Origin of the sequence: Stackebrandtia soli, assembly GCF_965137155.1 — a bacterium.
GTDB lineage: Bacteria > Actinomycetota > Actinomycetes > Mycobacteriales > Micromonosporaceae > Stackebrandtia > Stackebrandtia soli.
On sequence record NZ_CBCRZX010000002.1, the window covers coordinates 195,688 to 253,358 of the forward strand.

At 67.9% G+C, this 57,671-nt stretch carries 51 protein-coding genes, 1 tRNA gene and 2 pseudogenes (1 of these 54 running past the window's edge); 33 read left to right on the forward strand and 21 right to left on the reverse strand.

Going from position 1 to position 57,671, the window contains the following annotated elements; all coding sequences use genetic code 11:
* The first annotated feature begins 83 nt into the window (after positions 1-83).
* The 10 genes from ACM9NP_RS02095 to ACM9NP_RS02140 all read left to right on the forward strand — a co-directional run bounded on the left by ACM9NP_RS02095 (position 84) and on the right by ACM9NP_RS02140 (position 11,402).
* A complete protein-coding gene (locus tag ACM9NP_RS02095) occupies positions 84-1,682 on the forward strand; it encodes a S8 family peptidase (protein ID WP_415644821.1) in 1,599 nt (532 codons plus the stop codon).
* Positions 1,683-1,693: 11 nt separating this feature from the next.
* Positions 1,694-2,287, forward strand: coding sequence for an RNA polymerase sigma factor (locus tag ACM9NP_RS02100; RefSeq protein WP_415644822.1), 594 nt, complete (start codon positions 1,694-1,696; stop codon positions 2,285-2,287).
* Positions 2,288-2,294: 7 nt separating this feature from the next.
* Positions 2,295-2,810, forward strand: a complete 516-nt coding sequence (locus ACM9NP_RS02105) for a hypothetical protein (RefSeq protein WP_415644823.1) — start codon at positions 2,295-2,297, stop codon at positions 2,808-2,810.
* A gap of 138 nt (positions 2,811-2,948) precedes the next feature.
* Positions 2,949-5,480: a CHAT domain-containing protein gene (locus ACM9NP_RS02110; protein WP_415644824.1), complete on the forward strand. Its 2,532-nt coding sequence runs from the start codon at positions 2,949-2,951 to the stop codon at positions 5,478-5,480.
* Between the two features lie 182 nt (positions 5,481-5,662).
* Positions 5,663-6,391 (forward strand): DUF4129 domain-containing protein, encoded by a 729-nt coding sequence (locus ACM9NP_RS02115; RefSeq protein WP_415644825.1) that lies wholly within the window; start codon positions 5,663-5,665, stop codon positions 6,389-6,391.
* Positions 6,388-6,894 carry a hypothetical protein gene (locus ACM9NP_RS02120; RefSeq protein ID WP_415644826.1) on the forward strand — a complete coding sequence of 169 codons (507 nt, stop codon included), beginning with the start codon at positions 6,388-6,390 and terminating at the stop codon, positions 6,892-6,894. The genes ACM9NP_RS02115 and ACM9NP_RS02120 overlap by 4 nt, the downstream gene beginning before the upstream one ends.
* A gap of 44 nt (positions 6,895-6,938) precedes the next feature.
* Entirely contained in the window at positions 6,939-7,997 is a 1,059-nt protein-coding gene (locus tag ACM9NP_RS02125; protein ID WP_415644876.1) for an AAA family ATPase, read from the forward strand.
* Complete coding sequence (locus ACM9NP_RS02130; protein ID WP_415644877.1) at positions 7,997-9,364, forward strand: DUF58 domain-containing protein; 1,368 nt, start codon at positions 7,997-7,999, stop codon at positions 9,362-9,364. The genes ACM9NP_RS02125 and ACM9NP_RS02130 overlap by 1 nt, the downstream gene beginning before the upstream one ends.
* Positions 9,361-9,945 (forward strand): hypothetical protein, encoded by a 585-nt coding sequence (locus tag ACM9NP_RS02135; protein ID WP_415644827.1) that lies wholly within the window; start codon positions 9,361-9,363, stop codon positions 9,943-9,945. Before ACM9NP_RS02130 ends, ACM9NP_RS02135 begins: the two co-directional genes overlap by 4 nt.
* A gap of 119 nt (positions 9,946-10,064) precedes the next feature.
* A complete protein-coding gene (locus tag ACM9NP_RS02140; protein WP_415644828.1) occupies positions 10,065-11,402 on the forward strand; it encodes an NAD(P)/FAD-dependent oxidoreductase in 1,338 nt (445 codons plus the stop codon).
* Between the two features lie 25 nt (positions 11,403-11,427).
* On the opposite strand, the gene ACM9NP_RS02145 is transcribed toward ACM9NP_RS02140, so the two are convergent.
* Positions 11,428-11,832, reverse strand: a complete 405-nt coding sequence (locus ACM9NP_RS02145; protein WP_415644829.1) for an ester cyclase — start codon at positions 11,830-11,832, stop codon at positions 11,428-11,430.
* 262 nt (positions 11,833-12,094) lie between these two features.
* Positions 12,095-12,760, reverse strand: a complete 666-nt coding sequence (gene nucS / locus ACM9NP_RS02150) for an endonuclease NucS (protein WP_415644878.1) — start codon at positions 12,758-12,760, stop codon at positions 12,095-12,097.
* 103 nt (positions 12,761-12,863) lie between these two features.
* On the opposite strand from nucS, the gene ACM9NP_RS02155 reads away from it, so the two are divergent.
* The gene (locus tag ACM9NP_RS02155; protein WP_415644830.1) at positions 12,864-13,253 is read left to right on the forward strand and encodes a nuclear transport factor 2 family protein; all 390 of its coding nucleotides are present in this window, start codon (positions 12,864-12,866) and stop codon (positions 13,251-13,253) included.
* A 6-nt stretch (positions 13,254-13,259) separates the two neighbouring features.
* Here the strand turns inward: ACM9NP_RS02155 and ACM9NP_RS02160 are convergent, their stop codons facing one another.
* The 3 genes from ACM9NP_RS02160 to ACM9NP_RS02170 form a co-directional block, all read right to left on the reverse strand.
* Complete coding sequence (locus tag ACM9NP_RS02160) at positions 13,260-13,787, reverse strand: PH domain-containing protein (protein WP_415644831.1); 528 nt, start codon at positions 13,785-13,787, stop codon at positions 13,260-13,262.
* 276 nt (positions 13,788-14,063) lie between these two features.
* The gene (locus tag ACM9NP_RS02165) at positions 14,064-15,041 is read right to left on the reverse strand and encodes a helix-turn-helix domain-containing protein (RefSeq protein ID WP_415644832.1); all 978 of its coding nucleotides are present in this window, start codon (positions 15,039-15,041) and stop codon (positions 14,064-14,066) included.
* A gap of 23 nt (positions 15,042-15,064) precedes the next feature.
* A complete protein-coding gene (locus ACM9NP_RS02170) occupies positions 15,065-15,862 on the reverse strand; it encodes a biotin--[acetyl-CoA-carboxylase] ligase (RefSeq protein ID WP_415644833.1) in 798 nt (265 codons plus the stop codon).
* A 110-nt stretch (positions 15,863-15,972) separates the two neighbouring features.
* Between ACM9NP_RS02170 and ACM9NP_RS02175 the strand changes: the two genes are divergently transcribed.
* From ACM9NP_RS02175 to ACM9NP_RS02195, 5 genes are all read left to right on the forward strand, one after another.
* Positions 15,973-17,547 (forward strand): acyl-CoA carboxylase subunit beta, encoded by a 1,575-nt coding sequence (locus tag ACM9NP_RS02175; protein ID WP_415644834.1) that lies wholly within the window; start codon positions 15,973-15,975, stop codon positions 17,545-17,547.
* Between the two features lie 256 nt (positions 17,548-17,803).
* Positions 17,804-18,811, forward strand: coding sequence for an NYN domain-containing protein (locus ACM9NP_RS02180; protein WP_415644835.1), 1,008 nt, complete (start codon positions 17,804-17,806; stop codon positions 18,809-18,811).
* 10 nt (positions 18,812-18,821) lie between these two features.
* Positions 18,822-19,004 (forward strand): acyl-CoA carboxylase subunit epsilon, encoded by a 183-nt coding sequence (locus ACM9NP_RS02185; protein ID WP_415644836.1) that lies wholly within the window; start codon positions 18,822-18,824, stop codon positions 19,002-19,004.
* Between the two features lie 118 nt (positions 19,005-19,122).
* Entirely contained in the window at positions 19,123-19,713 is a 591-nt protein-coding gene (locus tag ACM9NP_RS02190) for a Maf family protein (protein WP_415644837.1), read from the forward strand.
* Between the two features lie 49 nt (positions 19,714-19,762).
* A complete protein-coding gene (locus ACM9NP_RS02195) occupies positions 19,763-20,074 on the forward strand; it encodes a DUF397 domain-containing protein (RefSeq protein ID WP_415644838.1) in 312 nt (103 codons plus the stop codon).
* A gap of 60 nt (positions 20,075-20,134) precedes the next feature.
* Here ACM9NP_RS02195 and ACM9NP_RS02200 read toward each other — a convergent pair whose 3' ends face one another.
* Together ACM9NP_RS02200 and ACM9NP_RS02205 are read right to left on the reverse strand one after the other, a co-directional pair.
* Positions 20,135-20,899: an ABC transporter permease gene (locus ACM9NP_RS02200; protein WP_415644839.1), complete on the reverse strand. Its 765-nt coding sequence runs from the start codon at positions 20,897-20,899 to the stop codon at positions 20,135-20,137.
* Between the two features lie 35 nt (positions 20,900-20,934).
* A complete protein-coding gene (locus ACM9NP_RS02205) occupies positions 20,935-21,903 on the reverse strand; it encodes an ATP-binding cassette domain-containing protein (protein ID WP_415644879.1) in 969 nt (322 codons plus the stop codon).
* Positions 21,904-22,175: 272 nt separating this feature from the next.
* Between ACM9NP_RS02205 and ACM9NP_RS02210 the strand changes: the two genes are divergently transcribed.
* Together ACM9NP_RS02210 and ACM9NP_RS02215 are read left to right on the forward strand one after the other, a co-directional pair.
* Positions 22,176-22,832, forward strand: coding sequence for a PadR family transcriptional regulator (locus ACM9NP_RS02210; RefSeq protein WP_415644840.1), 657 nt, complete (start codon positions 22,176-22,178; stop codon positions 22,830-22,832).
* Between the two features lie 74 nt (positions 22,833-22,906).
* Entirely contained in the window at positions 22,907-23,203 is a 297-nt protein-coding gene (locus tag ACM9NP_RS02215; protein ID WP_415644841.1) for a hypothetical protein, read from the forward strand.
* A gap of 180 nt (positions 23,204-23,383) precedes the next feature.
* Here the strand turns inward: ACM9NP_RS02215 and ACM9NP_RS02220 are convergent, their stop codons facing one another.
* The gene (locus tag ACM9NP_RS02220; protein WP_415644842.1) at positions 23,384-23,929 is read right to left on the reverse strand and encodes a DUF4396 domain-containing protein; all 546 of its coding nucleotides are present in this window, start codon (positions 23,927-23,929) and stop codon (positions 23,384-23,386) included.
* Between the two features lie 666 nt (positions 23,930-24,595).
* Here ACM9NP_RS02220 and ACM9NP_RS02225 point away from each other — a divergent pair.
* From ACM9NP_RS02225 to ACM9NP_RS02235, 3 genes are all read left to right on the forward strand, one after another.
* Positions 24,596-26,344 carry an acetyl/propionyl/methylcrotonyl-CoA carboxylase subunit alpha gene (locus ACM9NP_RS02225; RefSeq protein WP_415644843.1) on the forward strand — a complete coding sequence of 583 codons (1,749 nt, stop codon included), beginning with the start codon at positions 24,596-24,598 and terminating at the stop codon, positions 26,342-26,344.
* Between the two features lie 406 nt (positions 26,345-26,750).
* On the forward strand, positions 26,751-28,187 hold the full coding sequence (locus tag ACM9NP_RS02230) for a GuaB1 family IMP dehydrogenase-related protein (RefSeq protein WP_415644844.1): 1,437 nt from the start codon (positions 26,751-26,753) through the stop codon (positions 28,185-28,187).
* Positions 28,188-28,357: 170 nt separating this feature from the next.
* Positions 28,358-28,516 carry a hypothetical protein gene (locus tag ACM9NP_RS02235; RefSeq protein ID WP_415644845.1) on the forward strand — a complete coding sequence of 53 codons (159 nt, stop codon included), beginning with the start codon at positions 28,358-28,360 and terminating at the stop codon, positions 28,514-28,516.
* Positions 28,517-28,579: 63 nt separating this feature from the next.
* Here the strand turns inward: ACM9NP_RS02235 and ACM9NP_RS02240 are convergent, their stop codons facing one another.
* Entirely contained in the window at positions 28,580-29,971 is a 1,392-nt protein-coding gene (locus ACM9NP_RS02240) for an NAD(P)H-quinone dehydrogenase (protein WP_415644846.1), read from the reverse strand.
* A 74-nt stretch (positions 29,972-30,045) separates the two neighbouring features.
* On the opposite strand from ACM9NP_RS02240, the gene ACM9NP_RS02245 reads away from it, so the two are divergent.
* Positions 30,046-30,492 (forward strand): gamma-glutamylcyclotransferase family protein, encoded by a 447-nt coding sequence (locus ACM9NP_RS02245; RefSeq protein ID WP_415644847.1) that lies wholly within the window; start codon positions 30,046-30,048, stop codon positions 30,490-30,492.
* Between the two features lie 296 nt (positions 30,493-30,788).
* Here ACM9NP_RS02245 and ACM9NP_RS02250 read toward each other — a convergent pair whose 3' ends face one another.
* Both ACM9NP_RS02250 and ACM9NP_RS02255 read right to left on the reverse strand, forming a co-directional pair.
* The gene (locus tag ACM9NP_RS02250; protein WP_415644880.1) at positions 30,789-31,784 is read right to left on the reverse strand and encodes a ribonucleotide-diphosphate reductase subunit beta; all 996 of its coding nucleotides are present in this window, start codon (positions 31,782-31,784) and stop codon (positions 30,789-30,791) included.
* Between the two features lie 23 nt (positions 31,785-31,807).
* Complete coding sequence (locus tag ACM9NP_RS02255; protein ID WP_415644848.1) at positions 31,808-34,078, reverse strand: ribonucleoside-diphosphate reductase subunit alpha; 2,271 nt, start codon at positions 34,076-34,078, stop codon at positions 31,808-31,810.
* A gap of 345 nt (positions 34,079-34,423) precedes the next feature.
* On the opposite strand from ACM9NP_RS02255, the gene ACM9NP_RS02260 reads away from it, so the two are divergent.
* Together ACM9NP_RS02260 and ACM9NP_RS02265 are read left to right on the forward strand one after the other, a co-directional pair.
* Positions 34,424-34,495 (forward strand) — tRNA-Arg (locus ACM9NP_RS02260).
* 430 nt (positions 34,496-34,925) lie between these two features.
* Positions 34,926-35,657, forward strand: coding sequence for a YqjF family protein (locus ACM9NP_RS02265; RefSeq protein WP_415644849.1), 732 nt, complete (start codon positions 34,926-34,928; stop codon positions 35,655-35,657).
* Between the two features lie 113 nt (positions 35,658-35,770).
* Here the strand turns inward: ACM9NP_RS02265 and ACM9NP_RS02270 are convergent, their stop codons facing one another.
* The 5 genes and pseudogenes from ACM9NP_RS02270 to ACM9NP_RS02290 all read right to left on the reverse strand — a co-directional run bounded on the left by ACM9NP_RS02270 (position 35,771) and on the right by ACM9NP_RS02290 (position 39,221).
* Positions 35,771-36,253 carry a hypothetical protein gene (locus tag ACM9NP_RS02270; protein ID WP_415644850.1) on the reverse strand — a complete coding sequence of 161 codons (483 nt, stop codon included), beginning with the start codon at positions 36,251-36,253 and terminating at the stop codon, positions 35,771-35,773.
* Between the two features lie 35 nt (positions 36,254-36,288).
* Positions 36,289-36,843 carry a hypothetical protein gene (locus tag ACM9NP_RS02275; RefSeq protein ID WP_415644851.1) on the reverse strand — a complete coding sequence of 185 codons (555 nt, stop codon included), beginning with the start codon at positions 36,841-36,843 and terminating at the stop codon, positions 36,289-36,291.
* Positions 36,844-36,980: 137 nt separating this feature from the next.
* Positions 36,981-37,176 (reverse strand): annotated as a pseudogene (locus ACM9NP_RS02280) (hypothetical protein); the annotation flags it as partial.
* A gap of 1 nt (position 37,177) precedes the next feature.
* Positions 37,178-38,294: pseudogene (locus ACM9NP_RS02285) on the reverse strand (MFS transporter); the annotation flags it as partial.
* 63 nt (positions 38,295-38,357) lie between these two features.
* On the reverse strand, positions 38,358-39,221 hold the full coding sequence (locus ACM9NP_RS02290; protein WP_415644852.1) for a DUF6585 family protein: 864 nt from the start codon (positions 39,219-39,221) through the stop codon (positions 38,358-38,360).
* Between the two features lie 121 nt (positions 39,222-39,342).
* Between ACM9NP_RS02290 and ACM9NP_RS02295 the strand changes: the two genes are divergently transcribed.
* Positions 39,343-40,488 (forward strand): HEAT repeat domain-containing protein, encoded by a 1,146-nt coding sequence (locus ACM9NP_RS02295; protein ID WP_415644853.1) that lies wholly within the window; start codon positions 39,343-39,345, stop codon positions 40,486-40,488.
* 171 nt (positions 40,489-40,659) lie between these two features.
* Here ACM9NP_RS02295 and ACM9NP_RS02300 read toward each other — a convergent pair whose 3' ends face one another.
* The 5 genes from ACM9NP_RS02300 to ACM9NP_RS02320 form a co-directional block, all read right to left on the reverse strand.
* Positions 40,660-40,887 carry a hypothetical protein gene (locus tag ACM9NP_RS02300; RefSeq protein WP_415644854.1) on the reverse strand — a complete coding sequence of 76 codons (228 nt, stop codon included), beginning with the start codon at positions 40,885-40,887 and terminating at the stop codon, positions 40,660-40,662.
* A gap of 416 nt (positions 40,888-41,303) precedes the next feature.
* Positions 41,304-41,600: a hypothetical protein gene (locus ACM9NP_RS02305; RefSeq protein WP_415644855.1), complete on the reverse strand. Its 297-nt coding sequence runs from the start codon at positions 41,598-41,600 to the stop codon at positions 41,304-41,306.
* Positions 41,601-41,730: 130 nt separating this feature from the next.
* A complete protein-coding gene (locus ACM9NP_RS02310; RefSeq protein ID WP_415644856.1) occupies positions 41,731-41,961 on the reverse strand; it encodes a hypothetical protein in 231 nt (76 codons plus the stop codon).
* A gap of 78 nt (positions 41,962-42,039) precedes the next feature.
* Positions 42,040-42,762 (reverse strand): spermidine synthase family protein, encoded by a 723-nt coding sequence (locus tag ACM9NP_RS02315; protein ID WP_415644857.1) that lies wholly within the window; start codon positions 42,760-42,762, stop codon positions 42,040-42,042.
* Between the two features lie 123 nt (positions 42,763-42,885).
* A complete protein-coding gene (locus ACM9NP_RS02320) occupies positions 42,886-43,551 on the reverse strand; it encodes a hypothetical protein (protein WP_415644858.1) in 666 nt (221 codons plus the stop codon).
* Positions 43,552-43,921: 370 nt separating this feature from the next.
* Between ACM9NP_RS02320 and ACM9NP_RS02325 the strand changes: the two genes are divergently transcribed.
* From ACM9NP_RS02325 to ACM9NP_RS02360, 8 genes are all read left to right on the forward strand, one after another.
* On the forward strand, positions 43,922-44,548 hold the full coding sequence (locus ACM9NP_RS02325; protein WP_415644859.1) for a protein kinase domain-containing protein: 627 nt from the start codon (positions 43,922-43,924) through the stop codon (positions 44,546-44,548).
* 209 nt (positions 44,549-44,757) lie between these two features.
* Complete coding sequence (locus tag ACM9NP_RS02330; protein WP_415644860.1) at positions 44,758-45,321, forward strand: RNA 2'-phosphotransferase; 564 nt, start codon at positions 44,758-44,760, stop codon at positions 45,319-45,321.
* Between the two features lie 150 nt (positions 45,322-45,471).
* The gene (locus ACM9NP_RS02335) at positions 45,472-45,855 is read left to right on the forward strand and encodes a hypothetical protein (protein ID WP_415644861.1); all 384 of its coding nucleotides are present in this window, start codon (positions 45,472-45,474) and stop codon (positions 45,853-45,855) included.
* 381 nt (positions 45,856-46,236) lie between these two features.
* Positions 46,237-47,109, forward strand: coding sequence for a DUF4132 domain-containing protein (locus ACM9NP_RS02340; RefSeq protein WP_415644862.1), 873 nt, complete (start codon positions 46,237-46,239; stop codon positions 47,107-47,109).
* Positions 47,099-51,592 (forward strand): hypothetical protein, encoded by a 4,494-nt coding sequence (locus ACM9NP_RS02345; RefSeq protein ID WP_415644863.1) that lies wholly within the window; start codon positions 47,099-47,101, stop codon positions 51,590-51,592. Before ACM9NP_RS02340 ends, ACM9NP_RS02345 begins: the two co-directional genes overlap by 11 nt.
* Positions 51,589-52,668, forward strand: coding sequence for an ATP-binding protein (locus tag ACM9NP_RS02350; RefSeq protein ID WP_415644864.1), 1,080 nt, complete (start codon positions 51,589-51,591; stop codon positions 52,666-52,668). The genes ACM9NP_RS02345 and ACM9NP_RS02350 overlap by 4 nt, the downstream gene beginning before the upstream one ends.
* A 5-nt stretch (positions 52,669-52,673) precedes the next feature.
* On the forward strand, positions 52,674-56,084 hold the full coding sequence (locus ACM9NP_RS02355) for a DUF5682 family protein (protein WP_415644865.1): 3,411 nt from the start codon (positions 52,674-52,676) through the stop codon (positions 56,082-56,084).
* Positions 56,081-57,671, forward strand: partial view of a hypothetical protein gene (locus ACM9NP_RS02360; RefSeq protein ID WP_415644866.1) — the 5' portion only. Its footprint extends 104 nt past the window's final position; 1,591 of the gene's 1,695 nt are visible here — the first part of the coding sequence; it begins with the start codon at positions 56,081-56,083; its stop codon lies off the right edge, out of view. The genes ACM9NP_RS02355 and ACM9NP_RS02360 overlap by 4 nt, the downstream gene beginning before the upstream one ends.

A 57,671-nucleotide genomic window follows, 5' to 3' on the forward strand; every position in this document is an offset into this window, starting at 1 on the left:
CCCCCGCTTCCCCGCACCCCCGTCGCCTTATAGGCCATGATCAATAATGCTTCTCCCCCATCCGAACACGTTTGGACCCGGACATGAAGATTCGCTTCACTGACCACGCGCCCCGACTGAGCGACACCGACTCGCATCGCGCGCACGCGGCCGGACTTCCCAACCTGCCCCAGCGGCTCCTCGACCGGCACCGCGCGAGAGTCCTGCGCCCCGGCGAGGCCCCGGTCGCGGCGGGCATGGCGTCCCCCGGGTCCACGATCTACCGCTACGACCGCGTCCTCTTGTGTCACCGACTTCTCGCGGACGACGCACTGATGGCCGATGTGGATAATGCGCTGGGCGAGATCGGCGTCCGCCTCGATCACGACGCCATCGCCCGCACCGACGCCTGCCGCCCGCACCCGGTCGCTCTGCGCCTGACCGACGAGGCCGCGCCCGGAACCGTCGACGCCTGGGCGGCCCTGCAAACGCTCCACGGGGCCGTCAGCGCCGGCCGGTGCGCGACCGAGATCACCGGTCGGGTTCGCCTCGACCACCTGATGGTCGGCTCGGCGCTCACGGGTGTGGGCATGTATGGAACCGGCGACGACAGCGGTGGATGGCCGAACGGATCCGGTCCGTACGTGGAACAGTCGACGCTGTCCTCCGGGTACCTCAACCGGATGCCCGTCGAGGTGATCGCGCCCATGCCGCCACGCCGCGAGCGCGGCGCCCTGCCGGGTAATCGGCGGCCCGTGATCGCCGTCCTCGACACCGGAATCGTCGACGGTCATCCGGCCTTCGACGTCTCCGACCGGGCCTGCGCGCGCGACACCTTCGTCGTCGTCGACGAGGAGTTGCAGGACATCCTCGAGGCGATCGCGGATCCACAGTCGCCGGTACTGCACGGCACGCGGGACGATCCGGGCGTTCCCGGTTCCCTCCTCGGCGACCTCGCTTCCCACTATGGACATGGAACCTTCATCGCGGGCATCATCCGGCAGCTGGCACCCGACGCGCAGGTGCGCTCGATCCGCGTGATGCACAACGACGGACTGGTCTACGAGAACGAGTGCGTCACCGCGTTGACGACGATCGCCGACGAGGTCGCGCGCGCCCGCGACGGCGACCCGACGGCCGAGCCGGTCGACATCGTGTCGCTCTCCTTCGGTTATGCCGACGAGACTCCGGGCGATGTGCCGGAGGGAGGTCTCGCGGCCGTGATCCGGCGTTTGACCGGGCTCGGGGTACCGGTGGTGTGCGCGGCGGGCAACTTCGCCTCGGACCGACCGTTCTACCCGGCCGCCTTCGCCGCCACACCCGGAGACGGGCCGCCGTCCGCGCCGGTGCTCAGCGTCGGCGCGTTGAATCCGAACGGGACGGTCGCGATGTTCTCGAACGCGGGGCCGTGGGTGGCCTGTTACGCGACGGGCGCGGGTCTGGTCAGCACGGTCCCCTACGGCGTCGACGGCGCGACGGGCCCGGCCCGAGAGGTGGTCGGCGCGGGTGATCCAAGGGAGAGCCTCGATCCGGACGACTTCGCCACCGGTTTCGCGGTCTGGAGCGGCACGTCCTTCGCCGCTCCCGCTGTGGCCGCGCGTATCGCCTCCGCGATGCTCGACAGTGGATTGTCGCTCGGACGGCACGATCTCGACGCCGCCGCACACCGGGTGCGTGACGCGATCAAGACGATCAGTGGGTAACGTCGAAGCCGATGAAACAGGTCGATGTCCTCTCCCCCAAAGCGTCACGTTATTCCGACGCCCTGGCCGACGCCGCTCGTGGTGTGCCGGGGGCGCTGGAACCGCTTGTCAAGCAGTTCTCGCCGATGTTGTGGCGGGTCGCCCGCGCCCAGAACCTCGACGCGGCGTCCGCCGAGGACGTCGTGCAGACCACCTGGCTGAAGCTGATGCACTCGCTGGCCGACATCAGCGAACCGGCCGCGCTGCCGGGTTGGCTGGCGACGACCGCGCGCCGAGAGGCGTGGCGGCGGCGGCGTGCCGATGAGCGGGAACGGCCCACCGATGCCGAATGGGACAGTCGGCTGCCCGCCGAGCCGAATCCCGATGACGACGTGCTGACCCGCATCGGCGCGTCGGACCGGGACCGGGCCCTGTGGGAAGCCGTATCCACTTTGAACGATCGTTGCCGGGAGTTGGTGCAGATCATCGCCCACAGCGACCGCCCAAGCTACGGCGACATCGCCGAGGCATTGGGAATTCCGCGAAACAGCGTCGGCCCGAACCGGGGCCGCTGCCTGACCCGATTGCGGGACGCGCTCGCCGCGGACCCGCGATGGAGAGAGTGAGACCACGATGTCGACCGAGAACAACGCCCCAACCGGGGGCCTGTTGGACGACAGCGATACGGCCCGACTCGCGGCGGTGCGAGACCTGTACGACCGGATCGACCCCATGCCGTCGGGTCTGGTCGACCAGATCTGTTTCGCCCTCACGATGGACGACGCCGAGGCCGAACTCGCCGAACTGGTCGACGCGGAGTTGGCGGGAGTGCGGTCGACGATCGACGCCGAGATGGAGCAGGCCCGCACCGTCATCTTCGAATCGTCGAGCGTCACGATCATGGTCAGCGTGACCCCGCTCGACGCGGACCGCGTCCGGGTCGACGGTTGGCTGTCGCCGGAGGGCGTCTACCGGGTCGAGTTGCGCACCCCGAACGAGCAGTTGCGGGAGAGCTCCGACGACACGGGACGGTTCGTCATCACCGACGTCCCCAGTGAAGTCTTCCGCCTGGTGATACGGCTACCGGAATCCCTGGCGTCCAAGGACAACCCCCCGGTCGTGTTGACGCCCTCGATCTCGTGGAACTAACGACGATCTCTTATCGACACTCGGCGAATCCTTATGCCGCAGGATGACAGGCAGACGGCGAGACCACCGTTCGCCGGTGAATGATTACCCACCGCACTGAGCCGTCGCGGCGGCCCCCGCGTGTACGACAATGATCCGATGCGCGCCCTCACTCCCGACGAACTCGCCGAAGCATGGCGTCTCCAGCAGGCCGGTGTGGAGCATCAGAACTCGGGACGCCTGGAGCGGGCGCGTGAGCTGCTTCGTGGCGGGTTGCGGCTGACCGGATGGACGGCGGGAGACGTCGGCCCGGCCGACACGGCGCGCGTCACCGCTCGTCTGCTGATCAGTCTGAGTTACGCCGAGGCGTACCTCGGCTCGACGCAGGACGGTCTCGCCTTGCTGGATCACGCCGAACAGCTGACCGCCGACGAGGACAGGGGCATCCTCGTACACCAGCGCGGCCTGCTCCTGTGGTTCGCGGGGCGATGGCAGGAGTCGTTCACCCGGTTCAACGAGGCGGAACCCCTGTTGCGGAGACACGGCCCCGCCTGGCTGCTCGGCAATCTGCTCCTCAATCGGGCGGGCGTGTTGGGCGACCTCAAGCGTCACCGGGAGGCACGGGAGAGCCTCGCCCAATGCGCCGCCATCGCCGACGACGAGAACCTCCCCCTGTTGCACGCGAAGGCGACGCACAGCCTCGGGCTCGTCGAGCACTACCTCGGGAATGTTCCCGAGGCGCTCCGACTGTTGGCGGAGGCGTCCCAGTGGTACGAGCGGCACAGCCCCGATCTCCTCACCGTCGTGAAGGGATCGCAAGCGCGAGCGCTGCTCGACGCGGGCCTCGTCAAGGAAGCGCGCAATGTCGCGAGAGCCGCCAGAGAGTTGGAGGAGCAACCCACATCGGAGAGGATCCAGCTCAATGCCCAGATCGCCGTGATCGCCCTCGAGATGGGTGACTGGGACGAGGCGATCCAGTGCGCGCGCGAGGGCCGGAAACTCGCGATCCGCCATGAACGCCCCATCTTGGCCGTCTGGATGGAACGGCTCGAACTGGAGGCCATCCTCCGCAGCGGAAACGTCACCGAGGAATTCGCCCGGAACACCGTTGACCTGATGGAGCGACAGCGGTCCTTCGGCATACCGGGGTTCGCCCAGATCTCCGAGGTGCTCGCGGCCCGGGCGCTCATAGCGGTGGATCGCCTGAACGAGGCCGAGAAGCTACTGAGCACGGGTGCGCTCGCCAACGGACCCTCCGCGATCGCGATACGACTCAATCGGGAACTGGCCCGCGCCGAACTGGCCGTCCGCCGCGGCGATCGCCCCCGAGCACAACGCTATATCCGCAATGGACTATCGCTGCTGCATCGACATCGCAGTCGGCTCGGCAGCATCGAGCTGCAGGCCGGGGTCTCCTCGCTCGGACGGCAACTCGCCGAACGCGGCCTCGGCCTGGCCCTGGAATCGGGCCGTGCCTCGACCGCCTTCTCCTGGTCGGAACGGGTTCGGGCCCAGGCGTACCGGTTGCCGACCGTCAGCCTCCCGGAGGACCCCCGGAACGCGGACATGCTGGCGCAGTTGCGGAAGTTGCGGCATCAGCTGAGCTCGGACGAGACCCATGGCCGCGCGGACCCGACCAAACTCGCCGAGTGTCGGCGTCTGGAACGAACGCTGCGGGAACGCTCCTGGCAGACGCCCCGGACGGGCGACACCGTCCCGCTGGCGAAAGGCGTCGACGTCCGCCGGCGGCTGACGGTCAAGGATGAGGTCCTCGTCAGCTACCTCCAGCACGACGGAACGCTGCACGCCCTCGTCCTCGACGGAGAACGGACCCACCTGCGTCGACTCGGCACGGCCGCAGAGTCCGAGGAACTGGCGCGGCGATTGCGCGCCGACCTGTCCGCGAGCACCGGCCGCCGACTGCCGGAACGCATGGCGGCCACCGTCCGCGCGTCGATCGCCCGGCTCGCGGAGAAGGTCGACAACGCCCTGCTGGCGCCGATCGCCGCGCTCGTGGGCGATCGCGACCTCGTCATCATTCCGACGGGAACGCTGACGACGCTCCCCTGGGCCCTGTTGCCCTCGCTACGGGGGCGGCCCGTGACGGTCACCCCGTCCGCATCACTGTGGACCGACATCAGCGCCCGATCGGCGCGGTCGGGCGGTCGGGTGATCCTCGCCGCCGGTCCAGGACTCGTCCACGCCGAGGCCGAGATGGACGCGATCGCCGCGCTGTATCCCGACCCGCTGGTGCTGCGCGATGGAGCGGCCGGGCATCGCGAGGTGCTGTCCTCGCTCGACGGGGCCGCGACGGTGCACCTGGCCGCACACGGTCACCACGAACCCGACAACGTGCAGTTCTCCCGCCTGGACTTCGCCGACGGGCCGCTCATGGCCTACGACATCGTGCGGCTCGGCGACCCGCCCGCGCGAGTCACGCTGTCGGCGTGCGATGTCGGGGAGGCCACCGTCGCATCCGGAGACGAGACGCTGGGCTTCACGTCGGCGCTGCTGTACGCCGGTACGGGCACCGTCGTCTCCAGTGGAGTCAAAGTGGAGCATCAGGCGGCGGTCGACGTCATGACGACCTACCATCGGGGCCTCGCGGCGGGACACCGACCGGCGCGGGCCCTGGCCGAGGCGTCCGAACGTCAAGCGTTCTCCCCGTTCGTCTGTTACGGCGCGAGCTAGCAACCCTGGGGCCACCTGCGGACGCCGCGTCGACGGCCCCGCCGGTTTCGTCCGAAATTTCCCCGGTAACCCATGCCTGGGCGTTGCGGTTTCGTCTCGAATGGGTCGGCCGACTTGACGGAGCGCGGCGCGTCTGTTGTGCTTGCGACGGCAACGGGCGGCACGGGCGACGGGGGAACGGGGTGGATCAGCGGGCACGGCGCATCCTGCCGGTCATCGGCGTCGTCGTCGCGCTGCTCCTGCTCGGCTGGGTCAGTTCTTCGGTGAACCTGTCGCCGGATTCCACGCCGATTCCGCGCTTCGAGCCGTGGAGCGAGGACGCGTCCGCGAGCCCGTCCGACCAGGAGAGCAGCCCCGACGAGCTCGGCCTGACGACGGGCGAACCGGCCCAGGCGAAGACACTTCCGTCGTGGATCGGGACCGTCGTCGTCATCCTCGCGATCACCGGCGTCGTCGCCGTCGTCGGTCTGGTCGCACTGCTTTTCGGGCGGCATCTGGCCCGCAAGCGCCCCACGAAATGGGACACCATCGACCACAACCCGGCGAGCCGAGTCTCGACCGAGGAACTCCGCGACGCCCTCCGCGCGGGTCTGTCCGAACTGGAGGCGGGTGACGACCCACGGGCGGCGGTCATCGCGTGCTGGCTGCGCCTCGAACGGGCCGCGGCCGACGCCGACGTCGAGCGGCTCGCGTCCGAGACACCGGCGGACCTGGTCCGGCGCCTACTGACCCGCCACCGCGTCAACGACGCCGCGCTGACCCGGCTCGCCGACGCCTACCGGCACGCGCGCTACGCGCCGCACGACGTCACCGCGGGGGTTCGCGACGAGGCGCGAGCGGCGCTCGCCGAGATCGACGCGCAACTGGCCACCGAGGCGCGCGAGGACCGGGAGACGGGGGCGCGCTCGTGAACCAACGCCCCATCGTGTCGACGAGCCAGCTGGTCTGGGGAATCGTGTTGACCGCCGTCGCCGCGACCGCGATTCAGCGGGTCGGCGTCCTCGTCGGCAAGACATTCCATTGGGGACAATTGTGGTCGACGCTCGCGGCGATCGTCGCGGCGGTGCTGCTCGTGCGCGCGCTCGCCGTCGCCGAGCCGCCGATCCCCCGCTTCCGGCTGCCGTTGAACGCCGAGGCGCCCGACCGTCCGTTCGTCAACGTCGCCCGCTGGGAGGACCGGCTGGCGTGGTCGCTCGACGACCCCGACCGGTTCGCGCTGACCATCCAAACACGACTCCGTGAGCTCGTCGGCGAGCGCCTTCGCCTACGCCACGGGGTCGACCTGGCCACCGATCCGGCCCGCGCGGCACCGCTACTGGACCCGGTGCTGCTCGCGTTCGTCACGAACCCGCCCACGCGGGCGCCGTCCGCGCACGTCGTCGATGACATCGTGCGTCGTATCGAGGAGATCTGATGAAGGAATCGCTGGCCCAGCCGCACCCCGCCGAGCTGGCACCGATGCCGTTGCCGGACGTCGCTCGGCACGCGCGAGCGGTCCTCGACGCGGTGAACACCGTCGTCGTGGGAAAACGCGAGGCGCTGGAACTGGTGCTCGCGGGCATCATCGCGGGCGGGCACGTCCTGTTCGAGGACTATCCGGGGTTGGCGAAGACGTTGACCGCGCGCTCCTTCGCGCAGACCCTGGGGCTCGACTTCAACCGGCTCCAGTTCACACCGGACCTCCTGCCCGCCGACGTGACCGGCTCGTTCCTGTACGACCAGAAGAGCGGCGACTTCGTGTTCCGGCGGGGGCCGGTGTTCACGAACCTGCTGCTCGCCGACGAGATCAACCGGACGCCTCCCAAGACCCAGGCGGCGCTCCTCGAAGCGATGCAGGAGAACCAGGTCAGCGTCGAAGGCGCGACCTACCCGTTGACGGAGCCGTTCTGCGTGCTCGCCACGGCCAACCCGATCGAGTACGAGGGCACGTACCCGCTGCCGGAGGCACAGCTCGACCGCTTCCTGCTCAGGGTGTCCTTCGGATATCCGAACGCGGACGAGGAGTGGACGGTGCTGCGGCGGCGCATGGAGCGTCGTCGGGAGGAGACTCGGCTGGAGCCCGTCGTCGACGCCCAGACCCTGATGCGCATGCGCCGGGCGCTGGAGGACGTCGCGGTCGAGGACTCCATCGGGCAGTACATCGTGAACATCGTGCAGGCCACCCGGAGCCATTCGCAGATCCAGGTCGGCGCGTCGCCGCGCGGCTCGCTCGCGTTGTTGCTGCTGTCGCGAGCCCGTGCCGTCATGGCGGGGCGCGACTACGTCGTCCCCGAGGACGTCAAGACGGTCGCCCCATCGGCGCTGGCGCACCGGATCAGCCTGCGGCCCGAGCTGTGGCTTCGCAACGCCGACCCGGCGGCGGTCATCGGCGACATCCTCGCCTCCGCCACCGTTCCCGCGTCGGAGTCGCTGCCGCGTTACGGCGGCGGCGACAACCCCGCTGCGGGTTCGACGCCCACGGCACCGAGCACGCCGCGCGCCGACGACCCGGTGTACCGCTACACCGGCGGGCAGTGATGCACGGCGCCACCGTCGGACCGTTCGGACCGCCTCCGGACAATCCGGCGCCCCCGCGCGTCCCCGCCCCAGAACATCCATTGTGGCAACCGACGACGGCGCTCGTCCGGGCCGGCGCCGTCATCGCCGCCTGCCTCCTCATCGGGATCGTCTTCGGCCGCCCCGACCTCATCGTCATCGCCGCGCCCTTCGTCATCGGTACCGGCATCGCGCTCGCCCGGCGGCCCAGGCGACCAGTCACCGCGAGGCTGCGGATCGAGGAGGACGGACTCGCCGAGGGCGCCCCGCTCGCGGCGACCGTGACCGTCACCAACGACGACGACACCCCGATCAGCACGACGGTGCACGCGCTCGTCCCCCGATGGATCGGCCTCCGACACGGCGCGGGCCGATACATCGACCACATCGGACCAGGCGAGTCCACCGGGATTCGCCTACACGGAACCGTGCGCCGCTGGGGCACGCACGTCGTCGGCCCCGTCAAGGTCTCCGCGCTCGCCTGCGACGGGCTGCTCCGGTCGCCCGCGCACGTGCTCGATCCCGTCTCGGTCCGCGTATACCCGATCGCGGACCCCTTCGACTCCCGTCAGCCCCTGCCCGGAGCCAACGGAATGTCGGGAATCCATCGGTCCCGACGGCCCGGCGACGGCGGGGAACTGGCCGAGGTGCGACAGTTCCGCGCGGGCGACCGGTTGCGTCGAATCGACTGGCGGGTGAGCCTGCGGCAACGGCAGCTCCACGTCAACGCCACGCTCTCGGAGCGCGACGCGGACGTCCTCGTCATCATGGACGTCCTGCACGAGGCGGGCGAATCCGGCGGGATCGGCGGCGACACGACCGTCATCGACGCGACCGTCCGCGCCGCCGCCGCGATCACCGAGCACTACACCCACCAGGGCGACCGGGTCCGCATCGTCGAATTCGGTCCCCGCATGCGCCGCCTGCGCGCCGGTTCGGGTCGGCGCCACTATCGCGCCGCCCTCGACTGGCTGCTCGACACCCGCGTCGTCCCAGGGAACGCGACCTCCGGTGAACGGCTCATCCGGGCCGCCACTCGTGAACGGGCCGCGCTCATCGTCATGTTGACGCCGCTGTTGGACGAGCGGAGCACGCAGGCCCTGGCGACGCTCGCCCGAACCGGACACAAACTCATCACTGTGGACACACTCGGCTCGCGGGTGCTCCCGCCTCCGCGCGGGGTGTGGACGCCGCTGGCGACCCGGTTGTGGCGGCTCGAACGGGCGAACACGATCGGGCGGTTGCGCGAACTCGGTGTCGGCGTCGAACCGTGGGCCGGACCGGGCAGCCTCGATCTCATGCTCGCGGACATCGCGCGGGTCGCCCGCGCTCCGAAGGTGGTGCGGTGATGGTGAACTGGTGGTCCGACTGGACCCGATACGCGCGCACCCGGTACGCCGCCTGGCGTCGCCGCGCGACCGGTTTCGGCGTCGCGCTGAGGGTGCTCGTGTGGTTGTCCGGCGTCGCCGCGATCATCCCCGCCATCGGCCACCAGAACCTGCGGATGGCCTTGATGCTCGCGGCGGTCCTGCCCCTGATCGCGGCCCTGCGGCCCACCGGCCCATGGGTCGCGCTGGTCACGACCGTCGCCGTCCTCGGTTGGTTCCTCACGACGATCGCCGAGGACACGCCGTCGTTCGTCGCCGCGCTCGTCATCGCGGGCTCGCTCTATCTTCATCACGCCGCCGCCACGGTCAGCCTGGACTGGACATCGGACGCGGCGATATCGCCGGAGACCCGGAGACGATGGACCGTCCGAACCGGCACGACCGTCGCCGGCGGCGCCGCGACGGGCCTCCTCGTCGCCGGACTCACCGGGCAGAGCCTGCCGCTTCCCGCGGGAGTCCTACTGCCGACGGGGATCACGCTGGCGCTCGGCGTCATCGGCGGCATCGTGTACCTGGCGCGGCGTCCCGGACCGGCCGACTGAGCGGCGACAACGTGACGGCCGTCTCGCGGGCCGACCCCGAACTCGCGCTCGACAGCGCTCGCCTGAGAGCTTGCCGACAAATCCCGGCAGCCCCTCTGGGATAGGGGCAAGATTGTGGTGTGAGACGAATCCTGATCGTCGGTGCCGGACACGTTGGTTTCTATGTGGCCGATCGGCTGTCCGCCAAACTCCGCAAAGACATCCGTCGGGGTCGGATCGAAGTCATGGTCGTCGACCCCCAACAGCACATGACATACCAGCCGTTCCTCCCCGAGGCGGCGGCCGGACACATCTCGCCACGGCACGGCGTCGTCCCGCTCCGGCGGGCGCTGCGACTGTGCCGGATCGTCGCGGGCGCCGTCACGAAGGTCGACCACGCCAACCGCACTGTCACCGTCGCCCCGATCACGGGGCCGACGCGACAGATCACCTACGACCAGATCATCGTCGCTCCGGGATCGGTGTCCCGGACACTGCCCATCCCCGGCTTGGCCGAGTCGGCGGTCGGGTTCAAGACGATGGGCGAGGCGATCTACCTGCGCAACCACGTCCTGCAACGGCTCGACATCGCGGCGGCGACGACCGACCCGAACGTGCGGCGGCGGGCGTTGACCTTCGTCGTCGTCGGCGGTGGTTTCGCGGGCGTCGAGGCGATGGCCGAACTCGAGGACATGACGCGGTCGACGCTGACGGACTATGAGGAGCTGTCCGCCGACGACATGCGGTGGACCCTCGTCGAGGCGTCGCAACGAATCCTTCCCGAGGTCGGCGCGGAGATGGGCGCGTACACCGTCGACCGGCTCATCAAGCGCGGCTTCGACATCCGGCTCAACACCCTGCTGAAGTCCTGCGTGGAAGGACACGTCGTGCTGTCGGACGGCGAGGAGTTCGACGCCGACACGATCGTGTGGACCGCGGGCGTCAAGCCCCACCCGATGATCGGCTTCACGGACCTGCCGCGCGGCCCCAAGGGACACATTCGGTGCCGACCGACCCTCCAGGTCGAGGACGACCACGGCGTCGTCGACGGCGCGTGGAGCGCGGGCGACTGCGCGCAGGTGCCGGACCTGTCCGGCTTCGCGGAGTACTGCTCGCCGAGCGCGCAGCACGCGGTGCGACAGGCCGCGACGCTCGCCGACAACATCGCGGCGGTGGTTCGCGGCGGTCAGCCGAAGGAGTACAAGCACAAGTACGTCGGATCGGTCGCCAGCCTCGGCCTGCACAAGGGCGTCGCGCACGTGTACGGCTTCAAGGGCAAGGGCCTCATCGCCTGGTTCATGCACCGCAGCTACCACCTCATGCGGGTACCGGGCTTCGGCCGAAAGGTGCGCGTCGTCGCGGACTGGACGCTCGCCCTGTTCACGAAGCGCGAGACGGTTCAGCTCGGGGAACTCCACGACCCTCGGCGGCCGTGGGAGGAAGTGGCGTCCGGCAAGTTCCCGGACGGCTCGTCCTGAGTCGACCCGTCACGTCGAGGCCGTCTCAGAGGAAGTCGATCGTGCCCTCGATCTTGCCGAGGTCGCGAAGAAGGCCGTGAAGGTCCGTCTCGCCCCAGAAGCGAACGATCCGACCATCGCGGACCTGGTACATCTTCATGCCGCTTTGACGTACGTCCCTGTCTGACGCGTCGTGCCGATACGTCGCGATGAAATAGACGACGACCCGATCGTCGGCCGCGAACAGTTCCACGATCTCCAGTCGGCAACCGCTCAACCCCGGTGTCTCGATCGAGGCGAGTGGGAAGTCGATTCCGGTGACGTGCCGACCGGCGCCCCAGATCTCGACGTCGGGTGCCACGACCCGCTCCAGTTCCGCACGGTCACCGGTCTCGAAGATCCGCAGGTACCGTCGGACGACGGCCTCTGGTGTGGATTCGTCGTCGCTCATGCGGGCAGGATAACGGACGCGAGGACGCGAACGGGCGCATAAAGACCGTCTCGCTACCCAGCAGTTCGGCTCCGGCGGTGTCGCGGTGTTCATGGTCGAACCGCCGACGCGGTTCGACGGCCATCGGCCGCGTTGTCGGATCACCCGCCGTGTTCCAGCACGCCAGAAGACTTGGCCGACACCGGTATGCGGGCGATCCTCCGCCTCTCCGAGTGACGACCTGTCGCTCGCCTCACACGACCTGAGGGAACGAGACGGCCTCTTAGAACAGGGTCGGCTGAGTGTGGTCGACCGTGCCGCGCAGCGCGTCGTAATCGACGGTCACGCAACGAATCCCCCGGTCCTCGGCTAGCACGCGCGCCTGCGGCTTGATCTGTTGGGCGCAGAAGACCCCCTGAACGGGGGCCAGCAGCGGGTCCCGGTTGAGCAGTTCCAGGTAGCGGGTCAGTTGTTCCACGCCGTCGATCTCGCCACGTCGCTTCACCTCGATGGCGACGCTGACGCCGTCGGCGTTCCGGCACATCAGGTCGACGGGGCCGATCGCGGTCGGGAACTCGCGACGCACCAGTGTGTACCCTTCGCCGAGCGCGGTCGGGTCGGCGGCGAGCAGTTCCTGAAGGTGCGCCTCCACCCCGTCCTTGCGCAATCCGGGGTCGACGCCGAGCTCGTGCGTCGAGTCGTGCAGGACCTCGTCGATCGTGATGCGGAGTTGATCACCGGACTTGGTGTTGGTGACGGTCCACACCGCATCGTCCTCTTTGAGGGTGCAGGGCGGGGTCATCCAGTTCAGCGGCTTGTACGAACCGCCGTCGGCGTGGACGAGGATCGATCCGTCCGCTTTCAACATGAGCAGCCGGGGCGCCATCGGCAGATGGGCCGACAGGCGGCCGGTGTAATCGACGGAGCAGCGGGCGACGACGAGACGCATGCCGGGCAGCATACGACGCGTCGCCGTCGGCACCGTCCCACGGTGGCCGCCGGAAAAGTCGGAGCCGGATGGTAAAAGGGTGCTCCACGATCACGGAGGCGGGATGGACACCAGGACAGCGGCACGGCGGTGGGCGTCGACGTGGCGGAGTGCGTGGCCGAGGCAGGACGTCGAGGCGCTCGCGGCGTTGCAGGCGCCCGACGGCGACCACTACGCGTCGCTGTTCCGGCGGTACCGGGGACGGGACGGTCTGCGTGACTATCTTCGGGAGTCGTTCGCCGAGGAGACCGCCCCGACGCGGTGTTGGTTCGCGGAGCCGATCGTCGACGGACGTCGCGCCTCGATCGAGTACTGGGCCGTCATGACGACGGTGGACGGGGTGTTGACGCTGAGCGGGTGCACGGTGGTCGAGTTCGACGCCGCGGGTCTCGTCGCCGAGGCACGTGACTACTCGCACGCGACGGAGGGCGAGGTGCCGCGGCCGGAGTTCTAGGAAGGCTCAGACACCACCGGAATCGCTGTGGCTGCGGCGATTGCGGTCCTGCTCGACCAGTTTGTACAAGGTGGACTGCACCATCTCGACCTTCGGCATGTCCTTGAAGTCGACGGTGCCGTTCTCGCTGGCGGACTGGACGACGAGCGTGCCGAAGCGGAACATCCGCTGGATCATCGTCTGTTCGAAGGAGACGTCGTTGACCCGCGCGTAGGGAATGTCGCGGCCCTTGCGGGTGACGATGCCGTTGCGCAGCAGGAGCCGGTGGGTGGTGAAGACGTAATGGGTTGTCGCCCAAGAGATCCACGGGATGATCGACAGGACGAGCAGCAGCACTCCGGCAATCGCCCCCACACCGATGCGCCCCCACAGCGCCCAGTTGCCCCAGGTGTCGGGGACGACGAGGACGGCCAGCGCTCCGAACACCGCGAGCACGAGGAACCACATGATCGGAGCGAGCAACTCTTTCCAATGTGGATGCATGTGGAGGACGACGCGTTCATCCTCCGCGAGCAGGTTCTGCGGGAATCCCACCGGTGACCTCCATCAAAATCGCGTCCCGTCGACGGCGCCGCCGCCTCACCAAGCCATTGGCACATTCGTCGACACCAATCTCACGCTACCGCAAGGACGATGCCCGCGCGAAACCCCCGATCACTCGGTGCGGTGGCCGACATCACGGCACCACGATCCAGGTTCGCACGGTGGCGACGCCGACATAGCGCTAACGACACACGGTCGGCGCGCCATCGCGCCGAGCGCGGTGAGCACGAGCGGTCACTCGCGGCTCCCGCGTATCGCGAACGTCCGTCAGTCCACCCAGCCGCGTCGACTGGCCTGCCAGCCCAACTGAATCCGGGTGTCGACCTCCGCCGCGTCCATCAGGTCTCGAACTCGACGCTGGACAGTGCGCAGGCCGATGCCGAGACGGGCCGCGATCGCCTGGTCAGTGAGGCCGGACAGCAACAGCGACAACAGGAGGCGGTCATCGGGATCGGACAGACCCGGCTCGGAGGGCAGTGCCCGGTCGAACTCCGTTCCCAACGGCGCCGGGATCGCCGTCGGCCACATCATCTCGAACATGCCGGTGGCCAGCGTCAGGATCGTCGGGTGCTCGCTGATCAGCGCCGACTCCATGTCGACCGGATCCATGATGACGACGACGGACTGGTCGATGATCATGAGCTTCAGAGGCAGGGTCGCCGCGAACCGGACCTGCACACCCTCGGAGGCGCAGTTCCTGATCATCGTCATCGCGGCGGGGTCGTCCAGGAGCGACTTCTCGTAGAGGCTGCGCCGCCGCACCTTCCTCGGAGCAGGCCCGTCCCCGCCCCCGGGCTCGTCCTCCTCCATCAACGGCGGCCGGATGAACATGCGGATCTCGGCGCGAGCGCTGTCGTACAACTGATTGATCCGGGACAGGATCGCCGTGGCCCCCGTGACGTTCTCGGTGCCGTCGAGCGCCCCGTGCCGCGCCTGCGCGCCCCGATAGATCCGCTCCAGATCGGCCAGCGCGTCGTAACCGCGGCGCAGTTGATCGAGCCGACCTGCCAGAAGATTGACCACGGCGAGATCCGGCGCGCAGCCGGCGTACACCCCGTCGCCCACCATCTTGACGAGCCCGCGTTCGAGCAGGGCCGCGAGCAGCTTCGCCGCCACCACCGTCGGAACGTCCAGCCGACCGGCGAGCGTCTCGACGTCGGCGGCGCGCAACTGGAGCAGCGCCCGGTAAGCGTCTTCTTCCGTTTCGTTCAACCCCAACGCGCTCAACGCGTTGCCGCTGCCCACGAAAGACACCTCCAAATTCGTCGCTACCCCAAACGTACGTGGGTGACGTCGCCCGCCGCCACAGCCGTACGACCATGCTCGTTGTCGACGCACAGTCTGCCGTCAGCGTCGACGGCCACCGCCCGCCCCCGCACGCTACTCCCGTCGGGCAACCACACCACGACCTGTTTGCCCAGCGTATGGCTGCGCTCTCGGTACGCGGACGCGAGGTTCGCCGCGATCGGATCGCCCCCCGCGTCCAGCCACGCCCGATACCAGCGTTCCAGATCGGTCAGGATCGCCGCGAGCAGGCCGGTCCGATCGAGGGCGCCGGAGGTCTCGAGGGCGATCGAGGTGGTGTCGTCACGCGGAAGCTCGGCGCGGCTCAGGTCGACGTTGACGCCGAGGCCGAGGACGACGCCGCCGTCGGCGATCTCGGCGAGGATGCCCGCGCATTTGCGACGCTCGGGGCCCGCGAGGACGTCGTTGGGCCACTTCAAGGCCGTTTCGACGCCGCTGAACCGGCGCACCGCGTCGGCTGCGGCGACTCCGGCCAGCAGAGGAATCCAGCTCCATGTCGATTGTGGAACTTTGGGGCGCAGGAGGACGGACACCGCGATGCCCGCCCGGGGCGGTGACGTCCAGCTCCGATCGACTCGACCCTTTCCGTGCGTCTGGTGCTCGGTGGTCAGTACGACGCCTTCGGGCGCGCCGACGCGAGCCCTGGCCGCGAGCGCGGTGTTGGTGGACCCGACTTCCGAAACCACCTCAATGGACGTCCACAGTGAACTTTCGTCGACGTGTCGAGCGAGCTCGGTCGTGTCGAGTGCGGGGCGGTGCATGGCGTCTGGTCTCCTCGCGGCTATGGATCGCCAGCACCCTACCGCCGAGTGGAGGCGGGTCGCGGGATGAGGGAGTCGCACCGCGCGAGCATGCCGGTACGATCTTGCGCGTGCCGGATATCGATATTCACTCAACGGCGGGCAAGCTCGCCGACCTCGCCGCCCGCCGTGATGAGGCCGTCCACGCCGGTTCGGCGCGGGCGGTGGAGAAGCAGCACGCACGGGGCAAGAAGACCGCGAGGGAACGGATCGCGCTGCTGCTGGACGAGGGCTCGTTCGTCGAACTCGACGAGATGGCCCGGCACCGCAGCACCAACTTCGGGATGGAGAAGAACCGGCCGTACGGCGACGGCGTCGTCACCGGGTACGGCACGGTCGACGGTCGCGAGGTGTGCGTCTTCGCGCAGGACTTCACCGTGTTCGGCGGCTCGCTCGGGCAGGTCTTCGGGGAGAAGATCGTCAAGGTGATGGACCTGGCGGTCAAGACCGGCCGCCCGATCGTCGGCATCAACGACTCGGGAGGCGCCCGAATCCAGGAGGGCGTCGTCTCCCTCGGGCTCTACGGCGAGATCTTCTTCCGCAACGTGCGGGCGTCCGGAGTGATCCCCCAGATCTCGCTCGTCATGGGCCCCTGCGCGGGTGGCGCCGTGTACTCCCCCGCGATCACCGACTTCACGGTGATGGTCGACCAGACCTCGCACATGTTCATCACGGGACCGGACGTCATCAAAACCGTGACCGGCGAGGACGTCGGCATGGAGGAGCTGGGCGGCGCGCGCACGCACAACTCGACGTCGGGCAACGCGCACTACCTGGCCGCCGACGAGGATGACGCGATCGACTACGTCAAGCAGCTGCTGAGTTTCCTGCCGAGCAACAACCTCGATGAGGCGCCGCAGTACGACGCGGACCCGGCGATGACGGCGGTCGACGAGGACGTGGCGCTGGACGCGCTGATCCCGGACTCGGCGAACCAGCCGTACGACATGCACACGGTCCTGTCATCCATTCTCGACGATGGTGACTTCTGCGAGGTCCAGCCGTTGTTCGCGCAGAACATCATCGTCGGTTTCGGGCGGATCGAGGGCCGCAGCGTCGGCATCGTCGCCAACCAGCCGATGCACTTCGCGGGCTGCCTCGACATCAACGCCTCCGAGAAGGCCGCCCGCTTCGTGCGGACCTGCGACGCGTTCAACATCCCGATCGTGACGTTCGTCGACGTGCCGGGCTTCCTTCCGGGCACCGATCAGGAGTACAACGGGATCATCCGACGCGGCGCGAAACTGCTGTACGCGTACGCGGAGGCGACCGTCCCGAAGCTGACCGTCATCACCCGTAAGGCCTACGGCGGCGCGTACGACGTCATGGGCTCGAAGCACCTCGGCGCGGACCTGAACTTCGCGTGGCCGAGCGCGCAGATCGCCGTCATGGGCGCCCAAGGCGCCGTCAACATCCTGTACCGGCGCGAGCTGGCCGAGTCGAGTGACCCGGTCCAGCGACGGGCCGAGCTGATCACCGAGTACGAGGACGCCCTGTGCAACCCGTACGTCGCCGCCGAGCGCGGTTACATCGACGCGGTCATCGCACCGTCCCAGACGAGGGTCGAGTTGACGCGGGGCCTCCGCCTGCTGCGGTCGAAGCGCGAATCGCTGCCGCCGAAGAAACACGGCAACATTCCGCTCTGACGATCCACGGTCGTTGACCGGCGGCGCCGATTCCTCCCGGAAACGGCGCCGCCGAGCCATATGCGCCCGCGACGCGGCACGCGGGTGGGGCCTCGGCGTGGCGGCTTCGGCGTTTACTCCGGTAGCTTCGTTATGGGCGCGTGATCTTTGGTCGTGGCAGAAACCACACTCGCCTGGGAATGGCGCCGCGAGCGCGTTGCGGCGGAATTTGCCACGGCCGAGCTCAGGCTCCCATCAATCTACATTGGAGTTTGAGATGTCCATACTTGATCACGACTGTTTTGGCAAGGTGGCCCGCCGGTACACGATGTTGATCGACGTCGGGTACCTGTACGCGGCGGCGGCGGAGTTGTTGTTGCAGGCGAGCTCCCGACGCGAGTACAAGGTTGACGCGGAGAACCTCATCACCACCCTCATCGAACGGGCCGCTCAGCATCTGCCGGACGGCGAACTGCTGCGCGTGTACTGGTTCGACGCCGCCCGGGATCGGGTGCCGACGGTCGACCAACGTGTCATCGCTCCCATGGAATTCGTCAAGGTGCGACTGGGCAACTTGAACTCGCGCGGCCAGCAAAAGGGCGTCGACGCGATGATCCGCACCGATTTGGAACAGCTGGCCCGGCACCGCGCGATCCAGGAGGCGATCCTGCTCGCGGGAGACGAGGACATGGTCCCCGCCGTCGAGATCGCGCAGGCGTACGGCGTCCGTGTGCATGTCTGGGGCGTCGAACCGCCGTATGGAACGAATCAGGCGGAACGACTCGTCTGGGAGGCCGACACCACCGACACGATCACGGCGGAGTTCTGCCGCCCCTATTTCACCAAGATCGGCACGGCCGCCGAGGCCGCCGCGAAGATCGTCGGGGCCCCGATCGCCGCACCCACACCGCCTCAGCCGTCCCCGGCGTCGGTGTTCGGACAACGGCACTCGGTCGCCGTCACGATGAGCGCCGCGCAGGCGCTCGAAGAGGCCGAGCAGGCGCGCCCCAGCTTCGTGCGCTCCCGCAACGGCGAGCGACTGGATCAGGAGACCGTCACGAGCATCGGCGAGTACGTGGCGCACAAGTGGATCCTCACGCGCGGCCGGGAGAACATCGCCGACCTGCTGCCGGGGCCGACACTGCCGACCGTCATCGACAAGGAGCTGCTGGTCGAAGCGGAGAAGGAACTGGGATACTCCCTGCGGGACCACCCCGGCGCCCGCATCTGGGTACGCGACGGGTTCTGGGAACGCGTGAATCGCGAATTCGACATCGAAAGGTGACGCACCACTCGTGGACATCAGAGTGACGGCGGGCAGTCCGAACGCCGAGGAACTTGCGACGTTGGTCGCCGTGCTGACGGCGGTGGGGACGGCCGACGGACCGCCGCCCCCGAGCGCGCGCCGTCCGTGGACGGATCCGGCGTTGCGGCTCGGTGTCGCGCGGACGTGGCGCGACAGCTGCCTGCCCCAATGAGCCGACGGGCCCGGGCGCGCCGCCGACGGTGGCGGCGCNCCGGGACGGCGTGTGGCGCGGGCTCACGTCGCCCGTCCCTGCCCCGCGCGCACGTGCGAGGGAGTCATAAGCTGCGCGCATGCGGTTCATACTGGCATCAGCATCCCCGGCCCGCCTGACCACGCTTCAGGCCGCCGGGTTCGATCCGGAGGTCATCATCTCCGGCGTCGATGAAAGCACCGTCACCGAGGACACGCCCGGACGGCTATGCCGGGCCTTGGCGAAACTCAAGGCCAAGGCCGTCGCGGCCGACCTCGTCGGTGACGCCTACATCCTGGGCTGCGACTCCGTGCTGGAGTTCAACGGCGAGATCTGCGGCAAACCCGTCGACGCCGAGCAGGCCATCACTCGGTGGAAGTCGATGCGGGGCCGCTCCGGCGTACTCCACACCGGACACTGCCTGATCGACACGGCGAACAAGCGGCGGCACCTCCGCTCGTCAACGACGACCGTCCACTTCGCGGACCTGACCGACTCGGAGATCGCGTCCTACGTTCATTCCGGGGAACCGCTGCGGGTCGCCGGAGCGTTCACGATCGACGGTCTCGGCGCACCATTCGTGGAACGTATCGACGGCGACCCCGGCACGGTCGTCGGCGTCTCCATGCCGCTGCTGCGCCACATGTTCATCGCTTGGGGTGTCCCGATTTCGGCCCTGTGGAAGAAGTGACATCCACGGCTGATAATCGTTGACTTGGGTAAGACACCGAAGGAGAGCCATGAGCGACAACACGATCCGTGAACACCCGTTGAAGGGCCAGTTCGACACCGCGAAGGCGGAATGGCGCCGGACCACGAACCTGGACGGCACCCCCGGCAAGCTGGAGATCGGTTTCGCCGACAACGGTCTGGTGGCGCTGCGGTACGCGGAGGAACCGGACGGGACGATCCTGATCTACACCCCCGCCGAGTGGGACGCCTTCGTCGAGGGCGTCAAGGACGGCGAGTTCGACATCGAGGTTCTCGAAGAGGACGCCAGGCAGGCGCAGGCCGAGGAGGACGCCCGGCTCGCGGCGGGCGAATCGGCGTAACCCGGCACACGACGACGGGGGCGGCCCACGATGGGCCGCCCCCGTCGGTTGTCTACTGTGTCACGCGGCCGATTTGGCGAACTTCCGCGACGACCAGGCGACGATGACGATCCCGAGGACACCGACGAACGCGACGGCCTGCCACACCACGGGGTTCGACATGTCGCCGATGAACAGCGCGCGGGCGGCGGAGACGGCGTACGCGAACGGGTTGAACTTCGCGAGGGTCTGCAACCAGTCGGGGGCGAGCGCCAGCGGCAGCATGATGCCCGACAACAGCAGCACCGGCTGGGTGATCGTGTTGAGCAGCGGCGCGAGCGCGTCCTCGCTCTTGAGAGCCATCGCCACGCCGTAGGACGCCGCCGACAGACCGAAGCCGATGAGGACGACGATGATCATCATCATCGCCAATCCTCCCCAGTAGATCGTCAAACCCGCGATCGGGGACGACAGCAGCACCAGCACGATCGCCTGGAACACCAGCGTCGAGACGTCACGCAGCGAACGACCGATGAGCAGCGACAACCGGTTGACGGGGGTGACGCGCATGCGCTCGATGACGCCTTCGCGCATTTCCGCGATGAGACCGAACCCGGCGAACAGCGTCCCGAACATCGCCATCATGACGACGAGTCCGGGCACGAAGGTCTCCATCGGACCGTTCTCGAAGCCCGGCATGTCCTTCGGGAAGTTGTCCAGCAACGGGCCGAAGAGGACGAGGTAGTACAGGGGCTGAATCAGCATGATGAACAGCCAGGCCGGTTGTCTGATCGCCAGGCCCATCTGGCGCGAATAGATCAACCAGGTGTCACGCAAGAACTTCATGTGTGGATACTCCTTGAATCGGTACGGGGCCGGGTTCAGCTCTCGCGCAGCGAGCGGCCGGTCTGCTTGAGGAACACGTCGTCGAGGCTGGGGCGGTGCAGTTCGATCGACGACGGGGCGATCCCGGCCGCGTCGAGCGTGCGCAGGATGTCCGGCACCGCCGACGAGCCCTCGTCCACATAGAAGCGAAGCTGGACGGTGCCGGACGGGTCCGGCTCGCTGACCTCGACCTCACGGACGAATGCCTTGTCCCGCAGCATTTCTACGGCCGAGTCGGCGTTCCCCGCGACCCCGATGTCCACGATGTCACCGGCGATCTGGCGCTTGAGTTCGCGTGGGGTGCCCTCGGTGACGATCTCGCCGTGGTCGATGATCGCGAGCCGGTCGCACAGCGCGTCCGCCTCGTCGAGATAGTGCGTCGTGAGGAACACGGACGTGCCGCGCTCGCGCAGCTTGCGGACCTCTTCCCACATGTGGGCACGCGACTGCGGGTCGAGACCGGTGGTGGGTTCGTCCAGGAACAGCAGTTGCGGCCGGTGGACGGTGCCGAGCGCGACATCGAGTCGGCGCCGCTGACCGCCCGAGTAGGTCTTGGACTTGCGGTCGGCGAAGTCGGTGAGGTCGAAGGCCGTGATGACCTCGACGGCCCGAGCCTGCGCCTCGGACTTCGGCATCTCGTACAGGCGACCCTGGAGGACGAGTTCGTCGCGGGCCGACACCTCGCCCCAGGTGCCCCCCGCCTGCCCGACGTAGCCGATCTGACGACGGACCGCCGCGGGGTCGGTGCGCAGGTCGTGACCGGCGACGCGCGCCGTCCCGCCGGATGGTTCGAGGAGGGTCGACAGCATGCGCAGTGTCGTGGTCTTCCCGGCGCCGTTGGGGCCGAGGAAACCGAAGATCTCGCCTTCCTTGACGGTCAGGTCGACGCCCCGGACCGCTTCGACCGTCTCCTTCTTCTTTCCTTTGGAGCGGAAGGTCTTCCGCAGCCCGGACGTTTCGATCAACATCGCGTGAGCCCTTCTAGTGCGGGCGCGGTTCGCGCCCGATGTCACGTGCGGTGATGAGTATGGCGCCATGACCCCGAAGGCGACATCATATTGACATCAGTCTCATCGATCGAGACGTTACATGACGGCTCTGACAATAGTCAACCTTGACTAGCTTGAGACGGTTGACACATTTTGACCTGCTGAAACCAGATAAAACCGCTTGACAACCGGCGATACCGAATAGTCGATGTTGACTAATTCATGAGGTCATACCGTAGGATGTCCGGATGTGGCAGACGCAGCTGTTGGTATTGGGCCTGGTCGGGTGGTTGCAGCCGGTGCACGGTTACGACGTCCAGCGGGAGCTCTTGTCATGGGGCGTGACGGACTGGGGCAGGGTCAAGCGCGGTTCGATCTACCACGCGTTGAAGCGCCTCTCCGCCGACGGATATCTGGAGGTCGTGACGACCGAGCAGGTGTCGAACCGGCCCGAGCGCACGACGTACAAGATCACCCAGAAGGGCGGGCTCCACTTTCAGTCGATGCTGCGAGATCGCCTGTGGGACACGACCTTGACCTTTGACCAGTTCTGGGTGCCGTGGAGCTTCATCGCCGCCCTGAGCCATCGCGAGGCGACGGCCGTACTCCGCAACCGCGCTCAGTCGCTGCGAGCGAACAACGCGACCCAGACGGAGGAACTGAGTCGCCGGTCGAGCGACCGGACCGATCCGATGTTCATCCCGGAACACGTCGTTCGGGCGATCCAACTGCAGGGCGCCCAACACCGGCTGGAGGCGCAGTGGTGCCTCGACGTCGCCGACGAGATCGAGGCCGGGAAGATCTACACCGAGACCGAGCCGTACCTGCTCGGCACGGTCTCCGAGCAGTGGAAGGCCCACATTCGTCAACTGGACGCGGACGGCCGCATCCCACCGACGAACTGAGCGGACGGCCGGGCGCGGCGAACGGGCCGATCAGCGAGGTGCACATGTCGACGAATGCCGATAGAGTCTCCGCCATGCACGCTTACCCCGCACAGATGCGCACGATCGGTGGCGCACTGAAGACGATCGCCGGCGACGTCGGCACCAATGTCACCGACGCCCGCGCCGACGCGGAGGTGGCGGGTACCGGGAACGAGGGGCTCGCGACCGTCGCGACCGCCGCCGACACCGCCGAGACGTGGCTCGCCCACGTCAAGTCGATCAAGACGGCCCTCACGAACTCCGGCGACGGCCTCATCACCTCGGCGAACGAGATCGAGGGCACCGACCTGGACTCCTCGATCCACCTCGCCGACACCAGCCCCCAGTAGAGGCTTTCCACCTGGAGTTCACCTGCGGCGGCACCGGAGACTCCGTCGATCCACGCCTCGCACGACCCGGGACATCGAGCCGAGCCCAACGAGCGTGACGGCCGATCAAGGATCGGCCGTCACGATTCGCGTATTCGGATGTTTACCCGGGAACCCTCCCAGGACAATGGAAGCGACGGGTCAGTGCATCCCGTGGACCACCGCGTGGCCCTTGCCCCTGCCGATGAGCCACCGGTTGATCGGCAGCGTCACTATGAACGCCAAGACCAGAGCTCCCGCCAGCGCTCCCCAGAAGAGCCCCGAGGCCAAGCCCGCGTCCATCGCGCCCGGAATCACCAACATCGCTCCATTGTCAATGATTTCCATGACCAAAATGGAGACCGTGTCCGCCGCGAGGGCGACCTTGACCATGCCGCCGAAGCCGAGGCCCGCCTTGCGGATGCCGAACATCGTCAGGGCGTAGCCGAAGAGGAAGGCCAAGCCCACCGCGAGGGCGATGGTCTGAAGCGCCGACCACCCTAGGGCGGTGCCGATGATCATGCCGAGCACCTCGCCGATCGCACAACCGGTGAGGCAGTGCAACGTCGCCGACGCGGCCATTCGCCAACTGACCTTGCCGCCGCCGTGGTGATGATGATGGTGGTGACCGGAATGCTCGTCCTTGACCTGTCCACCGTGGTGTTGGTGGGCGGCATGCTCATGTCCGGTGTGCGATTGCGTCGTCATGCCGAGAAATATATACCCCCTAGGGGTATCAGTCCAGCGCGAATTACGTATCCCCGGTCACACCTGTCGGACGGCCTCGCCACGTTTGAAGCAGGCATCGAACTAGACGGCTCACGATCACGCGCTCGGCGGCGCACCCGGAAACGAACGGCCCCGCCCGCCGTCGGAGATCGCGATCGACGCCCCCGACAACCCCGATCGGCCGCTCCACAAGACGCGACCACGAGCGCCCCGCACCACACACCCTTTGCCGCACAACACGACCCGCGATGTCCGCCGCACCATCGCGGTCGCGGACCCGGTGCGACGGGGGGCACCTCACCGGACCACCGAGCGACCCACGCGCTGCGGCCCCGGCGGAGCGGGGGCGAGACCAGACCAGACCCTCCCGTCGCGGGTGGCCCCGGACACCTCCAGACCGCGCGGCGCCGCGATGGGACGGCTCTCGGCTGTGACTTTCGCCCACGTCCGCGGCGCGAACGGGACCTACCAGCGTCGACGCCGAGGCCGACGGTCGCGCACCGTCGCGGCCGGGTTGCTGGGTAATCGGACAACCTTTAGACTCCTTTGCGGCCAGCCCCGGTTTCACCACCGTGATACCGCGTCCGTTGGGCGCGACCCGCCCGGCAGGCCGTTTCAGCGGCAGTAGTGTCAGGAGGAACACCGGTGCGCAAAGTTCTGGTCGCCAACCGTGGCGAAATCGCGGTGCGCGTTATTCGCGCCTGCGCCGACGAGGGCCTCGCCAGCGTCGCCGTCTACGCCGACTCCGACCGGGACGCCCCGCACGCGCGCCTCGCCGACGAGGCCTACGCGCTCGACGGCGTTTCCGCCGCCGACACCTACCTGCGCATCGACAAGATCCTCGACGTCGCGAAGCGCTCCGGCTCCGACGCGATCCACCCGGGCTACGGCTTCCTCTCCGAGAACGCCGACTTCGCTCAGGCCGTCCTCGACGCCGGACTGACCTGGATCGGCCCCACCCCACAGTCCATTCGCGACCTCGGCGACAAGGTGACGGCCCGGCACATCGCCGCGCGCGCCGGCGCCCCGCTCGTGCCCGGCACGCCCGACCCGGTGTCCGGCCCCGATGAGGTCATCGCGTTCGCCGACGAGCACGGCCTGCCCGTGGCGATCAAGGCCGCCTTCGGCGGTGGCGGACGCGGGCTGAAGGTCGCTCGCGACCGCGCCGAGATCGCCGACCTGTACTCCTCGGCGGTGCGCGAGGCCGAAGCCGCGTTCGGACGCGGCGAGTGCTTCGTCGAGCGCTACCTTGACAAGCCCCGTCACGTCGAGGCCCAGGTCCTGGCCGACACGCACGGCAACGTCATCGTCGTCGGCACTCGCGACTGCTCGCTGCAACGGCGCCACCAGAAGCTCGTCGAGGAGGCGCCCGCGCCGTTCCTGACGAACGAACAGCGCGCCGAGATCCACCGCGCCGCCAAGGCGATCTGCGCGGAGGCGGCCTACCACGGCGCGGGAACCGTCGAGTTCCTCGTCGGCGCCGACGGAACGCTGTCCTTCCTCGAGGTCAACACGCGGCTTCAGGTCGAACACCCGGTCAGTGAGGAGACGACGGGCATCGACCTGGTCCGCGAGCAGTTCCGCATCGCGCGCGGCGAGAAGCTCGATCTGGCGGAGGACCCCGCGCCACGCGGGCACTCGATCGAGTTCCGAATCAACGGCGAGGACCCGGGTCGTAACTTCCTGCCCGCCCCGGGCGCCGTCACCACCCTGAAACTCCCCAGTGGACCGGGCGTGCGCGTCGACACGGGCATCGACGCCGGTTCCGTCATCGACGGGAACTTCGACTCCCTGCTGGCGAAGGTCATCGTCACGGGTGCGACCCGCACCCAGGCGATCGAGCGGGCGCGACGCGCGCTCGCGGAGATGGTCGTCGACGGCATGGCGACGGCGCTACCGTTCCATCGCGCCGTCCTCACCGACGACGCGTTCACCAGCGAACCGTTCTCCATCCACACTCGATGGATCGAGACCGAGTGGGACAACACGATTCCGCCGTTCACCGACGGGGAGCCCGCCGAGTCGACCGAGGGCGAGCGTCGCCGCATCACCGTCGAGGTCGGCGGCAAGCGCGTCGAGGTCTCCCTGCCGGGCGACTTCGGAGGCACCGGGGGCGGCGGCGACACGAAGGCGAGTCCGCGTCGGGGTGGACGTAAGGCGAGCGTCACCGCCGCGAGCGGGGACGCCCTCGTCTCGCCGATGCAGGGCACCGTCGTGAAACTCGCGGTGGCAGACGGGGACCAGGTCGCCGAGGGCGACACGGTGCTGGTCCTGGAGGCTATGAAGATGGAGCAGCCGCTGACGGCGCACAAGGCCGGCAAGGTCACGGGTTTGACGGCCGCGGTCGGCGAAGTGGTGTCCTCGGGCGTCGTGCTCTGCGAGATCACCGATTAGAGGCTGTCCCGATATCTCAGGTCGTGCGAGGTGAGGCTGTGAGCGTCATCCGGCGAGGCGGCGACGTTCCCCCGTACCGGTGTCGTGCGTGGGAACTTCGGCAACGCGGCCGGGGAGGTTCACGGGCCATCGCAGGCGATCTCTCGGCTGACGGGACAGGTCCCGTCGTCTCCGGCCGTGCTGTGCGGTCGGACCGGGGACGTCAATCGGCTCGGCACGGAATGACCGGACCGTCGGCACTCCCGCGCGCCCATGAGCCGCGGTCGAGGGGTGCGGTGTCGCCGACGGCACCCGAATCGCCGCTCCGGTCCGACCGCACAGCACGGCGGGCCCGCCTTCATCGATCTGCCGACAGCGGCACGGCCGCCTCACGCCCACCAGCCCACTTCGATCAAAGGACCTCACTGTGCGGTTTCTCAACGGCGAAACGCCCGACCACGATCTGACGTACTCCGATGTGTTCATGGTGCCGGCGCGATCGGCGATCATGTCGCGCCTCTCCGTCGATCTGTCCACGTCGGACGGAACCGGCGCCACGGTCCCGATCATCGCCGCGAACATGACGGCCGTGTCGGGACGACGGATGGCCGAGACGCTCGCCCGTCGCGGCGGCCTGGCCGTCATCCCGCAGGACATCCCCCTCGACATCGTCGCGGAGAACATCGCCTGGGTGAAGGAGCGTCCGCTCGTCGCCGACACCGCGTTGACGCTGCGCATCGACCACACGGTCGGGGACGCGTTGGCGTTGCTGCCGAAGCGCGCTCACGGTGCCGTCATCGTCATCGACGACGCGTACCGGCCGATCGGCGTCGTCACCGAGTCCGACTGCCTCGGAGTCGACCGGTTCACGCAGTTGAAGGACGTCGCCTCGACGGAGGTGCTGATGCTCCCGGTGGACCTGCCCGCCGAGGAGGCGTTCAACCGGCTCGACAGCGCTCACCGCAAACTCGCCCCCGTCGTCGACGCGGACGGTCGACTCGCGGGCATCCTGACGCGCTCCGGAGCGCTCCGAGCGACCCTGTATCGACCCAATGTGGACGAGAACGGCAAGCTCCGGATCGCCGCCGCGATCGGGATCAACGGCGACGTCGCGGGCAAGGCCGCCCGTTTGGCGGAGGCGGGCGCCGACATCCTCGTCATGGACACGGCCCACGGTCACCAGGAGAAGATGCGCGACGCGCTCACCCTCGTCCGCAAGACCGTGCCGGACCTGCCGATCGCGGCGGGCAACGTCGTCACGGCGGACGGGGCGATCGACCTGATCAACGCCGGAGCCGACATCGTCAAGGTCGGTGTCGGCCCGGGCGCCATGTGCACGACCCGCATGATGACCGGGGTCGGCCGCCCGCAGTTCTCGGCGGTCCTCGAATGCGCCGCGGCGGCCCGGCAACTCGGCAAGCACGCGTGGGCCGACGGCGGCGTGCGGCACCCGCGTGACGTGGCGCTGGCGTTGGCGGCCGGCGCGTCGAACGTCATGATCGGATCATGGTTCGCCGGCACCCACGAGTCTCCGGGAGACCTGCTCCGCGACGCCGACGGCAAGCTGTACAAGGAGAACTTCGGCATGGCGTCGGCGCGCGCCGTCCGACTCCGCACCAGCGGCGACAGCCCGTACGAGCAGGCCCGCAAGGCCCTGTTCGAAGAGGGCATCTCGACGTCGCGGATGTACCTCGACGCCGCCCGCCCCGGAGTCGAGGACCTGCTCGACTCGATCATCGCGGGCGTCCGAAGCGCCTGCACCTACGCCGGCGCGTCCACGTTGGAGGAATTCCACCAGCAGTCGGTCCTCGGCGTCCAGTCCGCGGCCGGCTTCACCGAAGGCGCGCCACTGTCGACGTGGTAGCCGACGGACGACGACCTCGCCGTTTCCGACACATCGGATACACCGCCGATCTAGGCGGCCCGCGTGAAGTCGTCGACCGACGCCCTGACCCGTTCCTCGCTCGACGCGAGACACCGCGTCGAACTCTCAGGTGACACCGCGATCACGCATGGCGAGCTAGACTGACCGTCATGCGTGATCGCGCCGCCACAGACTCGCCACATCGTACGGTCACAGTCGACATACCCGTCACGATACTGTCGACACTGCGCCGTAGTTTGCCGCCGACCGACGTCGACGCGTTCATCCGCGCGGCCGTCATCGAGCAGCTGGCACGAGACGCGCCCTGACCACGGAGACCGCGAGCGCGAACTGAGCCGGGTGGACGATCGCGCCCACCCGACGCGAGCGGCCTATTCGAACTCGTGCTGCATGAGCTGGCGCGCGGCCTCCGCGAGCGAGCCCGAGAACGACGGGTAGATCGTGATCGTCTGCGCCAACTCCGCGACCGTCAGGTGATGCTGGATCGCCAGGGAGATCGGCAGAATCAGCTCACTCGCCTTCGGCGCGACGACGACGCCGCCGACGACGAGCCCCGATGCCGGGCGGCAGAACAGTTTGACGAATCCGTCAGTGTGTCCCGACATCTTGGCGCGGGCGTTGCCCTCCAACGGCAGCGTCACCGCGCGCGCCGGAACCTTCCCGGAGTCCACATCGGCCTGTGTCGCGCCGACGGTCGCCAGCTCCGGGTCCGTGAACACGTTGGCCGCCACCGTTTGCAGCTTCAGCGGTTTGACCTCTTCGCCGAGCGCGTGCCACATGGCGATACGACCCTGCATCGCGGCGACGGAGGCGAGCATGTGGACACCCGTGACGTCACCGGCGGCGTAGATGCCGGGCACGGTCGTACGGGACACTCGGTCGGTCGAGATGAATCCACCCGGGCCGGTCTCGACGCCCGCCTCGGTCAGGCCGAGGCCCGCCGTGTTCGGCACCGAGCCGACGGTCATGAGCGCGTGCGAACCGGTGAGGGTCTGGCCGTCCGCCAACTGCACCTCCACACCGTCGTCGGTGGCCAGGACCCGCATGGCGCGGGCGTTCGGGATGATCGTCATGCCGCGCTCGGAGAAGACGTTCTCGATCGCCATCGCGGCGTCGACGTCCTCGTGCGGGAGGACGTGCTCGCGTGATGACACGAGGGTCACGTCGACGCCCATCGCCAGGTACGCGGACGCGAACTCGGCGCCCGTGACGCCCGAGCCGATGACGATCAGTTTCTCCGGCAGGGTTTCCAGGTCGTAGACCTGGCGCCAGGTGAGGATGCGCCGGCCGTCCGGCTTCGCGTCGCGCAGGACGCGGGGCGTCGCGCCCGTGGCGAGCAACACCACTTCCGCGTCGATGTCGTACGGTTCGCCGTCCTGCGGTGTGACGTTCACCCTGTGACTGAAGTGACTGTTCGTCGACGTGAGTCGCGCCCGGCCGGGAACGTACCGGACACCGGCCTTGACGAGCTTGGCCCAGATGTCCTCTGATTGTTGCGTCGCAAGGTCTTTCACCCGGCGATGCACCGCTTCCGCGTCCACTGTGATCGCTTCGGCGGTGACACCGAGCGTCGTGGCGCGCCGCATCGACGTCCGCACGGTCGACGAGGCGATGAAGGTCTTGGACGGTACGCAATCCGAGAGGACGCACGCGCCGCCGGCGCCGGTCTCCTCCACCAGGGTCACCTCGGATCCCAGTTGCGCGGCAACCAATGCGGCCTCGTAGCCAGCGGGTCCGCCTCCGATGATGACCATGCGCGACACGAGATATTTCCTTACTTTTCGGTAGTGGGCGTCAACTGCTGCGCTGTCATTGTCTCTCAGGCTATCGTCGTACCGTGCTGCTGTATGCCGCCTATGGCTCAAACTTGGATCCCGGTCGCATGCGGGCGACGTGCCCGCGTTCCCCCTTGGTCGACACGGGGTGGTTGGAAGGCTGGCGATTGACCTTCGCCGGAAGCGAACTCGGGTGGGAGTCGGCCGTCGGAACGGTCGTCGAGGACCCGGGCGAACGGACCTTCGTCGCGCTCTATGACGTCGAGGCGACGGACGCCGCGACGCTCGACGAGCTGGAAGGCGCGAACGTCGGCATGTACCGCCGGATACACACGACGGTCGCGACCCTCAACGGCAACGTTCCCGTGTGGATGTACGTCTTCGACGGTTACGAGGGCGGCCTGCCGAGCGCCTGGTATCTGTCGGAACTCGCGGCCGCCGCCGAGAAGGCGGGAGCGCCGGAGGACTACGTGTCGGAGTTGCGCAAGCGCCCGACCGTCACCGAGTAGCCCTCTTCCACTGTGTCTTGATCGCGGCGGGCTCCCCCGAGTCCGCCCCCACGACGTTCCGCACGGCCCCCGATCGGCGTTCGGCCACCGCTTCCGTCCGCGCGGAGACTCGACTGTCGACGTTGCGCCCCAGGCGAATACGGTGTCCAGGAGTCGTGATCGGTGATCCTCCGCGCCCCGGGGGCGGCGACGTCCACCGCGTCTCCCATCGAGCCCAAGGCGATCCGTGCCTCGAACGCGAACGAGCCCCCGCGCGAGTACGCGCGAGGGCTCGTTCCACCTCGTCGGTGAGGCGACTAGAAGTCCTCGTCGAGGTCGACCTTGCCGTCGACGGCGACCTGGTAGGCCGTCGGACGACGCTCGAAGAAGTTCGTCAGCTCCTGGACGTCCTGCAACGCCATGAACCCGAACGGGTTCTTCGAGTCGTACCGCTTCGGCATGCCGAGGCGGCTCAACCGCTGGTCGGCGACGTACTCGAGGTACGACTTCATGTCGGCGACGGTCATGCCCGGCAGGCCCTGCCCGCACAGGTCCTCCGCGAACTGGAGTTCGGCGGCGACGGCCTCCTCCATCATCTGAGTGACCTGGCGTTCCAGTTCCGCGTCGAACAGTTCGGGTTCCTCCGAGCGCACCACGTCGACGACGCTGAACGCGAAGTTCATGTGGCACGACTCGTCGCGGAACACCCAGTTCGTGCCGGTCGCGAGCCCGTCGAGTAGACCGCGCGAGCGCAGCCAGTACACGTAGGCGAAGGCGCCGTAGAAGAACAGGCCCTCGATGCACGCGGCGAAGCAGATCAGGTTGAGCAGGAACGAGCGCCGGTCGTCGGCGGTGTTCAGCTCGTCCAGTCCGTTGATCGAGTCGATCCACTTGAAACAGAACTCGGCCTTCGTCCGGATCGACGGGATGTGCTCCACGGCGGCGAACGCCTTGACCCGGTCGGCAGGATCGGGAAGATATGTGTCCAGAAGGGTCAGATAGAACTGAACGTGGACGGCCTCCTCGAACAGCTGCCGGGACAGGTACAGCCGGGCCTCGGGCGCGTTGACGTGCTTGTACAGGTTCAGCACGAGGTTGTTGGCGACGATCGTGTCACCCGTCGCGAAGAACGCGACGAGCCGGTTGATGAGGTGACGCTCCTCATCAGTGAACGAGGCGAGGTCCGGCAGGTCGGAACCGAGGTCGACCTCCTCGACCGTCCACGTGTTGCGGATCGCGGCGCGGTACTGCTCGTAGAAGTCCGGGTACCGCATGGGCCGCAGTGTGAGGTCCATGCCGGGATCGAGCAGCATGTCGTTGCGGGATTTGTCGGTCATTACTGGCAGGCCTCACAGGTCTCGGGGTTTTCCAGGGAGCAGGCGATCGCCTCGGCTTCGGCGACCCGGGCCGCCGGAACCGTCGCGACGGTCGTCTGGTTGATCCGGGTTGCGGGACGCGACCGCAGGTAGTACGTCGTCTTGATCCCCGAACGCCACGCGTACGCGTACATCGAGGACAGTTTGCCGATGGTCGGCGCCGCCATGAACAGGTTCAGCGACTGGCTCTGGTCGATGAACGGCGTACGCGCCGCCGCGAGGTCGATGAGCGCGCGCTGCGGCAGTTCCCATGCCGTGCGGTACAACGCCTTCAGATCCGCGGGGATCTCGCGGATGTCGGCGATGGAGCCCTCGGCGCGGATGATCGCCTGTCGGACGTCCTCCGACCACAGGCCGCGCTCGCGGAGGTCGTTGACGAGGTATCGGTTGACCTGCAGGAACTCCCCCGACAGCGTCTCGCGCTTGAACACGTTGGACACGACCGGTTCGGTGCATTCGGAGCAGCCCGAGATGGAGGCGATCGTCGCGGTCGGGGCGATCGCGATCATCAACGAGTTGCGGAGGCCGTGCTCGGCGATCTTTGCGCGAACGGCCGCCCAGGCTTCGGGCCGGCTGATCTCCGCGTTCTCCCAGTGGTCCACGTGCAGCACACCGGATGCGGCGCGGGTCTCGTCGTAGGACGGGTGGACACCGAGGCGCCCTGCCAGTTCGGCGGACGTCTCGTAGGCGCTCAAGGCGATCTGCTCGGAGATGCGGGTCGACAGCTCCTTCGCCTCGGGCGAGTCGAAGGGCAACCGAAGCTTGAAGAAGACGTCCGCCAGGCCCATGAGGCCGAGGCCGATGGGACGCCACCGCGCGTTGGCCTTCTCCGCCTCCGGCGTCGGGTAGTACGACAGGTCGATCGTGCGGTCGAGGAACGTGACGGCGGACTTGACAGTGCGCGCGATCTTCTCGAAGTCGACACCGTCCTCTGTGCAGTGAGCCGCGAGGTTGACCGAACCGAGGTTGCACACGGCGGTCTCGCCGTCGCTGGTCACCTCGAGGATCTCGGTGCACAGGTTCGACAGGTGGATGACGTTGCCGGGCTTGCCGGTCTGGTTGCTCGTCCGGTTCGCGATGTCGGAGAATGTCATCCAGCCGTTGCCGGTCTGCGCGAGCGTCCGCATCATGCGGCCGTACAGATCCCGGGCGGGCACCTGCCGGACGGCCTTACCGGCGGCCTCGGCGGCGCGGTAGGCGGTCTCGAACTCCTCGCCGTACAGGTCGACGAGTTCCGGGACGTCCTTCGGGTCGAACAGGGACCAGGTCCCGTCGTCGGCGACGCGACGCATGAACTCGTCGGGGATCCAGTTCGCCAGGTTCAGGTTGTGGGTGCGGCGGTCCTCGGAGCCGGTGTTGTCACGCAGTTCGAGGAAGTCCTCGATGTCGGCGTGCCAGGACGCCAGGTACACGCACGCGGCGCCCTTGCGGCGTCCGCCCTGGTTGACGGCGGCGACGCTCGAGTCGAGCGTGCGCAGCCACGGGACGATGCCGTTGGAGTGCCCGTTGGTTCCCCGGATCAGCGATCCACGGCTGCGAATCCGGGACCACGCCATGCCGATGCCGCCCGCGTACTTGCTGAGGCGCGCGGCCTGCGCGTAACGGTCGTAAATGGATTCGAGCTCGTCCTTCGGGGAGTCCAGCAGGAAGCACGACGACAGCTGCGGTCGCCGCGTTCCCGAGTTGAACAGGGTCGGCGAGCTCGGCATGTAGGACAGGGTCGACATCAGGGCGTAGAGCTCCGCGACGTCGGCGGCGCTCTCGCTCAATCCACACGCGACGCGCAGGAAGAAGTACTGCGGGGTCTCCAAAACCTGCCGGTTCTCGGGGTGCCGCAGCAGATAGCGGTCGTAGACCGTGCGCAGCCCGAAGTACTCGAACAGGTCGTCGCGGCTCGCGTCGACGAGCGAGTCGAGCGCTACGGCGTTCTCCGCGACGAACGCCGCCAGTTCGTCCGAGAGCAGGCCGTTGGTCAGCCCCAACGAGACCGACTCGCTGAAGGTGGCCGCCCCGGCGGCCTCGACTTCGGCGGCGATGTGGCGGCTGAGGACGCGCGCGGCGAGCTTGCTGTACGCGGGTTGTTGTGCCACAAGGGAAGCGGCGACCTCGATGGCCCGCAATCGCAAATCGGGCTCCGTCGCGCCGGGCCAGGCTCCCGTTTCGACCACCGCCGTCACGGACTCGGGGTCGACGTCGACGAGACCGGCCGCGCACTCGCGGACTACGGTCATCACGGCATCGGTAAATGCGGTTCGTTCCGTGACAGTGGAAGTACTCACCTTGATTCCCCTCGTTGCCAGCGCACGACGAACACCGACCCTGTGTCATGCGCGAGTATCTGACGGAGGCTGCGAACGAACGTTCGAGCCATATGCCCCATGGGCCTCAGAATCATACATCTTGTGGTTGACGCCGACGGGGACCCCAAGGTATTGATATTTCGGCGTGTCTTGCGTGCCATGAGCAGCGGGGATTACCCCGAACGGGTGAGCGACTCACCGGCCGTGTCCGACACCCGCGACACCCGCGAGCATCCTGACGGGCCCGACTGCTAATCTCGTTGAGGTTCGCAGATGGCCCCATTAGCTCAGGGGATAGAGCACCGCCCTCCGGAGGCGGGAGCGCAGGTTCGAATCCTGCATGGGGCGCAATCAAGACACCAGCTCAAGGACGATCCCTCGGATCGTCCTTTTTGCTTCAATTGCCGTCCGGGTACGCGTCTCGTATGCGTCATGTTTCGGGTTCTCGCGGCGGTTCTGCCCGGAAGATCCCACAGCCGAATTGCCCGAGTGATCGATCAGCTCCACACGCCGCCTGACGAGATCTCCACCACGTCTCAAATCCCAGACTGCGCGGGGCGCTGTTGGAACGCGTCTCAGCACACTGAAGCATCGCCCTAAATGGATGCTTAGCGTCTTGTGTCCCCAGCCTTCCTCGCCGGACGACTCAGCCGGTTCGGGCCGTGCTTCCACCCCTGAGGGAGCCCGACGCGAGGAACCCTTCACTACCGTGATCCGCACGGGCGCGACGGAAGCCCGGTTCAATGATGTCGGTGACCTTGAGTTTCGAAGGAGGGTGATGACTTCGCGAATAGAACCGGTGACACCCGAGGCACCGCGAACGGTCCGTCGGAGCGTGTTGGCCCAGTGGTGGCGGCAGGTGACGTTCGTGCATTGGGCCGTCGACCCGGAAGCGGCGCAACGGCTGCTGCCTTCCGGTTTGCGACCGGACATGATAGACGGTGTGACCTATGTGGGCCTGGTGGCGTTCCGGATGGATCGCTCCAGAGTCCTCGGATTGCCGCCCGCGCCGTACCTGGGTGGGTTCGCCGAAACCAATGTGCGGCTGTACACGGTGGACGAATCGGGTCGGCGCGGCGTGTTGTTCCGGTCGATGGACGCCACCAGGCTCGTCCCTGTGCTGATCGCCCGCACGCTGCTTGGATTGCCGTACCGCTGGTCGAAGATGCGCCTCGACGACACCGGAGACCGGATCTCCTACACCTGTAGACCGGGCCGCACCGGACAAGTGAGTCACCTGGAGGTGGCGACGGGAAAGCCGATCGACAGTCCGTCACCGCTGGAACTGTTTCTCACCGCGCGCTGGGGGATGCATAGCCGTGGCGGATATCTGGCCACCGAACACCCCACCTGGCCGCTTCGGAAAGCCACGATCCTGACCTGTGACGATCATCTGGTCGAGGCGGCCGGCCTGCCCGGGATCACCCGAGAACCACCGGCGAGTGCCCTGTACTCACCGGGCGTGCCGGTCCGCTTTGGACCGGTGGCAAGGGGCCCTCGGTCGGGCTAGAACGTTTCGTCCAGGACTGCGGGGATGAGGCGCGGCTGACTCGACGCGGCTGATCCGGAGTGGATTGAAGCGCTCGAGGAGGCATCGCCAAGGCCGTTCGATCGCTGATGTCCTCAATGCTCGTGAGCTGAGCCGTCCACTTCCTCCAGCGCCCTTTCGATCGCCCACCCCAGTTTCTGGACGTTCTCGCTGAAGAACCCGAACCTGCTGTGAAAAGCCTCTTCGGAGGAACGGCTCAGGTAGGCGAAAGCCAAGGCCCTGTAGAGGACGTACAAGTCCGAGCGACTCAGATTCAGATCTACGCTCTCCGTCGCTGTGAAGTCGACTTCGCGGCGCATCAGGTCCTCGACCCGCGCCGATGCTTCGCCGACCGCGACCGAGACGATGCCGGGCCGGCGGCCCCCGCCATAGGTATCGAGGAGCACCCTCCGCACCAGTTCGAACTGGGTCGGAGTGAGCGTCAATGTATAACCGTCACTCGCGCTCTGGAGACGAACTCTGCCGTACATGTGTTCACCCAGCCTCAATATGGAGCAGATCCGGACTACGACTTGCTCGGAATCGGTGGCCTCGCTCCCTTCTGATCCTTCGTCCACGTCGACCCTCCATGGAAAGTGGATCGATCGCCGAGTCAGCCCTCGCCGTTCGAGAACTGGAGCTCGACGGCGAAGTCGGCGGCCAACCGTCGCAGTTTCTCCCGTTCCCCGAAAAGGAAGTAGTTGTCGTAGATCTCCTCGTTTCCGACGTAGGCCCATTCACGGTCGCCTGGAGGCCTCAAGTCGTAGACGTTCTCGATGAACGCCATCTGATCCAGGTATCTCTCGTCGTAGTCGTCGACCGTCCACTCCTGAGGTTCGCCGTTGAACTCGAACCGCACCGTCAACTCGTCAGACCGATCAAGCCTGACGTTCGTGATGTCGACGCCGTCACCCGCGCACTCCGACAGCGCGCTCAGCGCGTCGGCGTAGCCGTCCTCGAGCATGACGCGATCGCAGGAGACGGGGAACCCGATGCCGAGCTCCCTCGACAGCTCGACGATCGCCTCCGCCGAACTGTTGTAGCCGTGCCATTCCAAGTCCTCGTCCAGCGAAGCATCGTCGACGAGCGCGAGCGCGGCATCCTCCCTGATCAGACCATAGTGGTCGAGCCGTTGGATCGCCTCGCGAACCGTGATGCCGTGTGGCATGGGTGTCACCGCCCCTTGGATCAGTCGTTCGCGCCATGGTAGCCAGGGGTTCAAAGCACGAGAGAACGACTGAAGGCCTCGGCACCACCGAAGGACGAAGCACCACTATGGATGAATGTGAGTTCCGTCCCTGTGGTTCAACGCGTCGCGGACTCCTCGGCGTCCGCAATGCGCGGCAGGGCGCGCACCGCCCGGCTAGACAGCAGCAGCAGAGCCGCCACGACGACGATCGACGCCAACGCGATCAACGCGCCGCCGCCCGCGAGGCCGCCGACGAGGAAGCCTCCGACGATGGTCGCGAGCGGCAGGAGCGCGCCGCTCGTGAACTCGTCGNCCGCCGCCACCCGACCCTGATAGTCCGGCGGCGTCACGACGGCGAGGTAGGACATCGCGGCCGCGTTGGACGCGGGCGCGAAGAGATACCCGGCGCAGATCAGACACAGGACCGCCACGACGTTGGCGTGCAGCGTGGCGGCGAGGCCGATGACGATCGCGGCGGTCGAGGCCGACGCGGTCATGATCCATCCAACGGGGAGTCTTCGGATCAGGAACGGGACCATGAAGCTGCCCACGAGGATGCTGAGGCCGATGCAGGTCTCCACCAGACCGATCACCCAGTACGGCTCGCCGTTGCGACGGAGAATGAGGACGAGCGCGAAGTTGAAGGCGTTGATGCCCAAGTTCGATATGGCCTGGGAACCGAGAATCCATCGGAACGCGGGTTGTCGCCAGAGAAAGCGATGTCCGTCTCGTATGGACTCAAACCAGCCGGACCTCGTGGCGGACTCCGGTTTGCCCAGTTTCGTCTTGATGGCGGTGACGCCGACGAGTGACGCGACGAAGGAGAGCGCGTTGACCAGGAAGGGGAAGGCGGAGGAGACACCGAGCATGAACGCCCCCAGTGGTCCGCCCGCGAGCGAGGCGGCGGCTGATCGCCCTTGGATCACCGACATCGCCGTGGGGAACTGATCCCGGCTGACGATCTCCTTCAGCGCGCCCTGTTCCGCCGATCGGAACAGTGCCGAGGCCGCCCCGCCGAGGAACGCGATCAGGACGAACACCGGGATGTCGACGACGGAGAACGCGATGAGCACGGCCAACGCCGACCAGGTCGTCGCGCGGATTCCCAGGCTGGTGACCATCGCCGCACGTCTACTGTGTCTGTCCACCCATCCACCGACGACAGCGGCGGCACCGAGGTTCCCGACCATCCCGCCGGTCGCCACCAGGCCCGCGTGCAACGCCGAGCCGGTGATTCCGAAGATCACGAGCGGCATCGCGAATGAGCCTATGGCGCTGCCCAGCGAACTGACCGTTTCGCCCGACGCGAGAAGCAGGTAGTCACGACTCTTCCACAGAGGAGGAGTCTTGGCCGCACCTGTGTGCCGACCTTCATCGCTGACTACTGATCTCACGCCGCACCTTTCCTTATGCCTCAATGATTCTGGCACCGTGGTTCAACCCTCGCAAGTGGGCGAATAAAGAGACCTCGGACTGCATCGGGAACAACTTCTCTACTGACGACCGAGTCCCGGATCAGCGCGGACGCGGTGGTGGTCGATGAGCTCCTTCAGAAGCAGGACATTGGGAGTTCCGTCGATTCCACTCGTCATCAGGCTCTTGGTCGACCCGGACGCGTGGAGCCAGACGGTGCCGTTCAGCAGCTCCAGTTCCCCCACCCGGTTCCACGGGTACAGTCGCCGCTTGATCGTGGCGCCGGCACTGTCGAGTGTGAACTTCCCGAAGCGCGCCGACTCTCCTGACGCGATCGCGGCGACGATGCCCGGTAGTTGGGCCTCGGCTACTCCACGTTGGATCACCGGCCCCCACTGTCCCTCATGGATGAAAGCGGGACCGCGCCTGATCTCGTCGGCCGGAACGCCGTCCACGACACCGGTCGGTGAGCCGCCGCGCCCGATGGTGATCGCGGTGCCGTCCGGCGCGAAGAGCGTGTACGCGGCGTACGTCGGACTTCCGTTGACGGCCTGCACCAGTTGATACACCCGCACGGTCGCCCACTCGAACACCAACATGTCCTCATCGGAGAGTTCGAGGACCAGGCCCTGTTCGAAGGGATGCAGACCCGCCCTGGAGTCGCGACGTTCGCGATTTCGCGTGGACATCGCCGCATAGGCGAAGAACCCGAGCAAGAGCGCCGCGAACACGAGGCCGGTCGGTGCCAACGGCGACGCGCCCAGGTTGACGATGGAGGCGACGCCGAGCGGCACCGTGATCACGGCGACGATGGCGGCCTGTGCCCACAGTGTCGTCGTCGGCTGGCCCGCCGTGCCGAACGAACCGTGGTGACTCCCCAGCCCGTTCTGGTCCGCCAGCACGCGAACCGCCTGCCACGTCGGGGCAGTCCAAACCGTCGTCATCTCGATCTCCTCGGGGGTGCGGGAAACGCCGGGTCGTCGGACGTTCACCGAGATAAACGTATCGATGTTGAGGACACGCCCGCTACGATCCATCGGTTGAATTCCAGAGGAGGACTCGAACATGACCGCGCGCGCCACAACGCCACCGATCCGGTCCCTCGATCAACTCGACGAGGTTCCCTGGTCCGATCTCGACAACCACGGTCGACCCGCGACCGACGTGCCGAACCACCTGCGGGCCATGATGTCCGCCGACGTCGACGAGCGTCGAGAGGCGTATCGGTGGTGGGAGCGCTGCCACGGACAGGGGAACCTGTACGAGGCGACCCCGCACATCGTGCCGTTCCTGTTGCACCTGCTCGCGGACCCGACGTCCCCAGACCGCGAAGCGCTGCTGCGTTGCGTCCTCGACCTCGTCGCGCCCGATGTGACGTACTGGTTGTCAGACGATCTGGACGTCGGCCTGTTCCGCTGGATCGACAACGGTTACGACGAGTGGATCTCCGAGTTCGAGGCGGATGCCGCCACCTTCGACGCGGTCGCCGGCGGGGTGCCGGTACTCGTGGATCTGCTCGGTGACGAGGATCCTGCGATCGCGGCGTCGGCGGCGTACCTGCTCGGTTGGTTCCGCCGAAGCGCCGACCTGATCCTCCCCCGGCTGATGCCGCTCACCGACCGTGAGTTGGAGCCGGAGGCGCGCGCGGACGTCCTCTTGTCCTTGGGGCTCTTGGCACGTGGCGACTCCGGCGCGGAGGCGCGCGCCGCGCTGGCGGAGATCGTCGACGACCCCGAGGACTCGGCGGGTTGGGCGGCGGCCGTCGGCTTGGCTATGGCGTCCGCGCCGATGTTTCCCCTTGGGGCGCTTCGCGCGTTGATCGTCGAGCTCGGTGGGATGTGCGCGCATCCGGACGAGCGCGACGACCTCGTCAGAACGCGATGGACGTGGGCCGTCTCGGATCTCGTCCTCGCGTTGCTGTCTCGGCTGCCCGCCGAGGCGGTGGACGCGGCGACGACGGCGCTCGCCTCGGTCCTCGCGGATCCGGAGCTCCCGGACGACGGCGCCGTGACGATGGCGGCCATCGCGCTGGTCGGCGTCGAGGGCACCGACGGGGCGGCGATCACCCCGTGGCAGCGGTCGGTGTTGAACTGCCTGTGCGGCAACGATTCCGTGTGGGAGTCCGGAGAACTCGGTGAACACCTCGCCGAGACTCACGGACTGCCCGCGACGGCCGCAGAAGTTCGGGCGTGGTTGTCGACGGTCGAGTGAACGTCGAGCGTGCCCTTCGGCTGTGAGGCGTGGGAAGGTGCGACCGATCCGGAGTCAAGTCGGCCGGTGACGGAAACGGAGGAGGTGGCCGCCTGCGAACCAGGCGACCACCCCAAGAAACGTCATCACCGGGTCAGGGACCGAAACCGATCACCCGACCAACCTGGAGGCTTAGCCCCAGTAGTGGTTGTCCACGTCAACGTCGTTGACCGTGGTGCAGTCGTTGAAGTTGATGATGATGCTGTCGTCCGCGAGGGCGTTGCCACAGACGTTCACGCCGGTCTGGTCAACACCACCTTCGAGAACCGGGGCCGCCTGCGCCAGGCCACCGGTGAACAGGACAGCGCCCGTCGCAATCGCCGCGACGGCCATCGACTTCCGCGCCCAAGACTTGATCATTCGTATCCCCTTTGAATTCTTTGTGAGAACTGTTGTGAGATCGCGAGATGGCGTCCGCGTGCGCAGTTGCGCCCCCCTACGAACACCGACCCCTTTGGTGCGATCGGTTGAACCCTAATACCCTCGAAAGAGTGACACAGCGTTTTTGGACCAAGACTCGCCGTTTCTTTGACAGTTGCCGCAAATCGGTCATAAATGCGAAAACCTCTCACCCTCGCGGAAGCAGTCGCCGATGGTCGAGGATCGAACCGGCAGGTCGCGAACGGGCGGCCGGATGGCGGCGAACCCGGTAGAAGGACCGTCCACGTTCGCCTCCCGAACGGGAGGACTTTCAGTCGTCGACGCCGAGACGAACGACGTCACAACTCTGTCCATCATGTATGTTCGGCCACGGTGATCCGTGCACGCCATCGAGTTCAGTGTGGAAAGTACAGATGGTCGACGCTCGCGCTGACGTCGTCGAGAGTGCCGTCGAAGACCGAGTCGGGTAGACCGAACCTCCCACCGACGAGCGCCATGCCCGCCTGCTCGTAGCCGTCGAGACGGACGGCGCCGATCGGCGCCGTCCGCGACGCCCGATATGAGGTGACGGCGGCGAGTCCGAAGGCGTCCGTCTTCTCGGCGCTCCCGGAGATGCCCGGGGTGTCCTGGTGGAACGACGCGAGTTCGACTGACGCGCCGGACCCGGTCGGATGGGCGAAGACATGGGCCATGCCGCCACGGACCGCGCCCAAGCGCTCCCACGGAGCGCCGACGACGAAGTGCCGAGCGGACGCGGCGAGCGTCAGACCGAACTCGTCCCCGGCTCGGCGATCCCGTCGACACCCTGAGCGACCTGGGTGATCAGCGTGATCGTTTCGCCCCGCCAGGGGTAGACGGCTCCGGCCCAGGCGTCCCGCCGACCCGATGACGGCCCGCACCGATGATCAGAAACGGTTCGCCTTCGGCGTCGAGCCCGCCGCCAAGGTTCGGCTCGGTGTGGACGCTGCCAGGGAAGCCCGGCGTGTCGGCGTGATGGGCCGATGACGCGGCCGGGTCCAGGCCGTTCGGCGAGCCGGGGATGATCCAGAGCATCCCGGTCTCCGACGCGTTCGTTCCGGAGGGGTCGTCGAGGTCTCCCCTGGCGCGTCGATCACCAGGTCGGTGCAGCGCTCAGTCCGCGCGCCGGGGACTCGTCGCGATGTAGACGGTGTTGCTGGAGTCCTTGTTCTGGAACGGGTTGGGGAACGTGACGACCTCCGCCCTCGCTTCGGTGAACACCGCTCGGAGCAGGTCGAGAAAGCCGTCGTCCGGTGGGTCGTTGGACCACAGCGCGAACACGCCCTCGGGGTGCAGGTGCCGACTCATCCGGCGAAGTCCGTCCACAGTATAGAAATCCCCGTTGGGAGGGTTGAGGACGTGACGCGGCGAATGGTCGATGTCGAGCAGGATCGCGTTGACGCGCCCGCCCTCACCGTCGAAGCCGCGATCGTCGGCGGCCAAGGCGAAGAAGTCGCCCTCGGTGAAGCGGATGCGCGGGTCCGCCGCCAGGCCCTCCGTATCCGGGAAAAGGTCACGACGATGCCAGTCGATCACGGGGGCCAGCATCTCCACCACCGTCAGTCGCCGCACCCGGTCGTCCGTGAGCGCGGCGTGGGCGGTGTATCCGAGACCAAGGCCGCCGACGACGACGTCCAGCGCGTCCCCGGCCTGCGTCGCCAGACCCAGATGAGCGAGCTCGATCTCCGCGACGGGGAACAGACTCGACATGAGGTACTCGTCGCCGAGTTTGACCTCGTACACGTCCACGTCGAGCAGCGGGTCGTGCCGACGGCGGAGATTCAACTCCCCGATGGCGGTCTCGCGCCAGTCGAGTTCCTCGATACGTGGCTTCATCTGCTCGGTTCTCTCCCTATGGGGATCGTCGGTGATCGTGGATCGCGGGCGGCGATCACCCCTACATCCTCGCGCGTGCGCGTCGCGTCCTGCCCGCGGTGCGGTCGTGTCGTCCGAAACGCCCTACTCGATCCAGAAGCGGGCGATCTCGCCCGCTCCCGCGGCGTTGACCGCTTGAACCGTCATGCAGTCGAGTTCGTCGATATAGATGTCGACGGTGTAACTGTTGGGCCCGAGGGTTTTCAGTTGACCGCCCGAGCAGTCCTTGACGACGTACGCGGTGATCGGCGAACCGCCGTCGTCGACGGGCTTCTCCCATTTGGCCGCGTACTTGCCGTCACCAGCCCACCAGGCGCCGAAGAGCGTAGGTTCGGACGCCACGGTCACGTCCTCCTCCGGCGGTGGTGTCGGAGAGGGCGACGGTTCGGCGGACTCGCTCGCCGAGGGGCTGATACCTCCGGCGCCGGGGGACTCCTCGTCACCGTTCGGCGACAACGCGGTGACCAGTATGGATGGTTCACTGTCGACATCGTCGGCTCGGTCCGGCGGCGGATCGGATCGGGGCGCGAACGCCCAGAAGGCACCGATCGCGGCGAGTACGAGCACGACCGCGAGACCGATGAGGAGCCGACGTCGACCACCGGACCGTTCTCGCCCCGGCACCGCAGCACCATCGACGATCGGCAGTTCCCGGGTGGCGTCCTCCGCCGATCCCCGTTGCGGCGCAGGCGTGGCGCCGAACGGCGGAGGGGTTCCCGTGGAGCGCGTCGGCCGGTCGTCCTGATTCATCGGTCCACTCCTCGGCTCAACTCGCGACATCGTTGACGATATACAGTCGACGACCGGACGCCGACGGCGATCACACACTCTCGAATTTGACCACTATGGATTGATGGTGCAATGAACGACAGGGCATCGACGCCTACGGGCGGTCTGGCAAGGGTGTCCCGGGCACTCGGCGAGGAGCTGGTCCTGGTACGAGAACTCCCCGCCCGTCGTGGTTTCAGCGCGAAGGTACGACTCCGTGGCGAGCTCCACCTTCTCAAGTACGTGGAACTTGGCGCGAACGCCGACACCGCCACGGTGGAGAGGCACGCCGGACTGAGTCGGGAGGCGACGATACTCGCCGACCTCGCTCCGGACACGCCGATCGTGGCCTATGGGGACACGGCTGCTGCGACCATGGATCGACGGTGCGAGCGCCTGGACGCGCACCGCGTACATCAGGGACGACCATTCGACCGCGGACCGGAGTCGTTTCCTCGCCACGGTCGCGGACCTGGCGGCTTCCGTGGACGCTCTGCACCGAAAGGGTTATCGGCACGGCGACCTGCAACCGGGTCACTTCCTCATCGGCGAGGACGAAGCGGTGACCATTGTCGACTACGACGTGGCCGTCCGGATCGACGCGGGAAGCGCGCCGTACTCCGGCGGTCTCGTCCACTACGTCGCACCCGAGATCGCGGCGGGGATGATCGCCGGGAACACCGCGATCCCGGTGACCGCGGCGAGCGAGGTGTACGCGCTCGGGGCCATGGTGTTCCACCTGTACACCGGCCGGGTCCCGCACTGGTACGGCGCCGACCCGCGAGAGGACGCGTTCACGTCGACCGGGCTGCCCGAGAAATGCCGGGCCATCGTCGACGGCCGACGGCGCACCCTTCTCGACTGCGACGCACCGGACTTTCCCGAGCTGGACGTGTTCCTCTCCGCCTGTATGAGTCCGCACGCGGCGGATCGCCCCACCCTGGCCGCGGTGGAGGCGATCCGTCCACATCGCCCTTAGGAACACGACATGGAGTCTCATATGGATGGTTCTAGGTGACGGAATCACGGGCACCCAGCGGTTCCGATCGCCGACGCGCCCCGACACCGAACCGTCGAACGCCCGTTCCGTCAACCTCCATTGACGACAGAGCGCACCTTCCCGCCGGGCTCACGCGATCGAAAACGCGATGGCGGAGCGACCGCCGCGAGGCGATACTGGGGCGCGATATGAACGAACAAGAACTCGTCAAACTGAGCAAACGACTGTCCCGGGTGTTGCGACATCGCCCCGAAACGATCGGGATCACCCTGGACTCGCAGGGCTGGGTCGACGTGCCCGACCTGCTGAAGGCGCTGTCCCGCACGGGAACCCGCGTCACTCCCGAGCAGCTGGCCGAGGTCGTGGAGCGCAACGACAAAAAGCGCTTCGCGCTCGAGGACGGACGAATCCGCGCCCGACAAGGACACAGTCTCGACGTCGACCTCGGTCTACCGGAGACCGAGCCGCCCCCCGTGCTGTACCACGGGACGGTCCGTCGGCACCTCGACTCGATTCGCGCCCACGGACTGTTGCGCGGCAACCGCCACCACGTGCACCTGTCGTCCGACACCGCGACCGCGCGCACCGTCGGCTCACGCCGGGGCCTGCCGGTCGTGCTCACCGTGCACGCCGGCCGCATGGCCGCAGACGGCGCGGCCTTCCACGTCACCGACAACGGGGTCTGGCTCACCGAATACGTGCCCGTCGCGTACCTCGCGGACGCCACCGGGACGCCACTCCCGCCCGTGTGACGCGGTGCCCCTAGGGGCGTTCGACGAGGTGGCCCGGCGGATGCATGATGTTCGGATGAACGGAACCCCACAGGCACGACGTCGGCGACGGAGCACCCCATGCGGGTGACCGCGCGCAATCGAACGCCCTGGCGAGTCGGGAGACGGCGAATGCTGTTCCGACCCCGCACCCCGATGTTGCTGCTGATACTCGGGCACCTGGGCACGTCGGAGGAGCTCGGCCTCATCGCGCTGGCGCTGGCGCTCCCAATGGCGCTGTACCTGCTCGTCAAATGGATGCTCGCGCTCGCGACAATGCCGTTCATCGCGCTGTTCGAACTGCTGGGGCTGCGGCGACGACGGGTCGTCGTCTATCCACTCAAGACGGGCAACCCGCACGTCCGGGAAACCGTCTGGACCTACCGGGTGGGGTCCGCGGCGCAAGCGCGCCAGGTCTGCGCGATCCTGCGCGGTCACCTCGAAGCGGGCGCCGACTGGTTCGACGACGAACGCCCCGAACCGCGCCACCGACCGCTTCCGCAACCGCGCCGGTAGTCGTCCGGGTCGCCTGGGAACCAGCGAGACGACGTCCGACGGACCGATGTGTCGAACACGCCTTCTTCGAACGACGGCCCGACGACGAACGCCTCGGACCACCGCGATCCTTCGACGACACCGCGTTGATCGGCGGGGCAACGAAGGAACCCCTGGTCATCCATCAAGGATGAAGAGGGTGACCGGAGGACCAACGAAGCATGTCCACAAGGACAGAACTTGGTGCCCGCCACCCGACGAGCCATCGAAGAGGCGCGCCGCGCGGTAACCGAACGATTCCGATAATCGTTGTGGCCCTTGACATGCGGCTCCATTCACGCTATCGCCGTCCACAGCCGATCGGGTTCCGGCGTGTCGTACGGCTATGCCATCATCGCCCGCATGTCTCCTCCCGAGTTGACCGACGACACCGGCCTGCGCTGGTGCCCCGCGTCGGATACCCACGACATCGCCCTCGACGGTTCGACGCTGGTGTGCCGCAACAGCAGCGGCCGTCGGCTCAAGTCCGTTCCCAAGAACGTGCGCGACACCGAGATCGGACGGCAACTGCTCGCCGTCCGGGAACAGTTGCAGCGTCACGAACGTGAATGCGTCACGACCGTCGAATCGTGGATGCTGGGGGCGCTGCCGGTGCCGTTCGCGTTGCTGACGAAGGTGTGGGCGGACCCGGCGTGGCGCCGAGCGCTGTCCGACCTCGCGGTCACCGCGGATCTCAGCGCGGAGCCCGGTCTGTTGAAGCGGATCGACGAAACGGGTCGCGTCGGCGTCGTCAATCTCGACGCCGAGTCGGAATGGCTCGACTCGGACCACCTGTACGTCCCCCACCCGGTCCTGATCGAAGATCTCGCCGACGTCCGCGAGTTCGCCGCCGAACTCGGTCTGTCGCAAACGATCCCGCAGCTGACGCGCGAGGTGTACGCCAAGCCGGCCGAGGTCGAGGGCAACCGCGTCACCGATTACAACGGCGGCGAGTTCGACGAGCTTCGCCAGGCCCGCGCCCGCACCGCCACGAGCGGTTTCGCCGTCCGCGGCCCCTACGCGACCTGTCGAGCGTCCGATGCCGGGCGGGAACTCCAGGCGCGGTACTGGATCGGCGACGAGAACCCCGACTACTCGACGGAGACGGGCGACCTCCTGTGGGTCGACGCCGACGAACGCTCCGTCCCGTTGTCCGAGGTCGGGCCGATCGCCTGGTCCGAAGGCATCCGCATGGCCGCCCTGATCTTCGCTGGAAGGAAGACCGATGAGAAGTGACGCTTTGCTGCAGGCGGGGCTCGCCCCGGTCGACTCTCCGGAGGGGCAGTCGATCAGCGCGCGCACGTACCACCACCCCGGCCTCGCGGAACCGGTCGTGCGACTGACGGGTGACCAGGTCGCGCTCGCCGAGGACCGCACGATGTCCTTCCTCGGCTACTCCGAACCCGAGGTGTCCGAACCGCTGGCGCGCGGCGCCATTCGAGGGCTGAACTACCCCGCGTGGGCCCTCGTCCACGACTCCGACAACGCGGCCCTCGCCCTGTCGACCCTGCCGGATCTGGAGCGCGCGACCAAGAAGGCGCGCACGTCCCCGGCCGAAGCAGAGCGGATGTTCGGCGTGATCGCCGACAAGCTCCCGCGAACGCACCTGCCCAGCTTCTACGAGCAGGCGGGCCGCGGGTTCCTGGCCGCCGACCGCGCCTACTTCGCGGGCCTGATGTTCAGCCGCGCGAGGTCGACCGAGACGATTCACGCCCTGCCGGTCGACGAGACGCTGCGGCAGGAGGTGTTCATCGAGTTCGCGCTCGCCGGTGCCGTCACCGTCAAGGCGATCAGTGAGTACCTCGCGGAGCTGCGGAAGCGCTACACGCCGGACGAGGCTCTGACGATCTTCGAGAAGCTGGCGCATGGTCGGATTCGCGGCGGGCAAGCGCCGTGGTCGGCACTGCTGACACAGTGGAAGGAACTCGCGATCGCCGCCGACCGGGACCCGGAGGCCGAACAGCAGCGCCTGCTCGGATCCATCTTGGATGCTCCGTCGATGCAGAATGCACCCGTCAAACTGTGGAAGGCGGCCCGCGCGTCGCTGGTGGAGCTCGCTCGGTCGTCGAAGGACCACGCTTTCACGCTGCTCTACCTGTTCCCCGACGCCCACACCTACGACACCGACAAGCAGATGGACTTCCTCAACGACTGGCTCAGTCTGTTGGAGGAGTCCGGTGCCGTGACGACGCTGATCGAATCCGGGCAGACGGCGCGGTGGCTCAACCGCGCGATCGCGGCCCTCAAGGACGGCCGATACAAACAGGGCACCGCCCCGCCGCGGCTGCTCCGGTGGCTGCCGGACTTCGTCGAGACCTGCGGAACCGTCGACCTCAGTGCCGGAAAGAGTTGGCGCCGACGCTATCTCAGCACGGATCTGGCGATTGAGTGCCTTCGACTCGGCATCCCGTTGGCGGACCCTCCGTCCGACGCCGAGCTCGGGCTGGAGAACTGGGCCACATCGGGGCACACCGAGATCGATCCATTGTTGACGGATGAGCGCTTCAAGGCCCTGCTGCACCGGGGCCTGGACGGGATTTCATCGAACCCGATATTGCGGCACCCGCGTTTCGAACCGGCGCTGGACGAGTGGATGTCCGGCCACGCGACACATGCCGGATCAGGTGGTCTTCTCGACCTTCAGAAGTCCATGTCGATGCTCGGCACGGTCGACATCCGCCGCTTCGAGAACGCCCATAGCGCACTGTCCTCAGTCGACGTGGGAGAGGTGCTGCGGCGTACCCTGCGCACGGGCATCCCACAGGAGTTCACCTGGCCCGCCTATGAGGAGGCCATGGCCGAGGTCGGCGTGAACGCCTCCATCACGACGAGCTGGCCGATCGTGACGGTCTTCGACGAGCGGAAGGCGATCGCGGTCGGTCCGAACGGCCGCGTCGCGGAGCACGAGCCGCAGCTTCCCGCGGGAAACAAGCGCGACTTCACGATCATCTACTCCGACGGGGCCTTCTTCGTCACCTGGTCGGTGCGCTACTCCGAATCGTTCGCGTACTGGAGCACCGATCCCGCGCACGTCAAGCAAATGGACCACCGCTGGATTCCGAGTCAGGAGACGACCCTCGACTTCGTCCAACTCACCGCCGACGGCCTCCGGTTGAGTTCGGACAGCGTCCTCCGCCAGGGGGACTGGGAGCTGAGCTACCCGACCGACACGGTCGGCGACGGGAACTCGTACTGGGTGCGCACCTGGCGTGACGGTCAGACGTTCCGCGAGATCGACCCCAAGACCGCGGAACAAGGGCGATACAGCATGCCCTCGTTCTACGCTGACGCCGCGCTTCCGGAAGAGCACGAATGGTTCCTCCCGGTGTGTTCGCTGGCGGCGCTGCCCGAGGGCGCCCCGCCGTCTCCCCTGGGAAGCCGCGACGGCCTCGTCGGTTTCCGGGTGTCCGAGGGATCGGGCGAGTTCCGGATCACGGGCGTCGACGGCCGCTCGGCGGCGATGCCGCGCCACGGGCGTTCCGGACCCTGGGGTCTCATCGACATTCCGGGCGGGGAAACGCCGCGGATCCTGGAAGCGGACCGGGGAACCACGATCGTCGACGAGGACGGCTACCGGCACTGGAGCGCGCCCGTCCGCTCGGCGCACCTTCCCCCGCTGGCGTTCTGGCACTTCACGACCGTGCGGAACGCCGAGACCTCGGCCCTGTTGCGCGCTGCCGACGCGACGACCGCGACGGCTCTCGTCGAAGCGGGCAGCTCCGACCGGACCATCAAGCCGCCCAAGGAGGGACCGGCACCGACGCCGGCGTGCGACGCGCTGCTCGACGGTCTCGGCGTCACCGATCCGGTGCTGCGAAGCGCGCTCACGTCGATCGCGTTGTGGTCGGCACGAATGGTGTCCGTCCGGCACGGTCTGCTGAACCCGAAGGAACCGCAACCCAAGCTGAACAAGGACACGATCGACGCGGACGCTCTTCGCCTCGTCCTCTCCGACACCTTGTCCAGTTACGGCTACGGCAGCGGGCTCGCGGTGGAGTTGCGCATCATCGACGAGTTCCTCAACGGGCAGATCAACGCGGAAACGGCGCGAGCGGAGTTCCCGTACTCCGGACACGATCTCGCCAGTGTGGTCAAGGCCGTGCCGATGATCGCGGTCCGCGCGGTGAGCGCCGGGTTCGACGACGCCGAGCGCACCGCCGCGCGGCAACTGCTCGACCTGCTGAACGGGAACGTGCTGCTGTCGGGTGACGTGTGGCTCGGCCAGTTCGTGGAGGACAAGGACTACGCCATCCAGTCCCGAAACGAGCAGGGCACGATCTTCAGCACCGATTTCGACCACACCGACTCGGGTCGGCGGTTCAAGGTCATCGGTCGCGGAGAACCCGCCCTCCGCCCACACTGGAAGCTCCATCGCGAACCCGTCGAGATCGGCTGGGCCACGAAGGAACGCCTCGACGTCATCGCGGAACGCGCCGGCTCCGAGCCGGTCGTGGCGATCGACCCGGGCGCCGTGACGCTTCTGTCCGAACGGACGGGACTCAGTCCCGCCGCGTCGACGCTTCTGCTGGCGGGAATGCCGCGAATCAACGACGGCGGTGACTACCTCGGAAAAGAGGGTCGTGAGGCCCTGGGGATCAGCCTGGTCCAGGCCAAGGCGGCGGTCCACGAGGTCAACGGATTGCCGGAAGGCATCGGCACCAAGCTGTACGCCGCCGCGCTCGACGACGACGAGACGATCCTGTGGGACCAGCCTCGCTTCGCCGAACGACTCGCCGAGGCCTGGCTGCGGCTCGTCGGCTGGCGGGTGCGCCTCGACGACGCGGACGTGCTCGCGGCGGCGAGCGCGGGGCTCGACTTCGCGGCGTCGCGTGTGCTGCGGTTCCTGCTCGATCCCGTGACGCATCCGCTGGGCGAGAAGCAAACGGACACCTCCGGCATCACGAACGTCATCCAAGGCATTCGATGGGCCTACGAGTTCCTCCCCGAGGGCCACCCCGTCCGCAACGGCATCCCGCAGGCGGTGACGGCGCTCCGTGCCGCGGTGGCGTCGATGACGAGTCTCGTGTCGCTGGGATACCAGAGGAAGGACAACCTGCCGACCGAGTTGTTGCCTGACACGCCCACCGCGGTCCCCGGGTTCGACGAACCCGCCCTCGACGGCGACCTCGTGGTGGCGGTGCCGTCGGGCGACTGGTACATGATGTACTACCGGCCCTCGAAGCTCGGTGACGACGCCGCCAGCGAGTACGTCCGGTCGATGGACCGCAGCGTCATGCACTACTTCGACTGGCTGCGCGACACCGCGGACGGCATCGTCGACCGAATCGGCACCATTGAAGTCGGCCGATACGATACGGACCCGCGCGCGTGTGTTCCCGAACTGGTCACCGAGGCGATCGACACGCTCGGCCTGAGCGAGGACGGTGCGACGCTGTACCTGCAACTGTTGACGCTGTTGTATCCGACCGACGCCCGCATCCGTGACTGGAACAAGTGGACTCCGAAACGCCGTAAGGCGACCATCGCCGAACTCGTGGACAAGGGCCTCGTCATCGAGGCGAAACGCCCACGCGCGGGCCGCTCCGTCTTCATCCCAGGCGACTGGACGACGCCGCGAGCACCGCAACTCCCTTATGAGACATGGAAGAAGGACATGTACGACACCAACCATTGGGGTGCCCCCAAACAAACCACCACGTTCCCGCAGCTGTTCGCGCGGGCCTGGGGTCGCGTCGTGAACGGGGAGGGACCGAAGTGAAGCGTCAGGTCGATCCCGCCGAGGTCCGCTACGCGGACGAGTTGAAGCTCCTCACCGCCGACAAGGGACCGCGCCCGCCGGGCTGGCACCTGACTCCGGCAGCCGTCGTCACCTTCGTCGTCGGTGACGGTGCCCGGATCAGTCGAAAGTTCGTCGGCGATCGCGCCCTTGTGGAGCGCGCCGTCATCACTCTCGCCGGACGCCGAGGCCTCCTCCTGGTCGGCGAGCCGGGCACCGCGAAGTCGTTGCTGGCGGAGCTGTTGACGGCCGCGATCAGCGGTGACACGTCGCGGACGGTACAGGGCAGCGCGGGCACGCACGAGGAGCAGCTGCGGTACGGCTGGAACTACCAGCTGCTGTTGGCCAAGGGGCCGACCACCGACGCGTTGGTGCCGTCGCCGATCCTCTCGGCGATGCGCGGCGGAGCGATCGCCCGCGTCGAGGAGATCACCCGGTGCCTGCCCGAGGTCCAGGACGCCATGGTGTCCATCTTGTCCGAACGGTCGATGTCGGTGCCGGAACTCGGCGAGACCGAGTACGCCGTCGACGGGTTCAACATCATCGCGACGGCGAACCTGCGTGACCGCGGCGTCAACGAGATGAGCGCGGCTCTGAAGCGCCGATTCAACTTCGAGGTGATCGAGGCGATCGGCTCGCTCCAGGCGGAAAGCGAACTCGTCAAACGGGAAGCGGGCCGCGCGCTCGCGGGCGGCAACGCTCCCGCCGACGTCGACGACGCCGTGATCGAGGCGCTCGTGACGGTGTTCCGCGACCTGCGCGAGGGCCGTTCCGTCGAAGGGTGGCCGGTCGACAAGACGGCGACGGTGATGAGCACCGCCGAGGCGGTCGCGGTCGCGGGTTCGCTTGGGCTGCAGTCGGCGTACTTCCCGGTCGGCGACCCCGTGTCGCTGCTCCCCGGTCATCTCCTCGGGGTCGCCCGCAAGGACGACCGGGACGACCAGGCGAAGCTGGTGTCCTATTGGGATTCGACGGTCCGTCGTCGTGCCGAGGAGGGCGAAGCGCGACTGTGGAAGCGCCTGTACGAGCTGCGTCACGTCATCGCCGAACAAAATTGACCATCATGGATGATCCCAATAGGGCAGTCGAGCGGCTGGCCGAGTCTCGTGTTCCGTTCCTCATCGGGGTACGGCACCACTCGGCCGCCCTCGCGGCGGCCGTCCCGCAGCTGCTGGCGGCGGCCGACCCGGACGCGGTCCTCATCGAACTGCCGACGCAGTTGCAACCATGGTTGACGTGGCTCTCCGACCCGAAGACGGAGGCGCCCGTCGCGTTGGCGATCGCGCATCAGGACGGTCGACGACTCGGCTTCTACCCGTTCGCCGACTTCTCCCCCGAGTTGGCGGCACTGCGCTGGGCTCGCGAGCACGACATCCCGGCGCACGCGATCGACGTCTCGGTCGACGCCGAGAGCGGCACGGAGCATCGGGGCATCGCCGCGCGGCTGCACGCCGCCGCCCACACCACCGACACCGGTGACACGTGGGAACGCCTCGTCGAGACGCCGTCCTACGGGGCGGACCCGGAACGGGTCCGGCGCGCGGCCTTGGCGTACGGCTGGGCGTTGCGCGCCGACGCGGATCCGGTGAGTCCCGCCGATCTCGAGCGGGAAGCGCACATGCGTCGGCGGGTCGCCGAGATCGGGGCGGCTCGACCCGTCGCCGTCGTCGGGTCCTTCCACGCCGCCGCGTTCCTCGACGCTCCGACCGTGGAGGCCACGGCGACGGACGAGACGAAGGATGACGAGACCGTCACATCCCTCATCCCGTACAGCTTCGCGCTCTTGGACTCACGTTCCGGCTATCCGGCCGGTGTCCACGATCCGGTGTGGCATCAGCGGGTCGCGGAGGTCGGAGGCGATCCGGCCGCCGTCGACGCGCTCGCGGCCGAGACGGTGTCGGCCGTGTGCGCGAGGCTCCGCAAAGCGGGGCACGCCGCCGGTACCGCCGACGCGATCGCCGCGTACACGATGACCCGGGACCTCGCCGTCCTGCGTGGCCTGCCCGCGCCGGGGCGAGGCGAGATCGTCGAGGCGATGCAATCGGCCCTGACACAGGGGGAACCGCTCGGGCGGGCCCGCGCGGTCGCGGCCGCCGCCGAGCACGTCCTCGTGGGAATCCGACGCGGTCGAGTGGCGCCGGGAGCACCCCGGTCGGGCCTCGTCCGCGACGTCGAGCGGCTCCGCACCGAACTGCGACTGCCGGATCAGGATCCCGCCTACCGGATCGACCCGTTCAAGTCCCCACTGGACAAACGGCGACATGTGACCCTGCACCGCCTCCGCGCGGCGGGCGTCGACTACGCCACACCCGTCAGCACGAGCGGGGTCGGCGGCGTCGACTCCGTGTCCCGCGGGTGGAGTCTCAACTGGACACCCCGGGCGTCGGCGACCGCCGAACTGGCGGCGATCTACGGCCCCGACCTGGTGTCGGCCGCGACCGGGCGGTTGCGCGCCAACCTCTGGCGGGCCGGCCTAGTCTCGACGCTCGCCGAGGCCGCCGAGGCCGGGCTGGTCGGCTTCATTCGGGAACTGTTGTCCCAAATGGACGACGACTTCGCCGCGACGGCGGGGCTTCCGGACCTGATCGCCACTCACCGCCTCGTCCACGCGATCCACAACGGAGGGTACGCGGGGCTCGACGAGCCTCCCGCCGAGGCGGCCTCGATCGCCGCCCGGCTGCTCGCCCGCGCGGTCGCCGGAGTGGACGGCTTCGCCGGGGCAACCAGCGACGCCGAACTCGCCGCGCTGCGCGATCTCATCGGACTCGTCGACGACGACGGAAGGGCCACCCTCAGTTGGCGCCTGCGGCGCATCGCCGACGCGACCACCGCGTCCGCGCCGGCGGCCCAGGGCGCGGCGGCCGCCGCGCTGGTATCGCTGCGGTCGGCAGAACCGGAGTGGCTGGCGACCCAGGTGGCGTCCTGGGTGGAGCACGGTGCCGATGTCGGAGACCGCCTGCGTGGCGTCCTCGTGGTCGCCGCGCCGCTGGTGGAAGCGTCGCTTGAAGTGTTGACGGCGTTGAGCCGCCGCGTCGGAACCTGGTCGCCCGAGGTGTTCCTCGCGCGGCTGCCGAACCTGCGCTACGGCTTCGAGACACTGTCGACCGCGGCCAGGGAACGATTCCTGCGGGCGATCGGCGTCTCGGCCACACCGGCGACGACTTCGGCGCTCACCGACCTGCCCCGCTACGCCGACGCCGATAACACGGGCTTCGCAGCAGTCGCCGCGATGCTCGCCGTGCTCGACGGTCCCACGACCGAACCGGCACCGTCGTCCACACCGGACGAATCGGCGGTTCCGCCCGCGCTGGCGACGAAGACCGCGAAACCAGCGGACCACGTCGACATCGACCAATCCACTTTGGAGGAGATTGCGGCAGAACTCGACGACGAGACGAAACACCGCTGGCGGCTCATTCTCGGCCGCGAGACCGAGGCACTCCCCAGTGGTCAGCGGCGCTTCGCCCGGGCACTCGACGAACTGTACGGGCACGGGCACGGCGAAGGCTCCAATGAGGGCGGCGGAACCGAGGAGCCCTACCCGACGGTCCGCGAATGGGCGGAGGAACTGTCCGACCTGTTCGGTGGTCGAGTCCGCGACGAAGTACTGGCCAAGGCCGCGTCCGCAGGGCGCAGCGAAGCCGTTCTCGAACTCGATCCGGAGAATGTGACCGCCTCGGTCGACCTGCTCACCACCGTCCTGTCGATGGCCGGCGCGCTCCCGGAGTCGAAGCTCGGGGCGCTGCGCAAGCTCGCGCAACGTCTCATCGACGAGCTCACGAAGGCGCTCGCCGTCGAGATGCGCCCCGCGCTCACCGGTCTGACCGTTCCGCGACCGACGGCCCGGCCGACCGGCCGACTCGACCTGGCCGCGACGCTGCGCCGGAACCTGCGGACGGCACAACGGGACGGCGACGAGATCACGATCACCGCCGAGCGCCCCGTCTTCCGCAGTCGGGGAAACCGTTCGGCCTCGTGGCACGTCCACCTCGTCGTGGACGTGTCGGGCTCGATGGAGCGCTCCGTCGTCTACAGCGCTTTGACGGCGGCGATCCTGCACGGTGTGCCGTCCCTGAGCGTCAACTTCACGACGTTCTCGACGCGGGTCGCCGACTTCACCGACCGGGTGGAGGATCCACTGTCGCTGTTGATGGAGGTGTCCGTCGGCGGCGGGACCGACATCGGCAAAGCCTTGGCGTACACCAGGGAGCGGCTCACGGTGCCGTCGCGTTCGATCGTCGCCGTCATCAGTGACTTCGAGGAGGGCGCCTCGACGTCGCGACTGCTCGGTCAAGTCAGGGCGCTCGCCGAGACCGGTGCCGTCCTCTTGGGACTGGCCGCCTTGGACGATTCGGGCGTCCCGGTCTACAACGCGTCGATCGCGGCAGCCGTCGCCGACGCGGGAATGCCGGTGGCCGCGCTCAGCCCCAGCGAGCTCGCGTCGTGGATCGGCTCGAAAGTGAGGAATCGATGAGACCAAGCATCACGCCGAACCTGCTGGCGACGGTGCTGGCCGACGCGCCCGCTCGGGTCCGCAAGCGGTTGGACGCCGATCCGTCGAAAGCCGACGGTTGGGAATGGACACACGAGGACGGTAAGTGGACGATCGCGGCGGGCGGTGAGACCGTCCAGGTGAGCGCCGATCCGGTCACGGAGATCGGGCACATCGGTTGCGGCTGCCTGCTCAGCCCGCGCTGTGGGCACGTGCTCGCCGTCGCGAACGTGCTGCCGTTGACGGATGGCGCGGACGACGGGGACGACCCCGACGTCGGCGCCGGTGACGCCGTCACGAAGGCACCGTCCGCGCCGGTCGCGGAGGCCGTGGTCCTGAAACCAGCGCAACGGCGGGCCGTCGATCAGGCGTGGCAGGTCGGCACGGAACTCGTGTCGACCGGTATCGCCGCCGCCGACACGACGGCGCGGGCCGCCCTGCTGCGGGCCGTGCACGCGTGCCGGATCGCGGGACTGCATCGACTCGCGGCTGCCGGAACCGCTCTGGCGCAGGCCATCAGCGACCTGGCCGCCGACAGGCCGCACTTCGTCCTGTCCGACTGCGTCGCGTTGCTGTCCGAGTTGCTGGGCACGGCGTGGAGGTTGCGGCACAATGCGAGCGCCGATGACCTCGGGGTGGGCCGCCGCGACTATCAGCCGATACCGACGACGAGTCTGACGGGGCTGTGCACGACGCCGATCCTGTCCGACACCGGGTACGGCGGCGCCGTCACCTATCTCGTCGGGTCGGCCGGTCGAATCGTGTCGGTCGCGTCGGTGTTGCCGGACGCCGATCCTTTCGCACTGTATCGGGCCCCCGTCACCCTCGGAAATCTGTCGACCAAGCACGACGCGTTGGGCCGCAGCTCCCTGTTCGTCCAGGGCGCGACGGCGACGACCACGGGTCGCGTCGGCGGCGGTTCCGGGGCGTCGGCAACGGCGACGGGGCCCGCCACCTGGGACGACGACGCCGTCGCCGCGCTGTGGAAGACACCGTTGTCGACACAGCTCGACCGGGCGTTCGCGGCACTGACCGTCCCACCGACGCAGCGACACGAAGGTGCCGACCTGCTGTTCCTCGACGGAGAAGTCCTACATGGGCCATCCGGAGTGGAGGTGGCCGCCGAGGGCATGCGGGCGCGCGCGATCGCCGACGACGTCGACGATCGGCTGCGTTTCGGCACGAACCTTCGTCGACTCGCGACGATGGCGCCGACTCCCGTGCGAATGATCGCCCGGTTCGTCCCCCACCGGTCCCGCACGATAGCTCCACTGGCCGTGCGGGTCGACGATCGAATGGTCAACCTCGGATTCGAGACGCTCGACGCGAGCGCCGCCCGCCTGGGGGCACCGCCGCCGGGCACGACGTCGCCGCTGACCGGCCTCGCCCAGGTGCTGCATAGGGTCGCACTCGGTGGGCGCGACTGCGCGGGTCCCAGTTCGAACAGGACGATCCAGGTGACCGGTGAGCGGTTGCGGCGAGACTTCCTTCCGCACTCCGCGGAACTGTTGGAGCGACTACATTCCAGCGCTTCAGCGGTGACTCGGGACGTCTTCGGCCAGGCGCGCC

Excerpts from the sequence above, each read along its gene's own strand:
- ACM9NP_RS02095 (WP_415644821.1), top strand. The coding sequence starts at position 84 with ATGAAGATTCGCTTCACTGACCACGCGCCCCGACTGAGCGACACCGAC.
- ACM9NP_RS02100 (WP_415644822.1), top strand. The coding sequence starts at position 1,694 with ATGAAACAGGTCGATGTCCTCTCCCCCAAAGCGTCACGTTATTCCGAC.
- ACM9NP_RS02105 (WP_415644823.1), top strand. The coding sequence starts at position 2,295 with ATGTCGACCGAGAACAACGCCCCAACCGGGGGCCTGTTGGACGACAGC.
- ACM9NP_RS02110 (WP_415644824.1), top strand. The coding sequence starts at position 2,949 with ATGCGCGCCCTCACTCCCGACGAACTCGCCGAAGCATGGCGTCTCCAG.
- ACM9NP_RS02125 (WP_415644876.1), top strand. The coding sequence starts at position 6,939 with ATGCCGTTGCCGGACGTCGCTCGGCACGCGCGAGCGGTCCTCGACGCG.
- ACM9NP_RS02130 (WP_415644877.1), top strand. The coding sequence starts at position 7,997 with ATGCACGGCGCCACCGTCGGACCGTTCGGACCGCCTCCGGACAATCCG.
- ACM9NP_RS02145 (WP_415644829.1), bottom strand. The coding sequence starts at position 11,832 with ATGAGCGACGACGAATCCACACCAGAGGCCGTCGTCCGACGGTACCTG.
- nucS (WP_415644878.1), bottom strand. The coding sequence starts at position 12,760 with ATGCGTCTCGTCGTCGCCCGCTGCTCCGTCGATTACACCGGCCGCCTG.
- ACM9NP_RS02155 (WP_415644830.1), top strand. The coding sequence starts at position 12,864 with ATGGACACCAGGACAGCGGCACGGCGGTGGGCGTCGACGTGGCGGAGT.
- ACM9NP_RS02170 (WP_415644833.1), bottom strand. The coding sequence starts at position 15,862 with ATGCACCGCCCCGCACTCGACACGACCGAGCTCGCTCGACACGTCGAC.
- ACM9NP_RS02180 (WP_415644835.1), top strand. The coding sequence starts at position 17,804 with ATGTCCATACTTGATCACGACTGTTTTGGCAAGGTGGCCCGCCGGTAC.
- ACM9NP_RS02190 (WP_415644837.1), top strand. The coding sequence starts at position 19,123 with ATGCGGTTCATACTGGCATCAGCATCCCCGGCCCGCCTGACCACGCTT.
- ACM9NP_RS02195 (WP_415644838.1), top strand. The coding sequence starts at position 19,763 with ATGAGCGACAACACGATCCGTGAACACCCGTTGAAGGGCCAGTTCGAC.
- ACM9NP_RS02200 (WP_415644839.1), bottom strand. The coding sequence starts at position 20,899 with ATGAAGTTCTTGCGTGACACCTGGTTGATCTATTCGCGCCAGATGGGC.
- ACM9NP_RS02210 (WP_415644840.1), top strand. The coding sequence starts at position 22,176 with ATGTGGCAGACGCAGCTGTTGGTATTGGGCCTGGTCGGGTGGTTGCAG.
- ACM9NP_RS02215 (WP_415644841.1), top strand. The coding sequence starts at position 22,907 with ATGCACGCTTACCCCGCACAGATGCGCACGATCGGTGGCGCACTGAAG.
- ACM9NP_RS02220 (WP_415644842.1), bottom strand. The coding sequence starts at position 23,929 with ATGACGACGCAATCGCACACCGGACATGAGCATGCCGCCCACCAACAC.
- ACM9NP_RS02235 (WP_415644845.1), top strand. The coding sequence starts at position 28,358 with ATGCGTGATCGCGCCGCCACAGACTCGCCACATCGTACGGTCACAGTC.
- ACM9NP_RS02250 (WP_415644880.1), bottom strand. The coding sequence starts at position 31,784 with ATGCTGCTCGATCCCGGCATGGACCTCACACTGCGGCCCATGCGGTAC.
- ACM9NP_RS02255 (WP_415644848.1), bottom strand. The coding sequence starts at position 34,078 with ATGACCGTAGTCCGCGAGTGCGCGGCCGGTCTCGTCGACGTCGACCCC.
- ACM9NP_RS02265 (WP_415644849.1), top strand. The coding sequence starts at position 34,926 with ATGACTTCGCGAATAGAACCGGTGACACCCGAGGCACCGCGAACGGTC.
- ACM9NP_RS02275 (WP_415644851.1), bottom strand. The coding sequence starts at position 36,843 with ATGCCACACGGCATCACGGTTCGCGAGGCGATCCAACGGCTCGACCAC.
- ACM9NP_RS02290 (WP_415644852.1), bottom strand. The coding sequence starts at position 39,221 with ATGACGACGGTTTGGACTGCCCCGACGTGGCAGGCGGTTCGCGTGCTG.
- ACM9NP_RS02295 (WP_415644853.1), top strand. The coding sequence starts at position 39,343 with ATGACCGCGCGCGCCACAACGCCACCGATCCGGTCCCTCGATCAACTC.
- ACM9NP_RS02300 (WP_415644854.1), bottom strand. The coding sequence starts at position 40,887 with ATGATCAAGTCTTGGGCGCGGAAGTCGATGGCCGTCGCGGCGATTGCG.
- ACM9NP_RS02305 (WP_415644855.1), bottom strand. The coding sequence starts at position 41,600 with ATGGCCCATGTCTTCGCCCATCCGACCGGGTCCGGCGCGTCAGTCGAA.
- ACM9NP_RS02310 (WP_415644856.1), bottom strand. The coding sequence starts at position 41,961 with ATGCTCTGGATCATCCCCGGCTCGCCGAACGGCCTGGACCCGGCCGCG.
- ACM9NP_RS02315 (WP_415644857.1), bottom strand. The coding sequence starts at position 42,762 with ATGAAGCCACGTATCGAGGAACTCGACTGGCGCGAGACCGCCATCGGG.
- ACM9NP_RS02320 (WP_415644858.1), bottom strand. The coding sequence starts at position 43,551 with ATGAATCAGGACGACCGGCCGACGCGCTCCACGGGAACCCCTCCGCCG.
- ACM9NP_RS02325 (WP_415644859.1), top strand. The coding sequence starts at position 43,922 with ATGGGGACACGGCTGCTGCGACCATGGATCGACGGTGCGAGCGCCTGG.
- ACM9NP_RS02330 (WP_415644860.1), top strand. The coding sequence starts at position 44,758 with ATGAACGAACAAGAACTCGTCAAACTGAGCAAACGACTGTCCCGGGTG.
- ACM9NP_RS02335 (WP_415644861.1), top strand. The coding sequence starts at position 45,472 with ATGCTGTTCCGACCCCGCACCCCGATGTTGCTGCTGATACTCGGGCAC.
- ACM9NP_RS02340 (WP_415644862.1), top strand. The coding sequence starts at position 46,237 with ATGTCTCCTCCCGAGTTGACCGACGACACCGGCCTGCGCTGGTGCCCC.
- ACM9NP_RS02345 (WP_415644863.1), top strand. The coding sequence starts at position 47,099 with ATGAGAAGTGACGCTTTGCTGCAGGCGGGGCTCGCCCCGGTCGACTCT.
- ACM9NP_RS02355 (WP_415644865.1), top strand. The coding sequence starts at position 52,674 with ATGGATGATCCCAATAGGGCAGTCGAGCGGCTGGCCGAGTCTCGTGTT.